Raw genomic sequence first — 56,967 nt, 5'->3', positions numbered from 1 at the left:
CCTGCTGGTTGTTGAGCGCGGTCAGCAGCCGGCTTTCGAACAGTGTGCGGTTGGGCAGGCCGGTGAGCGGGTCGTGGTGCGCCTGATAATCGAGTTTGGCTTGCGCGTGCTTCAGGCTGGAAATGTCCGCAAACACGGCAACAAAGTGGGTGATGAACTTGTCGCGGTTGCGCACGGCGCTGATGGTCAGCCAGCTCGGGTACAACTCGCCGTTTTTGCGCCGGTTGGAAATCTCGCCCTGCCAATGGCCTTCGGCGGTCAGTTGATGCCACATGGCGGCGTAGAAGGCGCTGTCATGCAGGCCTGAGGCAAGCAGGCGCGGGGTGTGGCCCAGTGCTTCGCTTTCGCTGTAGCCGGTAATTTCGGTAAACGCGCGGTTGACCGCGCTGATGTGTTGCTGCGTGTCGGTGATCAAAACCCCCTCGGCGGTGCTCTCGAACACCGTCGCGGCTTGTTGCAGTTTTTCCTGCATCAGGTGTCGCTCGGTGATGTCCCGGGCGATGGTCAGCATGCAGTCTTCATCGCCGATCGGCAGCGGTCGGCTGGACACCTCGCAGAGGCGGATCTGCCCGTCGCTGCGGCGGATATGGCAACTGAAGTCACGGACGAAACCATCCCGGTGCAGCAGGTCGAGCATCTGTTTGCGTTCGTTGAGGTTGACCCAGATCCCCAGTTCTAGCGCCGAACGATCCACCGACATCGCACTGTTGAAACCGGTAATGCGGCTGAAGCCTTCGTTGACCTCCAGCAGCAAGCCATCGCTTTGCCGGGACAGCAGCAAACCGTCGGGGGACGCGTGGAAGGCTTTGGCGAATTTCTCTTCGGACGTTTGCAGCTGTTGCTGGGTTTCCTTGAGCTTACTGATATCGCGCACAACCACCACCAACGCCGGGGTCGTGTCGAGGTCGAAAGGTTCGGCGGAGATCAGGCCGGTAAACACTTGGCCATTGCTGCGGCGAAAGGGCATCTCCAGGTTACGGATGCTGCCGGCCTGCAAGCGTTGCAACAGACCTGGCCCAACGCCGGGTATGCCCCAGATGTTCAGGTCGGTGGCGGTCTGACCGATGACTTCCTCGGCTTTGAGGCCAATCTGCTCCTCGAACGCTTCGTTGACCTCCAGCAGGCAGCCATCCGACAACCGCGCAATGACCAGAATGTCCGGGCATTGCTGGAACACCGAGGCAAACTTCTGCTCCGACAGGCGCAATGCCTCTTCGGTGCGCTTGGTTTCGCTGATGTCGATCATCAGCCCGCGCATCACCGGCTCATGACCGTGCTCGATCAGGCTGACGATGTCGCGCACCCACAGGCAACGGCCGTCGGCGGTGATGACCCGGTAGTCGAGGCTGTGATCGCGCCCGGCCAGGACTTCGTGATCGCAGAAGGTCTGGGCGCGGGTCAGGTCGGCGGGGTGGATGATGTTGCGCCAGAACCCCGGAATCAGCCAATGGGACAGGGGATAACCAAGCAATTCTTCGGCGTGGGGCGACACATAGCTGTAGGTGAAATCGGTGATCCGCGCTTCCCAGGCAATGGCCGAAAGGCTCTCCACCAGCCCGCGATAATGGTATTCGCTGCTGCGCAGTTCCTGTTCCAGATCGACGCGGCGGGAGATTTCCGAACTCAGTCGGCGATTGATCCGGATGACCACCGCCAGCACGGTGATCAGCAACAGCAACCCCGGCAGGCCGTAAACGATCAGATCGGACCAAAAGGTTCGATGATCGAGGACGTTACCGACCCAATGTTCCTGGATGGCGCTGATTTCTGCCGGTGTCATGTCTGCCAGGACTTTGTCGAGGATGCCGACCAGAATCTTCTTGTTCTGAGGCACGCCCATGGCCAGTTGATAGCGATAGGGTGTCTCGCCGCTGACATAGAGCCCATCGAGCTTGAGTTGGCGCAGGCTCCAGACGCTGGAAGCGAGATCGCCGACCACCGCGTCCACTTCATCGGTCGCCAGTGCCTGCAAGGCCGAACTGACATTGGGCATGCCCACCAGATTCAGGTCAGGGTGGTGAGTGCGCAGCAGTTCATGAGGCGCGTAGTTTTCCACCACGGCGATTTTCAGGCCGTACAACTCTTCAAGCTTGTGCGGTTGAGCGCCTCCGACGTGGGCAAGGATGACGATCGGAAAGTCGAGGTAGGGGCGCGTAAACGCCAGGTATTTCTGACGCTCCGGGGTCGACATGATGCCCGGCAACAGGTCCAGTTTCGCTTGTTTGGCCTGCTCAAGCACAGCCGTCCAGCTCACAGGCTCGATGGGCGTGAGCTTGATGGCCAGGCGTTGGCGAATCAGGTCGATGTAATCCGCCGCAAGGCCCTGATAGCGGCCCTGATCGTCACGAAACTCAAAGGGTGGCCATGACGCATCGACACCCAAGCGTAAGTCAGGGTGGGCCGTCAACCAGCTACGTTCTTCGTCGGTCAGAGTCAGCGCGCCAGCCGTTGCGGTCCAGGTCATCAGCGACAGCAAAAAAAGCACGGTCGGCAGTCTGGGCATAACGGTCTCGTTATGGCTCGGGGGAATGTTTCGAGTGTAGACGGGCAATTCGGCGGGAGGGAAGTGCGGGGGATTTAATCTGCATAAAGCAAAACCCCCGGCCTGGGCCGGGGGTTTTGTGATCACTCGTCGAGGAAGGAGCGCAGATGCTCGCTTCTCGTCGGGTGGCGCAGCTTGCGCAGCGCCTTGGCTTCGATCTGACGAATCCGTTCACGGGTCACGTCGAACTGCTTACCAACCTCTTCAAGCGTGTGGTCGGTATTCATGTCGATACCGAAGCGCATGCGCAGAACCTTGGCTTCACGGGCAGTGAGGCCGGACAGGACTTCGCGAGTCGCTTCTTTAAGGCTCTCAACGGTAGCAACATCGATTGGCGACTGCATGGTCGAGTCTTCGATGAAGTCACCCAGATGGGAGTCTTCGTCATCACCGATCGGGGTTTCCATGGAGATCGGCTCTTTAGCGATCTTCAATACCTTGCGGATCTTGTCCTCAGGCATTTCCATGCGTTCGCCCAGCTCTTCCGGGGTCGGTTCGCGACCCATTTCCTGCAACATCTGCCGGGAAATACGGTTGAGCTTGTTGATCGTCTCGATCATGTGCACCGGAATACGGATGGTGCGGGCCTGGTCGGCGATCGAGCGAGTGATCGCCTGACGGATCCACCAGGTGGCATAAGTCGAGAATTTGTAGCCGCGGCGGTATTCGAACTTGTCTACCGCTTTCATCAAACCGATGTTGCCTTCCTGGATCAGATCGAGGAATTGCAGGCCACGGTTGGTGTACTTCTTGGCGATGGAGATCACCAGACGCAAGTTCGCTTCGACCATCTCTTTCTTCGCGCGGCGGGCCTTGGCCTCACCGATCGACATGCGACGGTTGATGTCCTTGATCTCGGCGATCGTCAAACCTGTTTCGGTTTCCAGCGCGGTCAGCTTCTGCTGGCAACGAATGATGTCCGGCTGCAGGCGACCAATGGCTTCAGCATATTTGCTTTTGCCTTTGGCCAGAGCGTCGCTCCAGCTTTCGTCAACTTCATTGCCCGGGAACTGGCGCAGGAAGTCGGCACGCGGCATACGGGCATCACGCACGCACAATTGCATGATCGCGCGCTCTTGCTGACGCAGACGATCCAGGGCGCTGCGAACACGCTCGACCAGGCCTTCGAATTGCTTCGGCACCAGTTTGATCGGCATGAACAGCTCAGCCAGGGCCAACAGTTCAGCGATAGCTGCCTTGTTGTTGCGACCGTGCTTTTTCAGAGCCTTGCGGGTGATTTCCATCTGATCAGCGACAGCGCCAAAACGCTGTGCGGCGATGATCGGATCCGGACCGCTTTCGGCTTCTTCTTCGTCATCCGAAGCTTCGGCGTCATCGTCGTCGGTATCGTCGTCCGCTTTCACGGCTTTCGGATCGACTGGCGGCGGCACTTCTGCAGCAGGCGGCGCAATGCCGTCGTCCGGGTCGATATAACCGCTCAGGACGTCGGACAGGCGGCCACCTTCGGTGGTGACGCGAGTGTATTCGGAGAGAATATGGTCAACCGTGCCAGGGAAGTGCGCGATTGCGCCCATCACTTCGCGGATGCCTTCTTCAATACGTTTGGCGATTTCGATTTCGCCTTCACGTGTCAGGAGCTCTACCGTACCCATTTCGCGCATGTACATGCGCACCGGGTCGGTGGTGCGACCGATGTCGGTTTCGACCGCTGCCAACGCTGCTGCTGCCTCTTCGGCCGCGGCTTCGTCGGTATCGGCGTCGGCCAGCATAAGGGAATCCTTATCTGGCGCAACCTCGAATACGTTGATCCCCATGTCATTGATCATGCGGATGATGTCTTCCACCTGTTCCGGATCTGAAATATCCTCCGGCAGGTGGTCGTTGACCTCCGCGTAAGTCAGGTAGCCCTGCTCACGACCAAGTGTGATCAACTCTTTGATACGAGACTGCTGTTGCGCTTTTCCGGACATAACACCCTATCCACTGAAGGTCTTGGCGGGCAAAAAACAAGCCGAGGATTATACCTGAGCTATGACCTCACGCGCCAGTTGAGGTCGGGTTTGGTACAGTCATATTGCGTTTTAATAGGTCGCGCATCTGATTTGCGATCTGATTTGCTTCCTCTGCGGTCAATCCCGGCTGTCTTGCTTTTCTGATAAGTGCTTCCAGGCTATCGGTGTGTTGACCGGCTGATAGCCTAGTAATGGTGTCTAAAAACTGTTGTTCAAGGTTGCCGCCTTCAATCAGCCATTCCTTTTCCGCCAATGCTTTGAGAAGACGTCCCTGCTCCGTCCCGTGCCAGCGGGCCATTAACTGAATTGAGTTTAGCTTAGGATTTTTTTGCACGGCCTCGATAAGGGCCACCAGCAATTGCGCGTAGGTGTTGCTCTCATTGGCGAAGTGATCGGCGGTTTCTACCCTGCCAGCCAGTTCCGGATGATGAATGAGCGTGCGAAGCGCAATCAGGGTCGGGGCTTCCACGGCAATCGGTGTGCGCGGGGCGCTTTGTTGATCGCGATCACCGCCACGCTTGCCATTTTTATCCCACGGTTTCTTGTCCCATTTCTTGCCGCCGGCGCCGGGTTTCTTCGGTGTCCATTCCTGCTGCGGCACGTACATCTCTTGTGCCTGCGGCTGATGGTAATCGCCGTAATCCGGCATCGCGTCGTAATCGATGCCCGGATCGTAAGCGGGCGGCGCGTCCTGAGGTGCGCTTTGCACCAGCTGGGTCACCGCTTCGCCACTGAGCCCGGTAATTTCGGACAGGCGCTTGCGCATGAGGATCCGCAGGTTCGCGCCCGGAACCTTGTCGATCAGCGGCGCCGCGAGGGTGGCCATGTGGGCCTTGCCTTCGAGCGAGCGCGGGTCCGATTCCTCGGTCAGTTGCTGAAAGAAGTAGTCTGCCAATGGCTGCGCGTGCTGGTTGATCCGCGCGCGGAAAGCATCGGTGCCTTCAGAGCGGACCAGCGTATCCGGGTCTTCGCCCTCGGGTAGAAACAGAAAGCGCGCCCGTCGCCCGTCTTGCAGGCAGGGCAGGGTGGCTTCCAGTGCTCGCCATGCGGCGTTGCGGCCAGCCTGGTCGCCGTCGAAGCAGAACAAAACGTTGGGCACGACGCGAAACAGACGCTTCAAGTGCTCTTCGCTGGTGGCGGTGCCAAGTGTGGCGACGGCGTTGCGCAGGCCTTGCTGGGCGAGGGCGATGACGTCCATGTAGCCTTCGACGACGATGATTTCGTCGAGGTTGCGGTTGTTTTTGCGTGCTTCATAAAGGCCGTAGAGTTCCTGGCCTTTATGGAATACCGGGGTTTCCGGTGAGTTCAGGTATTTCGGTTTGTCATCGCCCAATACCCGGCCACCGAAAGCGATGATGCGCCCGCGGCTGTCGCGGATCGGAAACATCACGCGATCGCGAAAGCGGTCATAACGCTTGCCGGTTTCGGCGTTTTCGATCAGCAGGCCGGCATCGACCATGGCTTTCTGTTGCAGGGTGTCACTGCTCAAGTGCTTGAACAGGTTGTCCCAGCCGGGCGGAGCGAAGCCGAGGCCGAAGTCCCGGGCGATCTCGCCCGTCAACCCGCGACCCTTCAAGTAATCCACCGCGGCTTTGCGCGACGGATGGCTTTTCAGTGCCTGGCGATAGAAATCGGCGGCGGCAGTGAGCAGCGGGTACAGCGGCGAGTCGGTTGGCTGCCGCGGTTTGTGCGGCCGGCCGCTTTCTTCGCGGGGGATTTCCATGCCGGCGGCTTTGGCCAGTTCTTCGACAGCCTGGATGAAGTCCAGGTTGTCGTGGTCCATCATGAAGCCGAGGGCGTTACCGCCAGCACCGCAGCCGAAGCAGTAATAGAACTGCTTGTCGGGGCTGACGCTGAAAGAAGGGGTTTTTTCTTTGTGGAACGGGCAGCAGGCAGTGTAGTTCTTGCCGGCCTTTTTCAGTTGCAGGCGCGAGCTGACCACATCGACGATGTCGGTGCGGTTCAGAAGGTCGTCAATGAAGCTCTGGGGAATTAGCCCGGCCATGGCGGTCTCGTCATCTGCGCTGAAATGGACCCAAAACGAAGGGCCGGCGAACGCGGGTCATTGCTTGAGGCGCGCAAAGTGTGCGGCTCGACCAGTGTCGTCTGCGTAATCGCTGTCGGGAAGTGTATCTGCCGAAAATCCACTGACGTTAATACCAATCAGTATTCGACTATTTGAAAGTGTTTCGCTGAATCCGCTGCGGCCAGTCGATGGCCTCGGATAGCTCATAAGCGGGCACGCAAGAAGGTGCCTTGGGCTGATCGTCGTGAGAGGAATCAGTGGGTGTGCTCGTCAGTAGCCTTGGAAGGCTCGTCAGAAAAGACGTGCACCGCTGGCAAAAGAGCCAGGTCTGACGCTGTGAAGCAGGTTTGTCTCGGTCGCGTCTGCGGCTTTGACGGTGAAGCATCAAGCGTTGTCCGCAAATGCCATTAGCCCGGCTGAGGGCCGGGCTTGGCAGAAGCTTGCTACGAACGTCTGTGTATTAGTACAGACGAACGGCGCGGCGCTGTTCGCGCTGAACTTTCTTGGCGTGACGCTTAACAGCGGCTGCTGCTTTGCGCTTACGCTCAGAAGTTGGCTTCTCGTAAAATTCGCGGCTACGAACTTCAGCCAGTACACCGGCTTTTTCGCAGGAGCGCTTGAAACGACGCAGAGCTACGTCGAAGGGTTCGTTCTCTTTTACTTTGACGGCTGGCATCCAGAGCTACCTTCATTCATTACCGGGGTCAACATCCTCGCGGCAAAAGAGCACTTGAAGACGTCGGTTTTTAAGGGTTGCGGATGTTAACCCCTCATCGCTCGGAATGCAAAGCCTCTGATCGAAAACCGCTAGTCGGGGCATCACATGGCGACTATTATGCGCGCCTTCGAATTCAGCCTAAACAAGGCGCAAACCCATGCTAGTACTGGGATTAGAAACCTCCTGCGACGAAACCGGTGTCGCATTATATGACAGTGAACGCGGCTTGCTGGCCGACGCGCTGTTCAGCCAGATCGACCTGCATCGCGCCTATGGTGGCGTGGTGCCGGAGCTGGCTTCGCGTGACCACGTCAAACGCATGCTGCCCTTGATTCGTCAGGTGTTGGCCGAGGCGGGCTGCGTGCCCACCGAGATCGACGCGATCGCCTACACCGCGGGTCCGGGGCTGGTCGGGGCGCTGCTGGTCGGTGCTTCCTGCGCTCAGGCGCTGGCCTTTGCCTGGGGCATTCCGGCGCTCGGCGTGCACCACATGGAAGGCCATTTGCTGGCGCCGATGCTGGAGTCGCAACCGCCGGAATTCCCGTTCGTCGCTTTGTTGGTGTCGGGCGGTCATACGCAGCTGGTTCAGGTCGACGGGATCGGTCAATACACGCTCTTGGGCGAAACCCTCGACGATGCTGCCGGTGAAGCCTTCGACAAGACCGCGAAGATGATGGGGCTGAATTATCCGGGCGGTCCGGAAATCGCTCGTCTGGCGGAGCAAGGCGTTGCAGGACGTTTCACTTTTCCGCGTCCGATGTGCGACCGCCCGGGCCTGGCTTTCAGCTTCAGTGGCCTGAAAACCTTCGCCCTCAACACCTGGCAGCAGAGCGTCAGCGCCGGGGACGACAGCGAGCAAGCCCGTTGCGACATCGCGCTGGCGTTCCAGCAGGCCGTGGTGGAGACTTTGACCATCAAGTGCAAGCGCGCCCTGAAACAGGCGGGCATGAAGTGTCTGGTCATCGCAGGGGGCGTCAGCGCCAACAAGGCGCTGCGCTCTTCACTGGAAAAAATGCTCGGAGACATGAAGGGCGACGTGTTTTACGCCCGTCCGGAGTTCTGCACCGACAACGGCGCAATGATTGCGTTTGCCGGCTGCCAGCGCTTGCAGGCCGGTCAGCACGAAAGTCTGGCGATCAGCGTGCAGGCACGCTGGCCGATGGAGCAATTGTCGGGGCTGTGATGAGCGGCGCTCACGTCCGGTATTTAAAAATGCCGTTCGCGCCCGGCAAACAGGTCGCGTAGATTGCCCCGATGACGCCAGACGATCATGCCCGTGAGCGCGCTCATGGGCAGCAAGGCCGCCGGTTCCTGCCAGGCCAGCAGCGGCAGGGTCAGCGGTGTGGCGATCAGCGCGGCGAGTGAGCTGGTGCGGGTCAGGTAGAACGTCAGCAGCCAGGCACAGACCGCCAGCAGGGCTGCTGGCGGGTAAAGCCCCAGTAACATGCCGGCAGCAGTGGCGACACCTTTGCCACCGCGAAAGCGAAAATACAGCGGGAACAGGTGACCGATGACGGCACAAACGCCGATCCAGGCCTGTTCTTGCAGCGAAAGACCCGCAACACCGGCGATCAGCACCGGCAACAGCCCTTTGCAGAGGTCGCCGATCAAGGTCAGGATGGCGAGTTTCTTGCCGGCCAGACGCAACATGTTGGTGGCACCGGCATTGCCCGAGCCACTCATTCGCGGATCGGGGTTACCGGTCAGGCGGCTGAGCAAAATGGCGAAGGACAGAGAGCCGAGCAGGTAGGCGAGAGTCGCCAGTAACCAAAACATGCTAACTATTCCGGGCGAGGACGCCCTGATTCTAACGGCGCATTGCGCCCTTGTCGTGCAGCGGAGAAAAGTGCTTGGACAGAGTGTTTATCGAGGGCCTGGAAGTCGACACCGTGATCGGTGCCTACGACTGGGAGCGAGGCATCCGACAGTGCTTGCGTCTTGATCTGAGCTTCGCCTGGGACAATCGCCCGGCCGCGGCGGGTGATGACCTGACCCTGGCGCTCGATTACGCGAGCGTTTCGTCGCGCATCCAGGCCTTTGCCGAGCAAGCGCAGTTCCAGTTGGTCGAGACCTTTGCCGAGCGCCTGGTTGAAGTGCTGATGAGCGAGTTCAACATTACCTGGATGCGTCTCAAACTGACCAAGCCAGGTGCCGTCCCGGCGGCTACCGGTGGTGTGGGCGTGGAGATCGAGCGCGGATGTCGCTGACTCAGGTGTACCTCGGGCTCGGTAGCAATATCGAGCGCGAAACCCATTTGCAGGCTGGCCTGGAAGCCCTGGCGGGTTTTCTGGTGGATATAAGATGCTCGGCGGTGTTTGAAAGCCAGCCGGTGGGGATCAAGAGCGGGCCGTTCTTCAATTTCGTGGTCTCGGCTTACACCGATTTGCCACTGATAGAGCTGGACCGCCGACTGAAATTCATCGAGGCAGACAACGGCCGCTATGCACCGGACCGCAAGGGTTTGCCACTGGATATCGACGTGTTGTTGTTCGGTGATCTGGTGGGCAACTTCGACGGATTGATTCTGCCGCGGGCAGAGATCCTGAAAAATGCCTTCGTATTGTGGCCGTTGTCGCTCATTGCGCCGGATCGTGTGCATCCGGGTGTAGGCAAAAGCTTTGCGACGTTGTGGGGCGAAGCGCAGATTGATCAGGTGTTGGCGCCGGTGGCGTTTGAATGGCGTGGGGAGCCGTTGACTCCATTGCATCTCCTGTGAAGCTGATGACGCCATCGCGAGCAGGCTCGCTCCCACAAGGGTTGCGCTAAACCTGTGGGAGCGAGCCTGCTCGCGATGCTTTTCAGGCAGACGCCCCGTCTTTGTAGGCTTTCAAGGCCTTGAGCCGCTCACGCTTGATCGCCTCTCCCAATTCAGGCCCCTTGAATCCCTTCTCCAGCAGCGGTTGTACCGCCACGCTGCGGGCTGCATTCGCCGCCCCGCGCAAATAATCCGCCTGTGGATAACTTCTCTGCTCCAGCCCTTTGCGCCCGCGCGCGTCCATTTCACACGCCGCAATAAACTCCTCAAACCGCTGCGGACGACGATAGACGTCAAAACTTTGCAGCAGCTCCAGCAGCGTCGAGGGCTTTAGCTCCAGGGCGCGATGGCCATGGGTGTGATATTGCCCCACCAGCAAAGCCAGTTCCTGGCAGTCCTTCGGTGCCTTGAAGCGTTCATTGACCGCTTTGATCAGCTTCAGGCCGGTGTGTTCGTGGGCGATGTGCCGCGGCCAGTCTTCTTTCGGCGTCAGTCCTTTGCCCAGGTCATGCAGCAGGCAAGCCCAGCGCACAGTCAGTGGTTGTTTGTGCAACGCTGATTGCTCAAGCACGCTCAAGGTGTGTACGCCCGTGTCGATTTCCGGGTGATGAGCTTCCGGTTGCGGTACGCCGAACAGGGCATCGACTTCTGGCATCAGCACCTTGAGAGCGCCGCACTCGCGCAGCACTTCGATAAATACCTGCGGTTGATCTTCCAGCAGTGCGCGGGAAATTTCTTTCCAGCTACGTTCGGCGGTCAATGCCTCCAGTTCGCCCGACTCGCTGAGTTGGCGCATCAGCTCCAGCGTTTCCGGTGCGACGGTGAAGCCCAACTCCGCATAACGAGCGGCAAAGCGCGCAACGCGCAGAACACGGAGCGGATCTTCGGCGAATGCGGGGGAAACGTGACGCAGAACGCGAGCTTCGAGATCGCGTTGGCCATGGTACGGGTCGGTCAAATTCTGTTGATCGTCTTCAGCCATGGCGTTGATCGTCAGGTCGCGACGAATCAGGTCTTCTTCGAGGGTGACTTCAGGGCTGGCGTGAAAGGTAAAGCCGCCGTAACCGCGTCCGCTTTTGCGTTCAGTCCGGGCGAGGGCATATTCCTCACCACTTTTTGGATGAAGAAACACCGGGAAGTCCGCGCCCACCGGGCGATAGCCCTTGGCGAGCATTTCTTCGGTGGTGGCGCCGACCACGACCCAGTCGATATCGGTGACAGGTTTGCCCAGCAGGCGATCGCGTACCGCACCGCCGACTTTATAAATCCGCATAAAAAACCTCCGTTAGCCCGACAGAATAACCGTTGCGTCGAGCTTGCGGAGGCACGAACAGGATCAAAGATGAATGACGGCCAGGTCCAGCCGGCCGTATTCGCCTTCGCTGTGCTCGCTTCTGGGCGGTACGTGGTGGGTTTTCATCACCTGATCCCCTTGCAGGGTTTCCAGGTGAATGTCGAAGCCCCAGAGGCGGTGCAAGTGTTTAAGCACTTCCTCGGTGGACTCGCCCAGCGGTTTGCGGTCGTGTTGCTGGTGACGCAGGGTCAGGGAGCGGTCTCCGCGGCGGTCGATGCTGTAGATCTGGATGTTGGGTTCGCGATTGCCCAGGTTGTACTGCGCGGCCAGGGTTTCCCGGATGGTGCGGTAGCCATCTTCGTCGTGGATGGCCGGTACCAGCAGGTCGTCCTTCTGATCATCATCGAGAATGCTGAACAATTTCAGGTCGCGGATCACCTTCGGCGACAGGTACTGCAGGATGAAGCTTTCATCCTTGAAGCTGCTCATGGCGAACTTGATGGTGGATAGCCAGTCGGTGCCGGCGATTTCCGGGAACCAGCGATAATCTTCCTCGGTGGGGGTTTCACACATACGCCGGATATCACGGTACATGGCAAAGCCCAGGGTGTAGGGGTTTATTCCGTTGTAGTACGGGCTGTCGAAGCCCGGCTGGAAGACCACGCTGGTGTGGGACGTCAGGAACTCCATCATGAAGCCGTCGGTGACCAGGCCTTCGTCGTACAGGTCGTTCATCAGGGTGTAATGCCAGAACGTGGCCCAGCCTTCGTTCATCACCTGAGTCTGGCGTTGCGGGTAAAAATACTGGGCGATCTTACGCACGATCCGCACGATCTCCCGCTGCCAGGGCTCCAGCAGCGGCGCGTGTTTTTCGATGAAATACAGGATGTTTTCCTGCGGTTCGGCGGGGAAGCGTGCGTTGTCCCGGTCGCTGTACTTGTCCGCGCCTTTCGGAATGGTGCGCCACAGATCGTTGATCTGTTTCTGCAAATGCTCCTCCCGGTCCTTTTGCCGACGACGTTCTTCCTCGGCGGAAATCGGGTAAGGGCGTTTGTAGCGGTCAACCCCGTAATTCATCAACGCATGGCAGGAGTCCAGCAGGTCCTCGACCGCGTCGATGCCGTGGCGCTCTTCGCACTGCATGATGTACTGCTTGGCGAACACCAGGTAATCGATGATCGAGCTGGCGTCGGTCCAGGTGCGAAACAGGTAGTTGCCCTTGAAGAAGCTGTTGTGCCCGTAGCAGGCGTGAGCCACCACCAGCGCTTGCATGCAGATGGTGTTTTCTTCCATCAGGTAGGCGATGCAGGGGTCCGAGTTGATCACGATTTCGTAGGCCAGCCCCATCTGCCCGCGAGTGTAGGATTTTTCGGTGCTGAGGAAGTGTTTGCCGTACGACCAATGGTGATAACCCAGCGGCATACCGACGGAGGCATACGCGTCCATCATCTGCTCGGCCGTGATCACTTCGATCTGGTTGGGGTAGGTGTCGAGCGCATAACGAGCCGCGATACGACTGATTTCGCGGTCGTAGGCCTGGATCAGCTCGAACGTCCATTCGGAGCCGGTGGAAATGGGTTGGCGCTTCTGCTCTTTGGCGGTCATGTCACTAACCTGCGCTGGAAGAGTTCACGGAAGACCGGATAGATATCCCCGGCCGAGACCAGTTGTTGCTGGGCAAAGGTGTCTGAAAAGGCTTCGGCGATGCGCTCGTACTCGAACCACAGGGCCTGATGTTCGCGCGGGGTGATCTCAACGTAAGTGTAGTACTGCACGAACGGCATGATCTGGTTGATCAGAATGTCGCGGCAGATCGGCGAGTCGTCATTCCAGTTATCGCCGTCGGAAGCCTGGGCGGCGTAGATGTTCCACTCGTTGCTCGGATAGCGTTCGGCCATGATCTCCTGCATCAGTTTCAACGCGCTGGAAACGATGGTGCCGCCGGTTTCGCGGGAATAGAAGAATTCTTCCTCATCCACTTCCCGGGCACTGGTGTGGTGGCGGATGAAAACTACGTCAATCTTGTCGTAATTACGTTTGAGGAACAGGTACAGCAGGATAAAGAAACGCTTGGCGATGTCCTTGGTCGCCTGGGTCATGGAGCCGGACACGTCCATCAGGCAGAACATCACCGCCTTCGAACTGGGGTTGGGTTGCTTGACCAGCAGGTTGTACTTGAGGTCGAAGGTGTCGAGGAACGGTATGCGATGAATGCGCGCACTGAGTTTTTCTATTTCCGCCTCGATTTCCTGAATATCGCCGAAGTTGTCCGGTTCTTCCTGCCTGAGTCGCAGCAATTCCTCTTTGGCTTCGCGCAGTTTCGCCCGGCTGCTGCCGGACAGGGCGATTCGTCGGGCGTGGGCCGAGCGCAAGGTGCGGATGATGTTGATCCGCGACGGGTTGCCTTCGTTGCTGATGCCTGCACGAACGGTTTTGAAGGTATCGGTGCCGGTCAGGTTGCGCTTGACCAGATTGGGCAGTTCCAGGTCCTCGAACATGAACTCGAGGAACTCTTCCTGGGTGATCTGGAAGACGAACTCGTCCATGCCTTCACCCGAGTTGCCAGCCTTGCCGGGCCCTCTGCCGCCGCCACCTCCGGGCGGACGGGCGATGTGTTCGCCGCTGGTGAACTCTTTGTTGCCGGGATGCACGACGGTCTGTTTGCCCCCGCGACCGTGGTGAAGCACCGGCTCGTCGATGTCGCGGCCGGGAATGCTGATCTGTTCGCCGTGTTCCATGTCGGTGATGGAGCGCCGGCTGACCGCCTCTTCGACAGCCTTTTTGATGTGATCACGGTAACGCCGCAGAAACCGCTGACGGTTCACCGTGCTCTTGTTCTTGCCATTGAGACGTCGGTCGATCACATAGCTCATGACTGCTCCTTAGAAGCTGTCCTGAAAGGGGCGAGCGGTGATGCAGCATCGGACCGAAGGCCAAGGGATATTCAACGCTCCCCCAAGCGCTTTGGATGCTGCCTGAACTCGCTACCGACTTTCGAACACCTTCCAGAGGCCTGTGTAACAGAAAATGCGTACACAGGCCTCTGGCTGACGACAACCGGTCTGACCGGCAGCGGGTTATTGTGATTTTCTGACCCGCAGGTACCACTCGGACAGCAGTCGTACCTGTTTGTCGGTGTAGCCCCGCTCGACCATCCGTGTGACGAAGTCGTTGTGTTTCTGCTGGTCCTCTTTGCTCGCCTTGGCGTTGAAGCTGATGACGGGCAGGAGGTCCTCGGTGTTGGAGAACATTTTCTTCTCGATGACCACCCGCAGTTTTTCGTAGCTGAGCCAGGTCGGGTTTTTGCCGTTGTTGTTGGCACGGGCGCGCAGCACGAAGTTGACGATTTCGTTGCGGAAATCCTTCGGATTGCTGATGCCGGCCGGTTTTTCGATTTTCTCCAGTTCTTCGTTCAGCGCCACGCGATTGAGGATTTCGCCGGTTTCCGGGTCGCGGTATTCCTGGTCCTGGATCCAGAAGTCGGCGTACAACACGTAGCGATCGAAGATGTTCTGGCCGTACTCGCTGTACGACTCGAGGTAGGCGGTCTGGATTTCCTTGCCGATGAACTCGATGTAACGCGGTGCCAGGTACTCCTTGAGGAAGCGCAGGTAGCGTTCGCGGGTTTCAGCCTGGAATTGTTCCTGTTCGATCTGTTGTTCCAGCACGTAGAGCAAATGCACCGGGTTGGCGGCGATTTCGTGCGGATCGAAGTTGAAGACCTTCGACAGAATCTTGAACGCGAAACGGGTCGACAGACCGTTCATGCCTTCGTCGACACCGGCATTGTCGCGGTATTCCTGGATCGACTTGGCCTTCGGATCGGTGTCCTTGAGGTTTTCACCGTCGTAGACCCGCATCTTGGAGTAGATATTCGAGTTTTCCGGCTCCTTGAGGCGCGAAAGCACGGTGAACTGGGCGAGCATCTTCAGCGTGTCCGGTGCGCAGTGCGCCTTCGCCAGGGAGCTGTTGAACAAGAGCTTGTCGTAGATCTTCACTTCGTCGCTGACCCGCAGGCAGTACGGCACTTTGACGATGTAGATCCGGTCGATGAAGGCTTCGTTGTTCTTGTTGTTGCGGAAGGTGTGCCATTCCGATTCGTTGGAGTGGGCCAACAGGATCCCGGTAAACGGAATCGCCCCCAGACCTTCGGTGCTGTTGTAGTTGCCTTCCTGGGTGGCGGTCAGCAATGGGTGCAGCACCTTGATCGGTGCCTTGAACATTTCGACGAATTCCATCAGGCCCTGGTTGGCCCGGCACAGTGCGCCCGAGTAGCTGTAGGCGTCGGCGTCGTTTTGCGGGAATTCTTCCAGTTTGCGGATATCGACCTTGCCCACCAGTGCCGAGATGTCCTGGTTGTTTTCGTCTCCCGGCTCGGTTTTGGCCACGGCGATCTGGTTGAGGATCGACGGATAGAGCTTCACCACGCGGAACTGGCTGATGTCGCCGCCGAACTCGGCCAGACGTTTGGTGGCCCATGGCGACATGATGGTGTTGAGATAGCGCCGCGGAATGCCGAAGTCTTCTTCGAGGATCGCGCCATCTTCGGTGGCGTTGAACAGACCCAAAGGAGATTCGAAAACCGGCGAGCCTTTGATCGCGTAGAAAGGCACCTTCTCGATAAGCTGTTTCAGCTTCTCGGCCAGGGACGATTTACCGCCGCCGACGGGGCCGAGCAGATAGAGGATTTGTTTTTTCTCTTCCAGGCCCTGAGCGGCATGGCGGAAATACGAGACGATCTGGTCGATGCATTCTTCCATCCCGTGGAAGTCTTCAAAGGCCGGATAGCGGCGGATCACCTTGTTGGAAAAGATTCGCGAAAGCCTCGAGTTGGTCGAGGTGTCGAGCAGCTCCGGTTCTCCGATGGCCAGCAACAGACGCTCGGCGGCGGAAACGTAGGCGCTGCGGTCCTTTTTGCACAGCTCCAGGTACTCTTGCAGTGAGAGTTCTTCCTGGCGTGTGGACTCGAAGCGTTGTTGGAAGTGGCTAAAGATACTCATGACGTCACCTCGCTCGATACGTGGAGCCGACGCCGGATCAGTCAGTCGATGCTGGCAGCGACCGGATATGCAGTCGCTGTTTACCCCCCAGAACCCTTTCAAAGCGTACCGCCCCGAAAGCTACTCCCGATGACCCGCGCGCCGGTGTACCGGCTCTCCCCTGTTTTGGATGGCCTGCGCTTAAGGATAGTTGCTTATTCGGGAGGTAAAGGCGAGATACGTAATTAGTTGTGGCAGACCGTTCGTCTGCCACCGCGCGAGCCCGCGGCAGCCGGGGCTTGCACGTTACAAAAAAATTATTCAGAAGTGCCTTGCGCGGTTTCCGAAGGATAAGTCGTACGCCACAGCTCAAAACCGCCGTCCATGCTGTAGACATCGGAGAAGCCCTGGCTGATCAGGTAGGCCGCTGCGCCCTGGCTGGAATTGCCGTGATAGCAGACCACCACCGTCGGTGCGTCCAGGTCCGCGCCCTGAATGAAAGCATGCAGGGAATGGTTGTCCAGATGCTTCGAGCCGCTGATGTGCAGCGCGGCAAATGTTGCCGGGTCTCGAACATCGACCACCACTGCGCCTTGTTCGCGCAGGGCCTGGGCCTGATCTGGGGGGATACGTTTGAATTCGCTCATGGCGGGCTCCTGTGGCTCGGCTGAAAGCGCAGTCTAGCGCCGGGCGCTGGCTGGCGTTTGTTCGGAAATAGGGGAGGCGACTGACGGCAGGAAGGTGTGGCCATGCTCGTCGCATTTGCACTGCAGTCGCTCAAGGGTGTCGACGTTCATCAAGGTCATCGACCCGCCCCAGACGCAACCGGTGTCGAGGGCGAAAATGCCCGGTTCGTTGCACTGGCCTTCGAGCGCTGCCCAGTGGCCGAAGATGATCTTCACGTCCCTGGTCTTGCGCTCCTTGTAAGTGAACCACGGCGCATAACCTGGCGGCGCGGTGTCGACGCCTTCCTTGCCCTTGAGGTCGAGTTTGCCTTCGCTGGTGCAGAAACGCATGCGGGTGAAATAGTTGGTGATCACACGCAGGCGGGTTACGCCTTTGAGATCGCTGTCCCATTTCAGCGGTTCGTTGCCGTACATGCCGTCGAGGTAAGGCGCGAAGCGATTGTCGTCGCGCAGGGCCTCTTCGACTTCGGCGGCGCACTTCAGGGCTTTGCGCAGCGACCATTGCGGGGGGATGCCGGCGTGGACCAGGGCGATGTTGCGCTGCTCGTCGTAATGCATGAGCTTTTGCTGGCGCACCCATTCCAGCAGTTCCACACGATCCGGTGCTTCGAGAATCTCGCGCAGGGTGTCGGCTTTCTTCAGGCGTTCGATGTTATGCCCGGCGGCCAGCAGATGAAGATCGTGGTTGCCGAGCACGCACACCAGTGATTCGCGAATGCTATAGAGGAAGCGCAAGGTTTCCAGCGACTGCGGGCCACGGTTGACCAGATCGCCCACCAGCCACAGTTTGTCCTGGGCAGGGTCGAAGGCGACTTGCTTGAGCAGGCATTTCAACGGTTCGAGGCAACCTTGCAGGTCGCCAACGGCGTACGTCGCCATCAGTGCAGGGCTCCGGGCACCGCCAGGCGGAATGGAGCGATGATGGCGTCGAAGTGTTTGCCGTCTTCGGCAATCATTTGATAGCTGCCTTGCATGTTGCCGACCTTGGTCGTCATCACCGTGCCGCTGCTATAGGTATGGCTCTCGCCTGCCTTGATCAACGGCTGCTGGCCAACCACGCCGGCACCGCGAACCTCCTCGACATGCCCGTCACCATCGGTGATCACCCAGTGCCGAGACAACAGCTTGGCCGGTAATTCGCCATTGTTGTGCACGGTGATGGTGTAAGCGAAGGCAAAGCGGTTTTGCTCGGGTTGCGATTGTTCTGCCAGATAGCGGGTGACGACGCTGACGTCGACCTGATAACGAGGATCGGACATTCAAGAGGCCTTAAAAACGAAGCGGGACGCGGGGCGTAGCTGATGGAACTCAGTCTAGGCCAAGTATCGGGTAGTAAACCAGACATGATGGCTGGTGTCCTACCCGATAACGCTTGTTGCCTGTCAGTCGGCGGCGGGTTTCTGTAGGACTTGTTCGCTGAGTTTGTCGGCCAAGCGTACGAAGGCGGCCAGATCGAGCTGCTCCGGGCGCAGGCTGCCGTCGACACCGGCGGCGGTGATTTCGTCGTTGCTCAGCAGCAACTTGAGGGTGTTGCGCAGGGTCTTGCGGCGCTGGTTGAAGGCTTCGCGCACGACGCGCTCCAGCAAGCGGTGATCCTTGGCCGGGTGCGGCAGTACGGCGTGAGGCACCAGGCGCACGATGGCAGAATCGACTTTCGGCGGTGGGTTGAATGCGCCGGGGCCAACGTTGAACAGGTGCTCTACACGACAATGGTACTGAACCATGATCGACAGACGACCCCAGTCACCGCCGCCAGGGCCTGCCGCCAGACGCTCGACCACTTCTTTCTGCAGCATGAAGTGCATGTCGCGAATGATGCCCGCGTTGTGCAGCAGGTGGAAAATCAGCGGCGTGGAGATGTTGTACGGCAGGTTGCCCACCACGCGCAGGCTGTTCGGCGCGGCGTTCAGGCTGTTGAAGTCGAACTTCAGCGCATCGCCCTGGTGCAGGTTGAAATTGCTCTTGCCGGCGAACTGCTGGTTGAGGATCGGGATCAGGTCTTTATCCAGCTCTACTACGTCCAGCTGGGCACCGCTGTTCAGCAGGCCCTGAGTCAGCGCACCCTGGCCCGGACCGATTTCCAGCAGGCGGTCTTCGGGCTTGGCATGGATGGAGCGCAGGATGCGGTCGATAACGCCGGCATCGTGCAGGAAGTTCTGGCCAAAGCGTTTGCGCGCCTTGTGTTGGTAATGCTCGGTCATAAACGGGTCTCGGCCATCTGGTAGGCGGTTTCCAGGGCGACTTGCAGGCTGCCGGTGTCGATTTTGCCGCTGCCGGCCAGGTCCAGGGCAGTGCCGTGGTCGACCGACGTGCGGATGATCGGCAAGCCGAGGGTCACGTTGACTGCTGCGCCGAAGCCTTTGTATTTCAGCACAGGCAAGCCCTGGTCGTGGTACATCGCCAGCACCGCGTCGCAGTGCTCCAGATATTTGGGGGTAAACAGAGTGTCGGCGGGCAGGGGGCCGCGAAGGTCCATGCCTTCGCCACGCAGGCGCTCTAATGTAGGTTCGATGATGTCGATTTCTTCATGGCCCAGGTGTCCGCCTTCGCCGGCATGGGGGTTGAGCCCGCACACCAGGATACGCGGCTGGGCGATGCCGAATTTTTGTTGCAGGTCGGCATGCAGAATCCGCGTGACCCGCTCCAGACGCTCCGGTGTGATTGCATCGGCAATCTCGCGAAGGGGCAGGTGAGTGGTGACCAGCGCCACGCGCAATCCGCGGGTCGCAAGCATCATCACCACTTGCGCGGTCTGCGTCAGGTCGGCGAGAAATTCTGTATGCCCGGAAAAGGCGATACCCGATTCGTTGATCACGCCCTTGTGCACAGGGGCGGTGATCATGCCGGCGAAATGCCCGTCCAGGCAGCCTTGACCAGCGCGGGTCAGGGTTTCCAGAACGAAAGCGGCATTGGCTTTGTCCAGTTGACCGGCAGTCACCGGCGCATTGAGCGGTGTATCCCAGACATACAGGCTGTTGGCTGGCGCGGGGACATCCGGCCAGCTGTCCGGGGTCACCGGCAGCAAATCAACGACCACGCCCAGCTGCGCGGCCCGCTCAAGGAGCAGGTCGCGGCTGGTAATGGCAATCAGGGGATGTGGCTGGGCTTGCGAGGCAACCAGCAGGCACAGGTCAGGACCTATGCCGGCCGGTTCGCCGGGTGTCAGCGCGAAACGTTGGGGTTTCACTGCGCTGCCTGGTCTGCACCAGGGAGTTTGATCTCTACGTACGCTTCGTCACGGATCTGACGCAGCCAGGTTTGCAGCTCTTCGTCGTATTTGCGGTTACGCAGTACGGTCATTGCTTGCTGCTCACGGGCCTGGGTGGTGCTGTCCGTGGCGCGGCGGCCAAGGACTTCCAGGACGTGCCAGCCATATTGGGTCTGGAACGGCTTGGACAGCTGACCTTGCGGGGTCTTGGCCATCACTTCGCGGAACTCGGGCACCAATGCATTCGGGTCGATCCAGTTCAGGTCGCCGCCGTTGAGGGCGGAACCCGGGTCTTCCGAGAAGCTTTTCGCCAGTTCGCCGAAATCTTCGCCCGCTTCGATACGGGTGTAGAGCGATTGGGCCAGGGCCTTGGTTTTTGCTTCGTCGCGGATCGGGCTAGGTTTGACCAGGATATGACGCACGTGTACTTCGTCACGGGTCTGGGTCTCGCCGCCACGCTTGTCGAGGATCTTCAGGATGATGAAGCCACCCGGCGTGCGCATCGGTTGGGTGACATCGCCGACCGACATGGTGCTCAGCATGCGATCGAACGGAGGTGGCAATTGAGCGGCTTTACGCCAGCCCATGTCGCCGCCTTCCAGTGCGGTTTCGCTGGCGGATTTGGCGATTGCCAACTGAGCGAAGTCAGCGCCTTGCTTGAGCTGCTGGTAAACCGCGTCGGCCTGTTTGGCAGCACTCTGAATCGCATCGGAGTTAGCACTTTCCGGTGTAGGAATCAGGATGTTGGCCAGGCGGAACTCTTCGGACAGCTGCATTTTGCCAAGGTCGGAAGCGAGGAAGTTCTTCACTTCCTGCTCGGACACTTGAATGCGCTCAGCCACACGGCGTTGACGCACGCGGCTGATGATCATTTCACGACGAATCTGCTCGCGAGCGTCTTCATAAGACAGGCCATCACGAGTCAGGGCCGCGCGGAATTGATCGATCGACATGTTATTGCGCTGGGCAATGGTGCCGACCGCCTGATTCAGCTCTTCATCGGTGATGCGAATGCCGGAGCGTTCGCCGATCTGCAGTTGCAGGTTTTCGACGATCAGGCGCTCAAGCACCTGCTGATCCAGCACGCTGGCCGGCGGCGCAGCAGAACCGCGTTTGGCGATGGTTTGCTGAACTTCATGAACACGTTGGTCCAGCTGGCTCTGCATGACCACATCGTTGTCGACAATGGCCACCACTTTATCGATGGACTGTACCGCGGCATTCGCCGCAGTACCCAGGAACAGCGCGCCCAGCATCAGCGGGCGCAGACAATCAGAAAGCTTGGTCTTCACGTTCACGATAACCTTGGATGCCTTTGTCGAGGAAGCTCTCTACTTTTTGGCCAACAACGCCGCCGAGACCTTTCAGAACGATTTGGAGGAAGATGCCATGGTCGCCTTTTTCGTTTTGCGGAGCTTCCTGACTGAATTCGTCATAGGAAACCCAGTAACGGTTGATCAGGCGCAGTTTCCAGCAGCAGTTGTCGTACTCGAAACCACCGAAGGCTTCCAGGGTACGGTTCTGGTTGTAGTCATACTGCCAGCGGCTGATGGCGTTCCATTGCGGCACGATCGGCCAGATCACCGAGAAGTCGTGCTGCTGGATCTTGTAGTAGTCCTTCACGTAACCCGGGGTGCCTGGCGTGCCGTAGTCACCACCACCCACCGACCATTGACCGGTGTTCTGGTCGTAACGGACCTGGTCATTGCGATAGCGATAGCCGGCGTTGATGACCTTGTTCGGGTTGTCTTCAGGCTGGTAGTGGAACATCGCACTGCCCGAGCGAGGGCTGTGGCTGTCCGGATCCCAGTTGTAATCGGCAGTCGTGCGCCAATCGCGGTTCCAGCGGTATTCGTATTCCAGCGCATACGGAGAAACGTTGGCCTGCGCATCTTCGCGGGTTTTTGCGTCGATACCCGGCAACTGGACTTCGCGATCCTTGAAGTACAAGGCCTGGCCGACGCTGATGCGTTGACGTTCAAAGCCGTTTTCTTCGATCCAGCGGCTGGTCACGCCCAGCGACAGTTTGTTCTCGTCGCCGACGCGGTCGGAGCCCGAGAAGCGGTTGTCGCGGAACAGCGACGCATAGTTGAAGGTGTACTCGCCGGTGTCGAAAACCGGAATGTCCTTCTGGTCTTCTTCAGGGACATACAGGTAGAACAGGCGCGGTTCCAGGGTCTGGCGATAGTTCTTGCCGAACCAGGTGGTGTTGCGATCGAAATACAGGCCGCTGTCGACGCTGGCGATCGGGACGCCGCGGTTTTGCGAGCTGCTGAAGGACTCGCCAAGCGCCGAAGCGTTATTGCGGTTCGTCAGGAGATCGTTTTTACCGGTGCCATCGAGATCCAGGTCGTACTGGGTGTATTGATATTTGAGCGATGGCTTGACGAAGCCATACGTCCAGTCCAGCGGCAGGCTCACGCCTGGCTTGAGGTTCAGACGATTACCGTTGGCACGAGCTAGGCCCGCTACGTTGGTGTCCAGACGAGGCGACAGGTTGCCGTCTTCATCGGAGAACGAGCCCGTTTGCAGGTCTCGCTCGAATCGCACGATTTCTGTTTCGTAGTCGAAATTCAAACCGTTCGGGTGCGTTGGCAACTGACCGTTGAAGGTGAGCTGTGGCAGGCGGTCGTACGGTGTGATGTTCGATACGGTCGCCAGCTGATAGGCCTGGGCATTGAGGCGTGCAACGTAGCTGTCGCCACGATAGCTGACAGAGCCCTGCTGGTTCACGTAATCGGACGACTTCACGCCAAGCTGGTCGGTCTGCAGATCCTGGAAGTAATACGGATCGCTGATCTTGGTGTAGTCGACCTGCGTGAATACCCGCGAGTCGAGACCGCCCTTGTGCTGCCAGTTGTACATGTAGCGGGTTTTTTCGTAATCCGTTTGAAGCTTGCGATCGTCGTCCTCGTCGTTGAGGTACGCGGCGCCGAACTGACCTTCGGTGGACTTGGTCAGGTAACGGAACTCGCCTTCCATCAACAGGCCGCGCTTGCTCATGTAGCGCGGGTACAACGTGGCATCGTAGTTCGGCGCCAGGTTGAAGTAGTACGGGGTGACCAACAGGAAGCCAGTGTCGCTGCCGCTGCCAAGGGTTGGCGGCAGGAAGCCGGACTGACGACGGTCGTCGATCGGGAAGTAGATGTACGGCGTGTACAGAACCGGAATGTCCTTGACCCGCAGCGTCACGTTGGTCGCGGTACCGAAACCGGTCGCCGGGTTCAAGGTGATGTTGTTGCCCTTGAGCTGCCAGGCGTTGCTGTTCGGTTCGCACGTGGTGTACGTACCATCCTTGAGGCGGATGATCGCGTTTTCGGCACGCTTGGCGTACAGCGCGTTACCGCGGATACGGGATTTGTGCATCACGTATTCGGCGTTGTCGACCTTGGCTTCGCCGGTGTCGAGCTGCACTTCGGCGTGGTCGCCGACGATCAGCGCGCCGTTGTCGCGAATGCGCACGTTGCCGTCCAGCTCGCCACGGCTCTCGGCCTGGTAGAGGTTCGCTTCGTCGGCTTCGGCCTGCATGCTGCCCTGACGCAGGACCACGTCACCGGCCAGGGTAGCGATCTGTTCATCCTGCTTGTAGCGAGAAGCCTTGGCACCGACAAACGTCGGGGCGTCACTTTTATTCGTCTTGTCATTCATGCCAGGACGAATTGGTTCGATATAGGAACCAGAGCAGTAAGGACCGGTTTCGGCCAATTGCGCTGCAGTGAGATTCTCGCGCGGAACCCAGTCGAGGTGACTGTAGTCTGCGCTACGGGACTTGAGGGCGCGGCCTTTGGATTCGGTGACCAGCACAGGCTTGGTGCCGGTGTCTTCACTGGCGCCGCTCTCGGTAGGTGCTTCACCGGTTGCGGAGACTGCGCTGCCCTCATGGATGGGACGCGGTGGCAATGCAGCCGCCGACGTCTTGGGCGCACAGTTCCAGGCACCCGAAGCAGAGACTGAGCAGTCATACTGTTCCGCGGCGACCACGAACGAAGTGGCTAGAGGTTGCAGGGCCAGCAGACTGCCAGTGACCAACAACGGAAATTTTTTACGAAACGCGGGGGATTTCAATGCCATCTTATTAGTCCGGGCTTCCTGCGTGCCATCTGCCCGCGGTGTGGGCCGCACGCCTCTCGATGGTCTGAAAAAGATGCTGGATAATAAAGCATGACCCGCTTGACGGCTAGCGCCGTCGGAGACCCTTGCAATGCCTGACCAAGATGTACGTTTGCAACACCTGAAAGTTTGGCTCGATGAGCAGTTGGCGACCCTCTTTGCAGAGCAGAGTTGGGGCGCCGTACCCCCGGCCACGTTGACCGCGGCCAGCAGTGATGCGAGTTTTCGGCGCTATTTCCGTTGGGAAGGCGGCGGCAAAAGTTTCGTCGTAATGGACGCGCCGCCGCCCCAGGAAAACTGCAAACCCTTCGTGGATATCGCTTTTTTGCTGGCGAAATCCGGAATAAATGTGCCGAAAATTTATGCCGAAGACCTCGAGCGCGGTTTTCTTTTGCTCAATGACCTGGGCAACAAGACCTATCTGGACGTTATCGACAGCGAAAATGCCGACGATTTGTTCAAGGATGCCTTGCAGGCTCTGTTGGCTTTTCAGCAGTTGCCGATGGTTGCTCCGCTGCCGAGTTATGACGTGGCGCTGTTGCGTCGCGAGCTGGAATTGTTCCCCGAGTGGTTTGTGAAGCGTGAGTTGGGCATCGAGTTCGACCCTGCGCAGCAAATGCTCTGGCAGAACGTGTCGCAGCTGCTGATCGACAGCGCCCTGGCGCAACCGAAAGTCCTGGTGCATCGCGACTACATGCCGCGCAACCTGATGCTCAGCGAGCCGAATCCCGGCGTGCTGGATTTCCAGGATGCGGTTTATGGCCCGGTGACCTATGACGTGACCTGCCTGTTCAAGGACGCGTTCCTGAGCTGGCCCGAGGAGCGAGTGCACGGTTGGCTGCAAGATTACTGGCAGCAGGCAGGCGCCCTCGGCATTCCCGTCCAGCCAGACTTCGAAGACTTCTTGCGCGCCAGCGACCTGATGGGCGTGCAGCGTCACCTGAAAGTCATTGGTATCTTCGCCCGCATCTGCCACCGCGATGGCAAGCCGCGTTACCTCGCCGACGTGCCGCGCTTCTTTGCTTATATAGAAGCAGTGATCGCCCGCCGTCCTGAACTGGCGGAACTGGATGTGTTGCTGCTGAGTCTGCGTGCTGGAGTGAATGCATGAAGGCAATGATTCTGGCTGCGGGAAAAGGCGAGCGCATGCGCCCGCTGACCCTGACCACGCCAAAACCGCTGGTCCGCGCTGGCGGGGTGCCGCTGATCGAGTATCACCTGCGCGCGCTGGCCGCTGCCGGGTTTACCGAAATCGTGATCAACCATGCCTGGCTGGGACAGCAGATCGAAGACTATCTGGGTGATGGTTCGCGTTATGGCGTGAGTATCCAGTACTCGCCCGAAGGTGAACCGCTGGAGACCGGTGGCGGGATTTTTCGTGCATTGCCATTGTTGGGTGATGAGGCGTTTGTGGTGGTCAACGGTGATATCTGGACCGACTATGACTTCAGCGTCTTGCATCAACCCATCAGCGGCCTGGCGCATCTGGTGTTGGCGGATAACCCGAGCCACCACCCGGCAGGCGATTTCACGCTGGTCGACGGGCAAGTGCGCGACGGCCAGGCAGATTCGCCGACCCTGACTTACAGCGGCATTGCAGTGTTGCATCCGCAGCTGTTCGACGGGCACACCGCCGGGGCGTTCAAGCTTGCACCGCTGCTGCGCACGGCCATGGCCGATGGGCAAGTCTCGGGTGAGCGGCTGAGCGGACGGTGGGTGGATGTCGGAACTCACGAGCGTCTGGCGGAAGTTGAAACTCTGATTGAAGCGAGTCGCTGAGATGCTGTGGCCAGGGACTCTGATTGGAGCCGGAGCGGGCTTTGCCATTGCCAGCATTCCGGGGGCCTTGCTCGGCGCTTTATTGGGGCAGGCGCTGGATCGGCACCTGCAATTGCATTCGTGGGGACATTTGCGTGAAAAGCTCGGTGGCAGGCCGGTGCTGCGCAACGATGAGCTGCTGTTCGTATTGCTGGGACGGCTGGCCAAATGCGATGGGCGAGTGGTAGACGGACATATCCAGCAGGCGCGCCTGGAAATGCAGGCACTGGACATGTCCGAGTCGGCCAAGCGTCGGGCAATTGCCGCGTTCAACCGCGGCAAGTCGGGCCGTGACCGGTTGCGCGGTTATCTGCGACGCTTGAGTGAGCAACCCCATGCGGCGGAAGGCGTATTGCGCGCCTGTTGGCGAATGGTCTGGGCCGATGGTCGTGCCGGGCATGCCGAGCGCGAACTGATTCGCCAATGGGGTAAATGGCTGGGCTGGACGTCGTATCAGGTGCAGGCGCTGGCGTCTGACTATGAGCCGCACAAGCAATCGTCGGCCGGCACCGCCATCACTTATCAGGAAGCGTTGTCGCTGTTGGGTGTGTCCGCCACCACCGAACCGGCGCAGATCAAGCGCGCCTATCGGCGCCTGCTGAGTCGTCATCATCCGGACAAAATTGCCGGCAGCGGTGCGACGGCGTTGCAGGTGCGCGAGGCAACGGACAAGACGCGCGAATTGCATAACGCCTATACGTTGATTCGTCAGCGGCGGGATTTCAAGTGATGCGTCGTCAGTGATGACGCCTTCGCGGGCAAGCCTCGCTCCTACAGGTACGATGAAGTCCTGTAGGAGCGAGGCTTGCCCGCGAAGGGCGCGCCTCGGTCTATCAGTCCGCCGCAGCCTGAGGATTCAACCAGCCCCGCACCCGGCGAACCAACTGCTCTTGCTCTGCTTTCGAGTCACCCGGCAACGCCTTGAGCGATACCTGACTGAACGCCGAACCCTTCAAGCGTTTGCTGGCCTGCAAGCGTTCCAGAGCCGCATTGCGGTCCAGCGGCTTGTCCTTATAGAAGATGTCGGCGGTGGGCAGTTTTAGTGTCGGCGTCAGTTCAGCCAGGCCAGGTTTCGCTGCCACGGGCGTCTGCGCGGCGACCATCGCGAACTTCTCGACTTGCGAGGGCTGCCTCTCGCTCAGATAACGCGCGGCCCAGTAAGCGCCGGTGCCATGACCCAGCACCACGATGCTGCGAGCGCTCTGCTGTTCGGCGTAGGCAACAGCCGCATCGATGCGTGCAAAAATTCGTTCGGCGTCGGCTTTGACCTGTTCATCGCTGGTTTCAGCAATGGCCTTGTCGGCCACCTCCGCTTCACCGCCCGCCGCCTGCTCGATGGGCGCCGCCGTGGTCGAGTCCTTGCTGCCGGCATCAGGTGCTTTGGGCGATGGCGTTACTTCAACAATACGTGGCGCAATGGCATCGCTTTGCACGTCTGGCAAGGTGATACTCAGGCTGCTCCACTCGGCGTCCGGCAATTGGCGCCGCAACGGGCCGATTGCCTGCGGCCAGTCAACGGTTTCGCCCGCGCCCGGGATGATAATCACCGCACCCTTGGGGTCAGCGGTATTGGCCGGTTTCCACAAGGCCAGAAACGTGTCGCTGCCGGCTTGGAGTTGTTGCTGTTCCTGAGCGGGGATTTTTCGCTCAAGTGCTGCCGCTTCTTCCTGACTACGCTCAAGCAGCGGCTGACGTTCAACCGGTTTTTCTTCTGCGGGTTTTTCCGCGGCGGCCGGTGCCGGGTCTGCGGCCTCGACGGAAAAGGCGCAAGGCAGGATCAGCGACAGGCACAATGCTGGCAGTGCCAGGCGGTAGACAGGGGGCATCGGATATTCCAGGCCAGAAGTGGTTCCGGCAGCCTAATGGGTTGGTCAGTATTTGTCAGTGTGTGAGATTTCAATGATGCGTTTTTGCTGTCTGTGGGTTATCGGCTGTTTGTGGTTTCCCTTGATGGGCTGGGCGGCGCCTGCGCCACCGGAGCACATCGCGCAGTTGTCTGCGAGCCAACAGCAATGGCTCGCGCAACATAATGAATTACGCGTCGGACTGGTGTTGCAAGTGCCCTATGCGCAATACGATCGCCGTTTGCAGCGGTTGTCCGGGGTTAACGTCGAGCTGATGAAATGGCTGGCAAAAGCGCTCAAGGTCGAGCTGAGCTGGCGTAACTATCCCGACCTTGCGCAACTGGAAGCCGCCGCACGCGAAGGTGAAATCGACATCGCCCCAGGGTTGGCGCAAACCCCCGGCGGCCTGCGCCTGTGGCAGTTTTCCGATCCATACATGCGGGTGCCGCAACTGGTGGTCAGCGACCAGAAGGGCGCCGGCGTGGTCGAGCTGGAAAAACTCGACAGCCAGACCCGCGTCGCCGTACGCATGCCCAGCGCCACCGCCGATTACCTGCGCAGCAATTACCCGCACCTGAATCTCCAGGGCGTGCCGATCGAGCGTCAGGCACTGCAACTGTTGTTGAGTCAGCAGGCCAGTTATGCCGTGGTCGACGAAGCGCAATTCGGGCGTTTGTCTGTCGAACCGGAGTTTGCCGGCTTGGTGGTGGTCGGTGATATTGGCCTGCCGCAACTGCTGCGCGTGGCTACACGGCGGGACTGGCCGGAACTCGCCGGCATCATCGAAAGCGCGCTGCGGGCGATCCCCGCCAAGGACCTGGAACAACTGCACAACCAATGGCTGCAAGCCAAATACCCGCGACTGACCGAGTCGCCGGGTTTCTGGCAGAACCTCTGCCTGCTGTTGGCGGTGTTGATGCTGAGCTGCATGGCGATCGTGGTCTGGCAGCGTCGGCAGCAACACAGTCTTGAGCAGCGGTTGCTGGTAGCACGGGAAGACATTGCCTTGCGTGCCGCCAGCGAAGAAGCGCTGCGCCTCACCCAGTTTTCTATCGACCAGAGCACCGTCGGCATTCTCTGGGTCAACTGGGACAGCCATGTGCGCTACGCCAACCGCGCCGCGGAAACCATGCTCGGCTATCCGTCGGGTGGCATCATCGATCGGCCGTTGATCGACTTTGAACCGGGTCTGCACATGGACCGCTGGCTGAACCTGTGGAAACGCGCCCGTGCCAGTGAAGAAGGGCCACTCAGCTTTGAAACCAATTGCCTGCGAGCCGATGGCAGCATTCTGCCGACGGATGTGTCGTTGAGCTTCCTGCGTTTTCGCGATGGTGAATATCTGGTGGTCTACCTCAACGACGTTACCGAGCGTCGTCGTGCGCTGGCCGCGTTGCAGGAAAGCGAGGCGCGTCTGCAAGGGATCGCTGCCAACGTACCGGGATTGGTCTTTCGCCTGGAGCGGGCTCCGGTGACAGGGCAGATCGACTTTGCCTACATCAGCGAGGGCAGCGAGAGCCTGGTCGGTTACTCGCCGGCGACCCTGGCCCACCGCGACAAAGGCCTGCGCAGCCTGGTGCATCCGGACGACAAGGCCAGTTACCACCAGACGCAGGATCATGCGCTGGACACTGACAGTGACTGGTCGTGGCAAGGGCGGATTCTCACGCGCCAGGGCGATCAGCGTTGGGCCGAGATCAAGGCCATCACGCGTCGCCTCGATGACGGCACCTATGTCTGGGACGGCATCGTCTGGGACATCAGCGAGAGCAAGCGCATCGAGCTGGAACTGGCCAGCTCCCGTGAGCAATTGCGTGAATTGTCCGCACACCTGGAGAGCGTGCGAGAAGAGGAAAAGGCGCGCATCGCCAGGGAAGTTCACGACGAGTTGGGTCAGATGTTGACCGTGCTGAAACTGGAAACGTCCATGTGCGAACTGGCCTACGCCCAGCTCGACCCAGGTCTGAATGAACGTTTGAACAGCATGAAGCGCTTGATCGCTCAGCTGTTCCAACTGGTGCGCGATGTGGCCACGGCGTTGCGGCCGCCAATTCTCGATGCCGGTATTGCTTCGGCCATCGAATGGCAGGCCCGGCGTTTCGAGGCGCGCACGCAGATTCCGTGTCTGGTGCAAGTGCCGGAGAACTTGCCGGTGCTCAGCGATGCCAAGGCGATCGGCTTGTTCCGGATCCTTCAGGAAGCACTGACCAATGTCATGCGGCATGCCCAGGCGCATACTGTTGAACTGACATTGACGCTTGAGGGCGACGAGTTGTGCCTGACTGTCAGCGATGATGGCGTAGGATTTGTCGCCGCTACTGGCCGGCCAACATCCTTCGGGGTTGTGGGCATGCGCGAGCGGGTGTTGATCATGGGCGGGGAGCTGTCGCTTGAAAGTGAGCCGGGGGAGGGCACGACGTTGAGTGTGCGCGTACCTTTGGATGAGGCCTGAAGAATTTGTGTTGATGGTACTTACGCCTTCGCGAGCAAGCCCGCTCCCACACGGATTGTGTGAACGCCACAGATCCAAATGTGGGAGCGAGCCTGCTCGCGATAGATCTTGAATCTGGAGAAAGACCGTGATCCGTGTACTGGTAGCCGAAGACCACACCATCGTTCGCGAAGGCATTAAACAACTGATCGGCCTGGCCAAGGACTTGCTGGTGGTGGGCGAGGCGAGCAATGGCGAGCAGTTGCTCGAAACCTTGCGTCATGTGCCTTGCGAAGTGGTGTTGCTGGACATCTCGATGCCGGGCGTCAATGGCCTGGAAGCGATTCCGCGGATTCGCGCACTGAACAATCCACCGGCGATCCTGGTGTTGTCGATGCACGACGAAGCGCAAATGGCCGCCCGGGCGTTGAAGGTCGGCGCGGCGGGTTATGCAACCAAGGACAGCGACCCGGCGCTGCTGCTGACGGCGATCCGCAAGGTCGCGGCGGGCGGTCGATACATCGACCCGGACCTGGCCGACCGCATGGTTTTCGAAGTCGGCCTGACCGATTCGCGGCCGCTGCATTCGTTGCTCTCGGAGCGCGAATTCTCGGTGTTCGAACGCCTGGCCCAGGGCGCCAACGTCAACGACATCGCCCAGCAACTGGCCCTGAGCAGCAAAACCATCAGCACCCACAAGGCGCGGCTGATGCAGAAACTCAACATCACATCCCTGGCTGAACTGGTGAAGTACGCCATGGAACACAAACTGCTCTAGCGCCAAACCACTGGTTCACTGCAATCCCCTGTGGGAGCGAGCCTGCTCGCGATAGCAGTGGATCAGCCAAGGACATGTCGACTGACGCTCCGCTATCGCGAGCAGGCTCGCTCCCACAGGGTTAGTGGTCGCATATCCATTTGCGACATGCCTTTAAAACCGCTATCGCCGCTCCGTAAGGCTCGCAGCTCACCACCTGCCCCCATCCCGAAACGACATACCCATTCCCGCCATCCTTGTAGGGCAATCCCTACCCCCAACCTTCCATCCGGCTGAGGCGATTCTCTCCTGCGCCCCGATTTGCGTGCTCCCCAGCGTCCACTAGGCTTAGTCCACAGCAGTCATCAATAACAAAGGTGTGGGTATGAGCCAGGTCGATTCAAGCGCAGGGGCCAATGACATTCTGGTCAGCTTTCGTGGAGTGCAAAAGAGCTACGACGGCGAGAACCTGATCGTCAAAGACCTCAACCTGGACATTCGCAAAGGCGAGTTCCTCACGTTGCTCGGGCCATCCGGTTCCGGCAAAACCACCAGCCTGATGATGCTCGCCGGTTTCGAAACCCCGACCGCCGGTGAAATCCTCCTGGCCGGGCGCGCCATCAACAACGTGCCGCCGCACAAGCGCGACATCGGCATGGTGTTCCAGAACTATGCATTGTTCCCGCACATGACCGTCGCCGAGAACCTCGCGTTCCCGCTGACCGTGCGCGGCTTGAACAAGAGCGATGTCAGCGACCGGGTCAAACGTGTCCTGAGCATGGTTCAGCTCGAGACCTTCGCCCAGCGTTATCCGGCGCAACTGTCCGGTGGTCAGCAACAGCGTGTGGCCCTGGCCCGTGCATTGGTGTTCGAACCGCAACTGGTGCTGATGGACGAACCCCTCGGCGCACTCGACAAACAACTGCGCGAACACATGCAGATGGAGATCAAGCATCTGCACCAGCGCCTCGGCGTGACCGTGGTCTACGTGACCCACGACCAGGGCGAAGCCCTGACCATGTCCGACCGCGTGGCGGTGTTCCATCAGGGCGAAATCCAGCAGATCGCCCCTCCACGCAGCCTCTACGAAGAACCGAAAAACACCTTCGTCGCCAACTTCATCGGCGAGAACAACCGTCTCAACGGCCGCCTGCACAGCCAGACCGGCGATCGTTGCATCGTCGAACTCGGTCGCGGTGAAAAGGTTGAAGCGCTGGCGGTCAATGTCGGCAAGACCGGCGAACCCGTCACGCTGTCAATTCGTCCGGAACGCGTGAGCCTCAATGGTTCGAGCGAGTCCTGTGTCAACCGCTTCTCAGGGAGGGTGGCGGAATTCATCTATCTGGGCGACCACGTCCGGGTTCGCCTGGAAGTCTGCGGCAAGACCGACTTCTTCGTGAAACAACCGATTGCCGAGCTCGATCCCGGGCTTGCTGTCGGCGACGTGGTACCGCTTGGCTGGGAGGTCGAACACGTTCGCGCGCTCGACCCACTTCTAGAGGCGAACTGATCGCCCCCTGCTTCAACCAACCCTGCACGTGGAGAGAACAATAAATGTTGAGATCCCTGAAATTCACCGCCCTGGTCATGGGCATGATCGGTGCGGCACACGCGATGGCGGCGGGCCCGGACCTGACCGTGGTGTCCTTTGGCGGGGCGAACAAGGCCGCGCAGGTCAAAGCCTTCTACGCACCGTGGGAAGCGGCGGGTAACGGCAAGATCGTGGCGGGCGAGTACAACGGCGAGATGGCCAAGGTCAAAGCCATGGTCGACACCAAGAGCGTGTCCTGGGATCTGGTGGAAGTTGAGTCGCCAGAACTGTCCCGCGGTTGCGACGAAGACATGTTCGAGCAACTCGACCCGGCGCTGTTCGGCAAGACCGAAGACTACGTCAAAGGCGCTATCCAGCCTTGCGGCGTCGGTTTCTTCGTGTGGTCGACCGTGTTGGCCTACAACGCTGACAAGCTGGCCTCCGCACCCACCAGCTGGGTGGATTTCTGGGACACCAAGAAATTCCCGGGTAAGCGCGGCCTGCGTAAAGGCGCCAAGTACACCCTGGAATTCGCACTGATGGCCGACGGCGTTGCGCCGAAAGACGTCTACAAAGTGCTGGCCGGCAAAGACGGTCAGGACCGCGCGTTCAAGAAGCTTGATGAGCTGAAACCAAACATCCAGTGGTGGGAAGCCGGCGCACAACCGCCGCAGTACCTCGCTTCCGGTGACGTGGTCATGAGCTCGGCCTACAACGGCCGGATCGCTGCCGTGCAGAAAGAAAGCAACCTGAAAGTCGTGTGGAACGGCGGTATCTACGACTTCGACGCATGGGCCATTCCAAAAGGCCTGGACAAGGCACGTGCTGAAGCGGCGAAGAAATTCATCGCGTACTCGGTGGCGCCGCAGCAGCAGAAGACCTACTCGGAAAACATCGCCTACGGCCCGGCCAACACCCAAGCCGTACCGCTGTTGTCCAAGGATGTCCTGAAAGACATGCCGACCACCCCGGAAAACATCGCCAACCAAGTGCAGATCGACGTCAGCTTCTGGGCTGACAACGGCGAGCAACTGGAGCAGCGCTTCAATTCCTGGGCTGCGAAATAAGACCACCCCGTGGGCTTATCGACTCCCGTAGGAGCGAGGCTCGCCCGCGAAGACGTCAGCACATTCAACATCAATGTTGACTGACACGCTGCCTTCGCGAGCAAGCTTCGCTCCTACGGGGGGTGATGTGTAGTTATCAAGAACAGAGGCGGCCTCGCGGTCAATGGATGCCGCCTCTGTAACGATCAAAGATTTCCGGAGTACGCCATGGCCACCGCCATTCCCCTGAACGCGGGCACTGACCCCACCTTGAAGCAGCGGCTCAAGCACGCCGAGCGGATCAACCGCTGGAAGGCCCAGGCCTTGATCGCGCCATTGGTGCTGTTTCTGTTGCTGGTGTTCCTGGTGCCCATCGTGGCGCTGCTCTACAAAAGCGTTGGTAACCCGGAAGTGGTCGGCGGCATGCCGCGCACCGTGGCGGCCATCGCCAGCTGGGACGGCCGTGGGCTGCCCGCTGAACCGGTTTACAAAGCGGCCAGCGAAGACCTCGCTGAAGCGCGCAAGAATCAGACCCTGGGCGACCTGTCCAAGCGCTTGAACATGGAATTGGCCGGCTATCGCAGCCTGCTGACCAAAACCGCCCGCGCCTTGCCGTTCGCTACCGAACCGGCCTCTTATAAAGACGCGCTGGAAGGGCTCGACGAGCGTTGGGGCGACCCGGCCTACTGGCAAGCGGTGCGCCGCAACACCAGCAACATCACGCCGTACTACTTGCTGGCAGCGGTCGATCACCGCATCGATGACCTTGGCGAAATCGCCCCGGCCACGCCCGATCAGGCGATTTACCTCGACATCTTCGCCCGCACCTTCTGGATGGGCCTGATCATCACCGCCATTTGCCTGGTACTCGCCTATCCGTTGGCTTACCTGCTGGCGAATCTGCCGTCGCGTCAAAGCAACCTGCTGATGATCCTGGTGCTGCTGCCGTTCTGGACCTCGATTCTGGTGCGCGTCGCCGCGTGGATCGTATTGCTGCAATCGGGCGGACTGATCAACAGCGGCCTGATGGCCATGGGCATCATCGATAAGCCGCTGGAACTGGTGTTCAACCGCACCGGGGTCTACATCTCGATGGTGCACATCCTGCTGCCGTTCATGATCCTGCCGATCTACAGCGTGATGAAAGGTATCTCGCCGACCTACATGCGCGCCGCGATTTCCCTCGGCTGCCACCCGTTCGCCAGTTTCTGGCGGGTGTACTTCCCGCAGACCTATGCCGGTGTCGGCGCTGGTTGCCTGTTGGTGTTCATCCTCGCCATCGGCTACTACATCACCCCGGCCTTGCTGGGCAGCCCGAACGATCAGATGGTCAGTTACTTCGTCGCCTTCTACACCAACACCAGCATCAACTGGGGCATGGCGACCGCACTCGGTGGGCTGCTGCTGTTGGCGACCGTGGTGCTTTATCTGATTTACAGCTGGCTGGTGGGCGCCAGTCGCCTGCGCCTGAGCTAAGGGGAGAATCGAAATGCTGAGTCCTTACATGTCGCCCATCGAACGGGTGTGGTTCTACAGCTTGCGGATTCTCTGCGGCTTGATTTTGCTGTTCCTGATTCTGCCGGTGTTGGTGATCATCCCGTTGTCGTTCAACTCGGGCAGTTTCCTGGTGTATCCGCTGCAAGGTTTTTCGCTGCACTGGTATCAGGACTTCTTCGCCTCGGCGGAATGGATGCGTGCACTGAAGAACAGCATCATCGTCGCCCCGGCGGCGACCGTGCTGGCGATGGTGTTCGGTACGCTGGCGGCGATTGGCCTGACTCGGGGCGACTTCCCGGGCAAGGCGCTGGTGATGGCGTTGGTGATTTCGCCGATGGTGGTGCCGGTGGTGATCATCGGCGTCGCGAGTTACCTGTTCTTTGCACCGCTGGGCCTGGGCAACAGCTTCTTCTCGTTGATCGTGGTGCACGCGGTGTTGGGTGTGCCGTTTGTGATCATCACGGTGTCGGCAACGTTGCAGGGGTTTAACCACAACCTGGTGCGCGCCGCTGCCAGCCTCGGTGCTTCGCCGCTGACCGCGTTCCGCCGCGTGACCTTGCCGCTGATTGCGCCAGGTGTGATCTCCGGTGCACTGTTTGCCTTCGCGACCTCGTTCGATGAAGTGGTGGTGACGTTGTTCCTCGCCGGTCCCGAGCAAGCGACCTTGCCACGGCAGATGTTCAGCGGTATCCGCGAAAACCTCAGCCCGACGATTGCCGCCGCGGCAACGCTGCTGATCGCCTTCTCGGTGATCCTGCTGCTGACCCTGGAATGGCTGCGTGGCCGCAGCGAAAAACTGCGCACCGCCCAAGCCTGATCAGCTTTTGATTTTGTAGGAGCGAAGCTTGCTCGCGAAGAGGCCGGAACATTCAGCATCGATGTTGACTGACATGGCCCCTTCGCGAGCAAGCTTCGCTCCTACATTAGATTTGTGTTGTTCCCATGTTTGGTCATTCACGCGCTGAATAGCAGACAAACCCCAATCCCCAGCTACTATTGTGCCCAGCTCCCCTATCTATAAGAGGCTGCGCACGATGAGTCTTTCCTCTTTCAAAATCGCACACAAACTGATCACCGGCGCAGCTGCCATCGAGCAACTGTCCGCCGAGCTCACGCGCCTGGACATCGACAACCCGCTGATCGTCACCGACGCCGCGCTGGTCAAGTCCGGCACGGTGGAGCTGGCGCTCGCGCAGTTGGGGGACCGTAGCTACGAGATTTTCGACCGAGTACTGCCAGACCCGGAAATCGCCATCGTCGAAGACTGCATGCGCGTTTACCGCGAAGGCGGGCACGACGGGCTGATCGGCCTGGGCGGCGGCAGCGCGATCGACATCGCCAAAAGTGTTGCCGCGTATGCCGGTTATCACGGCGCGCTGGAGGATCTGTTCGGCATCGACCAGGTGCCGCGCAAGGGCCCGCCGCTGATCGCCATCCCGACCACCGCCGGCACCGGCTCGGAAGTGACCAACGTCGCGATCCTCTCCGACAAGGTCGCGCAACTGAAAAAGGGCATCATCAGCGACTATCTGTTGCCGGACGTGGCGCTGGTCAGCCCGCAAATGACCCTGACCTGCCCGCGCAGTGTCACCGCCGCCAGTGGCGTCGATGCGCTGGTGCACGCCATCGAATCCTATTTGTCCCTCAATGCTTCAGCGATTACCGACGCGCTGGCCATCGGCGCGATCAAGTTGATCACCCAGGCGCTACCCAAGGCCTACGCCAATCCCTCCAATCTGCAGGCGCGTGAAGACATGGCCACCGCCAGCCTGATGGCCGGCATGGCGTTCGGCAATGCCGGGGTCGGTGCGGTGCATGCGCTGGCGTATCCGCTGGGCGGACGTTTCAACATCGCCCACGGCGTCAGCAACGCCTTGTTGCTGCCGTACGTCATGACCTGGAACAAGATGGCCTGCGTCGAGCGCATGCAGGATATTGCCGAAGCCATGGGCGTGAAGACCGCTCATCTGAGCGCCAATGACGCCGCGGACAAAGCCGTCGAGGCGATGGCCGCGTTGTGCGCAGCGGTAGAAATCCCGTCGGGCCTGCGCAGTTTCGGTGTTCCAGAGGATGCGATTCCGGCCTTGGCCCTGGAAGCAGCGGGTATCGAGCGCTTGATGCGCAACAATCCACGCAAACTGAGTGCGATTGATATCGAGAAGATCTACCGCGCGGCCTACTGATCATCGTCCTTACGGTGCGCGCGTCAAAGCATGAGGTATACAATGCGCGCCATCGTGATTCTGCTCAGAAAAGGTGCGTCATGCAGCCCTTCGTAATTGCTCCGTCGATTCTCTCCGCCGACTTCGCCCGCCTGGGTGAAGAAGTGGACAACGTTCTGGCCGCCGGCGCCGACTTCGTGCACTTCGATGTCATGGACAACCACTACGTGCCGAACCTGACCATCGGCCCGATGGTCTGTGCCGCGCTGCGCAAGTACGGCGTAACCGCGCCGATCGACGCGCACCTGATGGTCAGCCCGGTTGACCGCATCGTTGGCGACTTCATCGAGGCCGGCGCGACGTACATCACCTTCCACCCGGAAGCCACGCAGCACGTCGACCGCTCCCTGCAACTGATCCGCGAAGGCGGCTGCAAGTCGGGCCTGGTGTTCAACCCGGCGACCCCGCTGGACGTGCTCAAGTACGTGATGGACAAGGTCGACATGATCCTGCTGATGAGCGTCAACCCAGGCTTCGGCGGGCAGAAGTTCATCCCCGGCACCCTCGACAAGCTGCGTGAAGCACGCGCCTTGATCGATGCCTCGGGCCGTGACATCCGCCTGGAAATCGACGGCGGCGTGAACGTGAACAACATTCGTGAAATCGCAGCGGCTGGCGCCGATACCTTCGTGGCCGGCTCGGCGATCTTCAACGCGCCGAACTACCAGGAAGTGATCGAGAAGATGCGTTCCGAACTGGCGCTGGCCCGTCCATGAGTGGCTTTGAGCAGCTGTTCCCGGGGCGTCTGCCACGGCTGGTGATGTTCGATCTGGACGGCACGCTGGTCGATTCGGTCCCTGACCTCGCCGCGGCGGTGGATAACATGCTGCTCAAACTCGGGCGCCAGCCTGTCGGCATCGAATCGGTGCGTGACTGGGTCGGCAACGGCGTGCACATGCTGGTGCGCCGGGCCCTGGCCAATCACATCGACGCCGAAGGTGTCGATGATGTCGAGGCTGAACATGCCCTGGAATTGTTCAACGGCTTTTACGAGGACGGTCACGACCTGACGGTGGTTTACCCCGGCGTGCGTGACACCCTCAAGTGGCTGAACAAGCAAGGCGTGGAGATGGCGCTGATCACCAACAAGCCGGAGCGCTTCGTCGCGCCGTTGCTGGATCAGATGAAAATCGGCCGCTATTTCAAATGGATCATCGGCGGCGATACCCTGCCGCAGAAGAAACCCGACCCGGCTGCGCTGTTTTTCGTGATGAAAATGGCCAACATCCCGGCGTCGCAATCGCTGTTTGTCGGCGATTCGCGCAGCGATGTGCTGGCGGCAAAAGCGGCGGGGGTCAAGTGCGTGGCCCTCAGTTATGGCTATAACCACGGTCGGCCGATTGCCGAAGAGTCGCCGGCGCTGGTCATCGACGACCTGCGCAAGCTAATTCCCGGTTGCCTGGATCCGGCCGCTGAGATAACGTTGGCCGACGCTGTTCAACCCCCTTCTGGAAACGCCATCGTGGTGGTCACCCGCAAACTCTGGATGAAAGTCATCAAGGCCCTGGCCCGCTGGCGTTGGCGCGCCTGACTTGTTCCTGGCCGGTCTACCGGCGCGTTTGCATACCTGACTGTTAGCACCTCAAGCCACGAGGCTACCCCATGATCCGCGAAGAATTCCTGCGTTTGGCCGCTGCCGGCTATAACCGCATCCCGCTTGCCTGCGAAACCCTGGCCGACTTCGACACGCCGCTGTCGATCTACCTGAAACTGGCCGACGAGCCCAATTCCTACCTGCTCGAATCCGTGCAGGGCGGGGAGAAGTGGGGCCGTTACTCGATCATCGGCCTGCCGTGCCGCACCGTGCTGCGAGTTCATGACCATCACATCAGCGTGACCCATGACGGCGTCGAGATCGAAAGCCATGAAGCGGAAGACCCGCTGGCGTTCGTCGAAGAATTCAAAGCCCGTTACAACGTACCGACCATCCCCGGCCTGCCACGCTTCAACGGCGGCCTGGTGGGTTATTTCGGTTACGACTGCGTGCGTTATGTGGAAAAGCGTCTGGGCAAGTGCCCGAACCCCGATCCGCTGGGCGTGCCGGACATTCTGCTGATGGTGTCCGATGCGGTGGTGGTGTTCGACAACCTCGCCGGCAAAATGCACGCAATTGTCCTGGCCGACCCGTCGCAGGACGATGCCTTCGAGCAAGGTCAGGCGCGCCTGCAAGAGCTGCTGGAAAAACTCCGTCAGCCAATCACTCCGCGCCGAGGCCTGGACTTCAGCAAGCAACAATCGGCTGATCCGGTGTTCCGCTCCAGTTTCACCCAGGACGATTACGAAAAAGCCGTCGACACCATCAAGGAATACATCCTGGCCGGTGACTGCATGCAGGTCGTGCCGTCCCAGCGCATGTCGATCGACTTCAAGGCGGCGCCGATTGATCTGTATCGGGCGCTGCGTTGCTTCAACCCGACGCCTTATATGTACTTCTTCAACTTCGGCGACTTCCACGTCGTCGGCAGTTCACCGGAAGTGCTGGTGCGGGTCGAAGACAATCTGATCACCGTTCGCCCGATTGCCGGCACCCGTCCGCGTGGGGCCAACGAAGAGGCAGACCTGGCGCTGGAGAAAGACTTGCTCTCCGACCACAAGGAAATCGCCGAACACCTGATGCTGATCGACCTGGGTCGTAACGACACCGGTCGCGTATCGGAAATCGGCTCGGTGAAGCTCACCGAGAAAATGGTTATCGAGCGTTACTCCAACGTGATGCACATTGTTTCCAACGTCACCGGGCAACTGAAAGCCGGGCTGACGGCAATGGACGCATTGCGGGCGATCCTGCCGGCGGGCACCTTGTCCGGCGCACCGAAGATTCGCGCGATGGAAATCATCGACGAACTGGAGCCGGTCAAGCGTGGTGTCTATGGCGGCGCGGTCGGTTACTTTGCCTGGAACGGCAACATGGACACGGCGATTGCGATCCGCACCGCCGTGATCAAGAACGGCGAACTGCACGTGCAGGCCGGTGGCGGCATCGTTGCCGACTCGGTGCCGGCGCTGGAATGGGAAGAAACCCTGAACAAGCGTCGTGCCATGTTCCGCGCAGTCGCCCTGGCTGAACAAACCCCGGAAAGCTGACCGATGAACGTGACCCGTATGCCATGTCGCTTTGGCTGACAAAGCGCTGCGGGTCGCTCATTCGAAGGCAGCCTTTATAGTCCGTGAATTCAAGAGGTTCTCAAGCCATGTTGCTGATGATCGATAACTACGACTCTTTTACCTACAACGTTGTGCAATACCTCGGTGAGCTAGGCTCCCAGGTCAAAGTCGTGCGCAACGATGAACTGACCGTTGCCGAAATCGAAGCCCTCAACCCTGAGCGCATCGTTGTGTCGCCCGGTCCTTGCACGCCGACTGAAGCGGGCGTCTCGATTGACGTCATCAAGCATTTCGCCGGCAAACTGCCGATTCTCGGCGTGTGCCTGGGTCATCAATCCATCGGCCAGGCCTTCGGCGGCGATGTGGTTCGTGCCCGCCAGGTGATGCACGGCAAGACCAGCCCGGTGTTCCACGAAGACAAAGGTGTCTTCGAAGGCCTGAACCATCCGCTGACCGTCACGCGTTATCACTCGTTGATCGTCAAGCGCGAAACCTTGCCGGACTGCCTGGAGCTGACCGCCTGGACTCAGCTTGAAGACGGTTCGGTCGACGAGATCATGGGCCTGCGCCACAAGACGCTGAACATCGAAGGTGTGCAGTTCCACCCTGAGTCTATCCTGACCGAGCAGGGCCACGAGCTGTTCGCCAACTTCCTCAAACAAACCGGCGGCACGCGCTAAGGACTTCCCATGAATATCAAGACAGCCCTCAGCCGTATCGTCGATCAACTCGACCTCAGCACCGATGAAATGCGCGATGTGATGCGCGAGATCATGACCGGGCAATGCACGGACGCGCAGATCGGCGCGTTCATGATGGCCATGCGCATGAAGAGCGAAAGCATCGACGAGATCGTCGGCGCCGTGTCGGTCATGCGCGAGCTGGCGGACAAGGTCGAACTGAAGACCCTCGACGGCGTGGTTGATGTGGTCGGCACCGGCGGCGATGGGGCGAACATTTTCAACGTCTCGACGGCTTCTTCCTTTGTGGTGGCAGCCGCCGGGTGCACCGTGGCCAAACACGGTAACCGTGCGGTCTCGGGTAAAAGCGGCAGCGCCGATCTGCTGGAGGCGGCGGGCATCTATCTGAACCTGACGCCGGTTCAGGTAGCGCGTTGCATCGACAACGTCGGCATCGGTTTCATGTTTGCCCAGACTCATCACAAAGCCATGAAATACGCCGCCGGCCCGCGCAAGGATCTTGGTCTGCGTACCCTGTTCAATATGCTCGGCCCGCTTACGAATCCGGCCGGCGTGAAACATCAGGTGGTGGGCGTGTTCAGCCAGGCGCTGTGCCGGCCATTGGCCGAAGTCTTGCAGCGTCTGGGCAGCAAGCATGTGCTGGTGGTGAACTCGAAAGACGGCCTGGACGAATTCAGTCTGGCTGCGCCGACTTACGTGGCGGAATTGAAGAATGACCAGATCACCGAGTATTGGGTCGAGCCGGAAGATTTGGGCATGAAGAGTCAGAGCCTGCACGGCCTGGCGGTGGAAAGCCCGGCCGCTTCGCTTGAGCTGATTCGCGATGCCCTGGGCAAGCGCAAGACCGAGAGCGGTCAGAAAGCTGCCGAGATGATCGTGCTCAATGCCGGTGCTGCACTCTATGCCGCCGACCTGGCGACCAGTTTGAAAGAAGGCGTTGCCCTGGCGCACGATGCGCTGCACACAGGCCTCGCTCGGGAAAAACTTGAGGAGTTGGGTGCATTTACCGCGGTATTCAAAGTGGAGAATGAGGGATGAGTGTACCGACGGTTCTGGAAAACATTCTGGCGCGCAAAGTCCAGGAAGTCGCCGAGCGTAGCGCTCGTGTGAGCCTGGCCGAGCTGGAAAGTCTGGCCAAGGCGGCCGATGCACCCCGTGGTTTTGCCAAGGCATTGCTGGCGCAGGCCAAGCTGAAGCAGCCAGCGGTCATTGCTGAAATCAAGAAAGCTTCGCCGAGCAAAGGCGTGATTCGCGAGAACTTCGTTCCTGCCGATATCGCCAGGAGCTACGAGAAGGGCGGCGCGACCTGCCTGTCGGTGCTCACCGATATCGATTATTTCCAGGGCGCAGATGCGTATCTGCAACAGGCCCGGGCGGCGTGCAAACTGCCGGTGATCCGCAAGGATTTCATGATCGATCCGTATCAGATCGTCGAGGCCCGTGCATTGGGCGCGGACTGCGTGCTGTTGATCGTCTCCGCGCTGGACGACGTGAAAATGGCCGAGCTGGCGGCGGTGGCAAAAAGCGTTGGCCTCGACGTGCTGGTGGAAGTCCATGACGGCGACGAACTGGAGCGGGCCTTGAAAACCCTCGACACGCCGCTGGTCGGCGTGAACAACCGCAACCTGCACACCTTCGAAGTCAGTCTGGAAACCACGCTGGATTTGTTGCCGCGGATTCCGCGTGACCGGTTGGTGATCACTGAAAGCGGCATCCTCAATCGGGCCGATGTCGAGCTGATGGAAATCAGCGACGTGTATGCGTTCCTGGTCGGCGAAGCGTTCATGCGCGCCGAAAGCCCGGGCACTGAGCTTCAGCGTCTGTTCTTCCCGGAGCGTGGTGTTCCGGTGAGTGGTTCGACACTCGACTGATAACCTGCAGACCGAATCGACGCCATCGCGAGCAGGCTCGCTCCCACAAGGGTTTTGCTAACGGCAAAGATCCAATGTGGGAGCGAGCCTGCTCGCGATGGCGGCATAAGAAGCACCACAGACTGACCGTCCTATGGAAGACCTTATGACCTCTCCTGTTTCCTTGACCATCGAAGCCGGCCTGCAAGCCGAACAGGATTTGCTGGCGTCGGTCTGTGCAGGCGATTCAGAGTTTGGCCTGTTGTTCTGGCAGCCAAGCGATCGGGCTCTGGTCATGCCGCGCCGTTTGAATCGCCTGCCCGGTTTCGATCACGCTTGCGAAGTATCGGCGGCAGCCGGCTGGCCAGTCCTTTTGCGTGAAACCGGCGGTGAGCCCGTGCCGCAGTCGGCTTCCACCATCAACATCGCTTTGGTCTACGCGCCGCCGCGTAGCGAGGGCGACCAGAACCGCATCGAAACCGCCTATCGCCGACTTTGCGATCCGATCTGTCAGTTACTGGATGAACTGGGCGGCGTTTCGTCCCTGGGCGAAATCGACGGCGCATTTTGCGATGGCCGTTTCAACGTCAATCTCGACGGTCGCAAGATGGTCGGCACCGCCCAGCGCTGGCGCCAGAGCAAGGGCAGCACGCGCCCGGTCGGGTTGGTGCACGGTGCGTTGTTGCTGGATAACGAGCGCGAATCAATGGTCGCGGCGGTCAATCGCTTCAATGAAGCGTGCGGCCTGGAGCAACGGGTCCGCGCCGAAAGCCACATCGCGCTCCATGAGAAGTTCGCCGCACCTGACGCATTGGCACGGCTCGATGCACTCTATCGCCAGTTGCTGGCAGACATGTTCAAGGCTTAGCGCGTCCCGAAGACCACCATGGTCTTGCCTTTGACGTCCACCAGGTTGCGTTCTTCCAGATCTTTAAGAACGCGACCGACCATCTCCCGGGAACACCCGACAATCCGCCCGATTTCCTGACGGGTCACCTTGATCTGCATGCCATCGGGGTGGGTCATCGCATCGGGCTGTTTGCACAATTCCAGCAGGCAACGGGCAACGCGGCCTGTCACGTCGAAGAATGCGAGGTCACCGACCTTGCGTGTGGTGTTGCGCAGGCGTTGTGCGATTTGTCCGCTAAGTACGTAAAGAATGTCCGGGTCTTGCTGGGACAGCTCGCGGAATTTGGTGTAGCTGATTTCCGCGACTTCGCACTCGATCTTGGCGCGCACCCAGGCGCTGCGTTCCTGTTCCAGGCCAGCCTGTTCAAACAGACCCAACTCGCCGAAGAAGTCTCCGGAGTTCAGGTAGGCAATGATCATTTCACGGCCGTCATCATCCTCGATCAGGATGGTGACCGAGCCTTTGATGATGAAGAACAGCGTCTCCGAGCGGTCGCCGGCGCAAATGATATTGCTCTTGGCCGCATAGCGACGGCGCTGGCAATGCATCAACAGTTTGTCGAGGTTCTTGATCTTGGGTGTAGGGGCAATAGCAACCATGGTTGTATCCCGGAAAGACTGCACGGTGTGTTTGGTTTTTTTATGAGGCACTGAGGTTGCTACAAAGCTGGCAATGCGCCAGCGAATTGGCGCCAGCTTAACAGACACTTCCTGCAATATTCGAGATTTTACCTACAAAGCAAAAGGTTCTGTCCTAGGACGGCGAACGCTGTCAATCCAGGGCCCTGTGCTAAGCTGGCGACCCTTTTTTATACAGTGGAGTCTTGGCGATGAAGGCACGCATCCAATGGGCTGGCGAAGCCATGTTCCTCGGCGAATCCGGTAGCGGTCATGTCGTGGTCATGGACGGTCCGCCCGATGCCGGTGGTCGTAACCTGGGTGTCCGGCCGATGGAAATGCTCCTGCTGGGTGTCGGCGGTTGCAGCAATTTCGACGTGGTCAGCATTCTCAAGAAGTCCCGTCAGGCTGTCGAAAGCTGCGAAGCCTTCCTCGAAGCCGAGCGCGCGACCGAGGACCCGAAGGTCTTCACCAAGATCCACATGCACTTCGTGGTCAAGGGTCGCGGGCTGAAAGAAGCCCAGGTCAAGCGCGCCATCGAGCTGTCTGCCGAGAAGTATTGCTCGGCCTCGATCATGCTCGGCGCGGCGGGTGTCGCGATTACCCACGACTACGAAATCATCGAACTCGGTTGATTCGACATTCAACTATCATAAAAGCGGTGCAGACTCTGGCGATCCCAAGCTGACGTCTGCATAATGCGCCACTTTTTTCAGGGTCGTGGTCCGTCAACCGACAGACCGCTCACCCGAACAGACAACCAAAATCGCCATCGCGAAGAGGTGTTAACCGTCCTACGCAGGTGCGTCGTACGCATCTGACGGGCATGCTTGATCACGCGGCCCGGGCCGCAATACATAGAGAGTTTTTAACGGTGAAAAGCAAACTCAAGCTCCACGGGTTCAATAACCTGACAAAGACCTTGAGCTTCAACATCTATGACATCTGCTACGCGGAAACCCCGCAAGACCAGCAGGCTTACGTCGAGTACATCAATGAAGAGTACAACGCGAAACGCCTGACGCAGATCCTCACGGAAGTTGTCGATATCATTGGTGCCAACATCCTGAACATTGCCAGTCAGGACTACGACCCACAAGGCGCCAGCGTCACGATTCTGATCTCTGAAGAGCCGGTGACCCCGACCGACAGCCAGATCGAAGAGTCTCCGGGCCCGTTGCCCGAAATCATCCTGGCCCACCTCGACAAGAGCCACATCACGGTGCACACCTACCCGGAAATCCATCCGGACGACGGTATTGCGACCTTCCGTGTGGACATTGACGTGTCGACCTGTGGCGTCATTTCACCGCTTAAAGCGCTCAACTTCCTGATTCACCAGTTCGATTCGGACATCGTGACCGTGGATTACCGTGTGCGCGGTTTCACCCGTGACGTCGAAGGCAACAAGCACTTCATCGATCACGAGATCAACTCGATCCAGAACTACCTGTCCGAAGACACCCGCGACGCGTACCAGATGACCGACGTGAACGTGTACCAGGAAAACCTGTTCCACACCAAAATGCTGTTGAAGAACTTCGAACTGGATAACTACCTGTTCGGCGACGCGACCAACAACCTGTCCCCTGAGCAACGCGCCCAAGTGACGGATCGTGTGAAACACGAAATGCTCGAAATCTTCTACGCGCGCAACATGCCGACCTAAGATTCTCGCGAGCACAAAAAAAGGCGACTCCCTCACGGCAGTCGCCTTTTTTGTGTCTTGCCCTTGTAGGAGCAAGCTTGCTCGCGATGGACGTTAACGATAACGCGTGTTTTCTGGATAAACGCGTTGCCCTCAGGTTTATCGCGAGCAGGCTCGCTCCTACAAAAAATCTGAAATCAGATCCGATATGTACTCTTGGTCATCACCTTGGCCATCAAGCTCATCCCGAACTTCACCGGCGCCGGAAAACGAAAGCCCCCAGCCTCCAGCGCACTTTCGGCATGTTGCTCTTCATCAACACGCATCTGCTCAAGAATCGCCCGGGACTTTTCGTCCTCGGCCGGCAGTTGCTCAAGGTGTTCGTTCAAGTGCTTGCACACCTGATGCTCGGTAGCCGCAACGAAACCCAGGCTGACCTTGTCGCTGATCAAGCCGGCCACCGCGCCAATCCCGAATGACATGCCGTAGAACAGCGGGTTGAGAATGCTGGTATGGCTGCCCAACTGCTTGATGCGTTGCTCGCACCAGACCAGATGGTCGATCTCTTCTTCAGCAGCATGTTCCATGGCGGCGCGCACCTGCGGCAACTTGGCGGTCAGGGCCTGCCCTTGATACAGCGCCTGGGCGCAGACTTCGCCGGTATGGTTGATGCGCATCAGACCGGCGACGTGCCGGGTGTCTTCGTCGCTCATTTGCGTTTCCGGCTGCACGATCGCAGGGGACGGACGGTACGGCTGGCCGCTGAAGGGCAGCAGGGTACGCATCGCGGCATCGGCTTGCAGCAGAAGACGGTCAATGGGCGAGTAGTGACGTTGGGTAGTCATGCTGATCTCCGGGAGGAATCTCGGCGGCCAGTTTAACCCAATCGGCCGGGGAAGGTTTGCGCTGGGTCATTGCGACGCAGGCTGCAACTGTAGGAGCCGGCTTGCCGGCGATGGCGTCGTTTCAGGCGATAGATGCGTCGACTGATCCATCGCTATCGCCAGCAAGCCGGCTCCTACGAGGGCGAGGTGGCAATCAACCCGGCGGCCAGTGCATCTGACGCTGACCCAGCACATGCATATGAATGTGGTAGACAGTTTGCCCACCTTCTTCATTGCAGTTCATGACAACGCGAAAACCTTTTTCGCAGCCCAGTTCCAGTGCCAGGCGCTGGGCAGTGAACAGAATATGCCCGGCCAATGCCTTGTCGTCCTCGGTGAGGTCGTTCAAGGTGCGCACCGGTTTCTTCGGGATCACCAGAAAATGCACCGGTGCCTGCGGGGCGATGTCGTGGAAGGCCAGTACCTGGTCGTCCTCGTAAATGATCTTCGCCGGGATTTCCCGGTTGATGATCTTGGTGAACAGAGTATCCACAGCTGTTTTCTCCGTTGTTTGGGCTGGCCTGAGTGTACTCATGGGTGATCCCCGAGCACAGCCTTTTGCCTTGAGGCCAGGTCAGCGCGGGCAATAGGCCTTGTTGACCATGCCTGTGATGGTCCTGATCAGCCAGCGTGAGCCGAGCCGTGGCAGGAAAGCGAACCAGCGGTTCAGCCGGCCCGGAATAATAATGGCGCGATTCTTATCCAGAGCCCGCACGGTATAGAGCGCGACTTCCTCCGGACTCATCAGCAGTTTGCTGTCGACCAGTTTGTCGCTGTTCAGTTGTGCGGTGCGGAAAAACGCGGTGCGGGTCGGGCCGGGGCAGAGTACGGAAACCTTGACTGCGCATTTCTTCAGCTCGACGCGCAGCCCTTCGGAAAAGTGCAGTACATAGGCTTTGCTGGCGTAGTAAGTGCTCATCCACGGGCCGGGATGGAACGCTGCAACCGAGGCGACGTTCAAGATCTGCCCACCGCCCTGCAAGGCCATGCTGTTGCCGATGGCATGGCACAGGCGAGTGAGGGCCAGAATGTTCACCTCGATCAGGTCTTGTTCGGTCATCCAGTCCTGCGCCAGAAACGGGCCGCAGGTGCCGATGCCGGCGCAGTTCACCAGCAAGTCGATCTGCCGGTCGCCTTCTTCCAGTTCCAGCAGAAACCCGGACAGGCGCAGCGGCTCGCCGAGGTCGCAGGCGCGGAACAACACCTCCACGCCAAAACGTTGGGTCAGTTCAATTGCAATACTTTCCAGCTGATCACGCTGTCGGGCCACCAGAATCAGGCTGCGGCCACGGCGGGCCAGCGCTTCGGCCATCGCCAGGCCGATGCCGCTGGAAGCGCCAGTGATCAGAGCGTAACGGGTCATGCAGTTCTCCATCGCAACAGCTCCGCGCCTGCGACGCAGGTGTCACGGGCGGGGAGCGCTGTTCATTCTTTCGCAGAGTCTACAGGGGCCGGGGCTTATTGGGCTTCCTCGTCTGCGCTATCCGGCACTTCTTCAGCCTCAGCGGCGGGCTCGACTTCCACTTCTTCGGTGGTTAGCGAGCTGCTGTCATAGCTGAGTCCGGCAGCGTCTTCGTACTCTTGCTGGATCGCACTGAAAGCGCCGGCCAATACACCGACAAAGACGAGGGCAATGAATACCACCCACAGCGAAGACAACACTTTGACTGCGGTGGTGTTTGGCGGTGGTGGTGGGCCGTAGCGATTGGCGATGGTGTTGCCCGGCACGCACATGAGCACAAACGGAAAGAAGCTGCCTATGAACGGCACTAGATTGAGCAGCCAGAGCCAGCCGGACCAGCCGATGTCGTGCAGGCGCTGAACGCTGATCTGAACGGTGACGACCGCGATGGCGATGCACAGGAGCACCACCACCAGGCCGCCGACAATCAGGCCTGCGGTCGAATCGCTGGCGATCAGGGCGATGGCGAAAATGGCGACGACCGACCCGACGCCGAGCATGACCAGCGTCGCCACCATGGTCCAGGCCAGATAGCGCAAACGGCCGATTCGCCCTTCGACGCCAAAAGGCTTGAGCGTGCCGAACGGCGGCAGGTTTTCGCCGACCCTGGCCTGAGGTGGTGCGTACGGCGACTCTGGTTCTGCGAACGCGGGTTTACTGCTGGCGGGGGCGTGGTGGTGAGCGTCGGCCAGGTTCAGTTCAATCGAGGGCTCGGCTTCGATGCGGGCTTCGATGCCGGTTTTCGTCAGCGCCTGAAGGTAGGTTTGCGCGTCAGTCTGCGACAGGCCTTGCTTGAGCGTAACAGGCTGTCCGTTGAACAGTCGTTCGACGGCTGCCACTTCGCTTTTGTACAACGCCGCCAGATTGAGTTTGGCGGTGGTGAGGTCGATCCCTGGCAGCAGAGCGCCGTCGAATACGATCTTGAAACGGTTGTCGCTCATTGCGAAGCATCCTTGTCGCGGGTGTTTGAATAGTTAGAGAGTTGCGAGCCCGGAGTGTAAGGCCAGTCGAGGATGACTGGCCAAATTTCCTGCTAACGCGGCCAGCGTTTCGGCAGTTGTGTTGCCAGCTCCAGCGCCTGGCGGTATTCAGCGTCCAGCCGGGCAACCAATTGATCCACACTCGGCAAATCGTCTATCTCTCCGACGCCCTGGCCGGCGGACCACACGGTTTTCCAGGCCTTGGCTTCATCGCTCAACGGCTTGAGCTTGGAGCCGAAGTTGACCTCGCCTTTGTTTTGCAACGCCGCCATGTCGAAACCGGCGGCTTCCAGACTTTGGCGCATGAAACTCGCCGGAACACCCGATACCGCCGGAGTATGGATGATGTCTGCCGCTCTGGATGTCAGCAGCATCTCCTTGTAGGCCTCAGGCGCATGGCTTTCGGTGGTGCCGATAAATCGCGTACCGAAGTAGGCCAGATCCGCACCGAGCAATTGTGCCGCGAGTATCTCGTGACCGTGATTGAGGCAGCCGGCCAGCAACAGCGTCTTGTCGAAGAACTGGCGGATTTCGGCAATCAGCGAAAACGGGCTCCAGGTACCCGCATGTCCACCGGCGCCTGCGGCAACGGCGATCAAGCCATCTACGCCAGCCTCCGCTGCTTTCTCTGCGTGGCGACGAGTCGTTACGTCATGGAATACCAGGCCGCCGTAGCCGTGGACCGCGTCGACCAGTTCTTTAACGGCGCCAAGGCTGGTGATCACGATCGGCACCTTGTGCTCGATGCAGATCTCCAGGTCCGCTTGCAGGCGCGGGTTACTGTTGTGGACGATCAGGTTCACGGCGTAAGGCGCCGGGTTTTCCATTGTCGCCAACCCTGCTTCGATCTCTTCCAGCCAGGCCTTGAAGCCGCTGCTCTCACGCTGGTTCAGCGCGGGGAAGCTGCCGACCACGCCATTACGGCAGCAGGCGAGTACCAGTTGCGGGTTGGAAATCAGGAACATCGGCGCTGCCACCACGGGCAGGCGCAAACGTTGTTCGAGCAAAGCGGGCAGCGACATTGGAAGTACCCCGGTGAGTGGTGCCGATTGAAGTTAGAACGGCCGAACGACGACCAGAATTACGATAGCCAGCAATATCAGAACCGGCACTTCATTGAACCAGCGATAAAAGACATGGCTGCGGGTGTTCTCGCCACGGGCAAATCGCTTCACCTGCGCGCCGCACATGTGGTGGTAGCCGATCAGGATCACCACCAGCGTCAATTTGGCGTGAATCCAGGCACCTTGGCTGAATATGCCTGGGTTCAGCCCGATCAGCGCAATGCCGAAAACCAGCGTGGCGATCATCGCCGGGCCCATGATGCCGCGATACAGCTTGCGCTCCATCAGGCTGAAGCGTTCCTTGCTGACGGTGTCTTCGCTTTGGGCGTGATAGACGAACAGGCGCGGCAAGTAAAACAGGCCGGCAAACCAGCAGACCATGCTGATGATATGAAGCGCTTTGAGCCACAGATAAAGCATTTTTGGTTATTCCCAGGTTCACGGTAGCGAAGATAGTAGAGGGTAGAGCGTCCGCACGTCACCTTGACGGTTGTCGCAGGGCGATACGGGCCCTATTATCGACGGCTTTCCAGTGGGTTCGTTGAGGGCAGGTTTATGGTCAAGGTCGGTATCGTCGGCGGCACGGGTTACACCGGTGTCGAACTGCTGCGTCTGTTGGCACAGCATCCGCAGGCAGAAGTGGTGGTGATCACTTCCCGATCCGAGGCCGGTCTGGCCGTGGCTGATATGTATCCGAACCTGCGCGGCCATTACGACGGCCTGGCGTTCAGCGTTCCGGACATCAAGACCCTGGGCGCCTGCGACGTGGTGTTCTTCGCCACGCCTCACGGTGTTGCCCACGCGCTGGCCGGTGAACTGCTGGCGGCCGGAACCAAGGTCATCGACTTGTCAGCGGACTTCCGTCTGCAAGATGCCGATGAGTGGGCCAAGTGGTACGGACAGCCGCACGGTGCGCCGCAGCTGCTGGAAGAAGCGGTCTACGGCTTGCCGGAAGTCAATCGCGAGCAGATCAAGCAGGCTCGCCTGATCGCCGTACCGGGTTGCTATCCAACGGCTACGCAATTGGGTTTCCTGCCATTGCTCGAAGCCGGTCTGGCCGATACCACGCGCTTGATCGCTGACTGCAAATCCGGTGTCAGCGGTGCCGGTCGTGGCGCGGCTGTAGGTTCGTTGTACTCCGAGACGTCGGAAAGCATGAAGGCCTACGCTGTGAAAGGTCACCGTCACTTGCCGGAAATTCGCCAGGGTCTGCGCCGTGCTGCAGGAAAGGATGTCGGCCTGACCTTCGTTCCGCACCTGACGCCGATGATTCGCGGCATTCACTCGACGCTCTACGCGACGGTCGTGGATCGTTCGGTGGATCTGCAGGCACTGTTTGAAAAGCGCTATGCCAACGAGCCGTTCGTTGATGTGATGCCAGCAGGCAGCCACCCGGAAACCCGCAGCGTGCGCGGCGCCAACGTCTGCCGTATCGCCGTGCATCGTCCTCAGGACGGTGACCTGGTGGTGGTGTTGTCGGTCATCGATAACCTGGTAAAAGGTGCGTCGGGTCAGGCGGTGCAGAACCTGAACATCCTGTTCGGTCTGGATGAGCGTCTGGGCTTGTCGCACGCTGGCATGTTGCCGTAAGGCTTTAGCCCGCTCAGCAAAAAGGCCCGTTGAACGGGCCTTTTTGCGTTTCGAACCGGCAATCGGGTTTATTGATATACCGTAACAATAGTTGACCGCTTTTCTAGGAGAAGCGGATAATGCGCGTCATCACGCATTATGGCGGCGTAACGCCGGGAGATAGTCAGCATGAGCGTCGAATCCTTCACCCCCACGGCTTTGCAATTCACCCACGGTGCCGCGCACAAGGTGAAGAGCCTGGTCGATGAAGAGGGGAATGATCGCTTGAAGCTGCGCGTATTCGTTACGGGCGGCGGTTGTTCAGGTTTTCAGTACGGCTTCACCTTCGATGAAGAAGTGGCCGATGACGACACCATCGTCGAACGTGAGGGCGTGAGCCTGGTCGTCGATCCGATGAGCTTCCAGTACCTGGCAGGTGCCGAGGTGGATTATCAGGAAGGTCTGGAAGGTTCGCGTTTCGTGATCAAGAACCCGAACGCCAGCACCACGTGTGGCTGCGGCTCTTCGTTCTCGATCTGATCGCGATTCACCGCATTACAAACGCCGCATGGCCTCAGGGCTCTGCGGCGTTTTGCTGTCTGGCGTTCAGGCCGGGTAGATGGCGCCGAGTACGCGCAGGCCGCGAGCGCCGGTGACGCTTGGACGATTGGCCGCGATACCTTCCAGGCAGCAATGAGCCAGCCAGGCGAAGGCCATGGCTTCGACCCAGTCCGGGTCAACGCCATGAGTGGCGGTGCTGCTGACGTTCGCGTTTGGCAGCAGGGCGGCCAGGCGCTTCATCAACGTGGCGTTGTGCGCACCGCCGCCGCAGACCAGCAACTCTCGGGTATCCGCCTGTGCGCTTTGCAATGATTCGACGATGGTCAGCGCGGTCAGCTCAAGCAGCGTTGCTTGCACGTCTTCGGCGGCGAAGGTCGGCAATTGCGAAAGATGCTGTGTCAGCCATGGCAGATTGAACACTTCACGGCCGGTGCTCTTCGGGCCTTTGGTCACGAAGAACGGATCACTGAGTAGCGCTTTCAACAGAACAGGTTCGACTTGGCCGCTGGCTGCCCATTGGCCGTCACGATCAAAGTTTTCGCCGCGTTGCTGATGAATCCACGCGTCCAGCAGTACGTTCCCGGGGCCGCAGTCGAAACCGGCTACGGGTTGGCCGGGTTCGATCAGGCTGAGGTTGCTGAAACCGCCGACGTTCAATACCGCGCGGTTACCCGCTTGCTCTTCAAACAGCGCTTCGTGAAATGCTGGAACCAGTGGTGCGCCTTGTCCGCCGGCCGCAACGTCGCGACTGCGGAAGTCACTGACCACGGTGATGCCGGTCAATTCGGTCAGCAGGGCAGGGTTGCCGATCTGTACCGTGAAGCCGCGTGCCGGTTCGTGGCGAATGGTCTGGCCATGGCTGCCAATCGCGCGGATGTCTTCGGGTTTCAGGTTTTGTTGGTCAAGAAGGGTGCGAATGCCCTGCGCCGCCAGAGTCACCCAGTTTTGCTGGGCGATGGCGGAGCGGGCAATCTCGTCCGGGCCGCTGGCGCACAAGCCAAGCAGCTCGGTGCGCAGGGAATCAGGCATGGGAATGTAGTGCGTGGCGACCAGTCTGATCGCCGGGTTCAACTCAACCAGCGCGATGTCCAGGCCATCGAGACTGGTTCCGGACATCACACCTATATAGCGCGTCATGGCTTAGCGCTTGCTCGAAGCCAGTTGGGTGGATTTTTCTTGATCCATACGCGCCATCAGAGGCTGACTCTGCGCGAGGAAACGTGCCCGTTCTGCTTTGGAAATTGGATCGGCCATCGCCACTTTTTGACCTAGTGGATCGACGTGCACACCATTGACCTGGAACTCGTAGTGCAGATGCGGTCCGGTGGACAGGCCGGTAGTGCCGATATAGCCAATCACTTGACCCTGCTTGACGGAGCTGCCGGTCTGCACACCTTTCGCAAAGCCCTGCATATGGCCGTACAGCGTGCGATAAGTGTTGCCGTGCTGGATGATCACGGTATTGCCATAACCGCCGCGACGGCCGGCCAACAACACCTTGCCATCACCGGCCGCCTTGATTGGCGTACCGCGCGGAGCTGCGTAGTCGACGCCTTTGTGAGCGCGGATCTTGTTCAGGATCGGGTGTTTGCGGCCCATGGAGAATTTCGAGCTGATGCGGGCAAAGTCTACCGGGGTGCGGATAAACGCCTTGCGCATGCTGTTGCCGTCAGCAGTGTAGTAGCTGCTGTTGCCTTGTTTGTTGGTGTAACGCACGGCGGTGTAGGTCTTGCCGCGGTTGGTGAAGCGTGCGGAAAGGATCGGGCCATTGCCGACAGCCTTGCCGTTGACGACTTTCTGTTCGTAGATCACGTCGAACTCGTCACCCTGGCGAATATCCTGGGCGAAGTCGACGTCATAGCCAAACACGCTGGCCATGTCCATGGTCAGGCTGTGGGACAGGCCGGCGCGAGCGGCGGACTGCGACAACGAGCTGTTGATCACGCCGTGAACGTAGGCGGAGCGCACGGTAGGCTTGGCGGTGATGCGGTTGAACACATAACCCTTGTCATTCTTGGTCAGGGTGATGCTTTCGAGGTCGCTGACCTTGCTGTGCAGGTTGGTCAGCTGGCCTTCGGGGTTCAGTTCGAATTCGAGTTTCTGGCCATGTTTGAGTTGGCTGAATTGCTTGGCCTGCTTGTCGCTGGCCAATACTTCATGCACCGAAGTGGCCGGAAGGCCGACTTTCTCGAACAGCGTGGAGAGCGTATCGCCTTTGGCGACGATCACTTCCCTGTGATTGGGACCCTTCTTTTCTTCGACAACCGGCGCGGGTTTGGTCTGGGCAGTTTGCTGGGGCTCTTCGGTGCTGTCTTCGATCTGCGCGAAAGGGGAAGTTACCGGCTCATTTGTGGCTTGGGCGGCGTCGGCAGCGTCTTGATCTTGTGTCAGTTGTTCAGCAGGGCTTTCCAGTTCAAGACTCAGTGTCGTCTTTTTGGCTTCTACATCACTGGAAGGAAATACCAGAAGCGCCAGGCTCAGAAGGGCGGCGATACCACTTGCTGCGAGCAGGTGGGTCTTCGGGTAAAGCGGAGGCGCTTTAGACGATTCTTTGGTCATAGGTAATTTTGACTTTGAAAAAGATGAATTGGAAAAGATGAATGACATGATGAAGATGAAATAACTGTATAAAATATAACCAAATCATCTCTGAAGCAAGTCCGTGGTCACTCTGTCAGCGGATTGGCGTCATTGCGCCGGCCAAACTTTGTATTTGACGCGTGATCTTGTATGGTTGGTTCCCTTTGAATTCGAGCCTTGCGGGTCTGTTATGAAGTCGGTTGAAGAGCAGCTAGCGCTGATCAAACGTGGTGCAGAAGAACTGTTGGTCGAGTCCGAGCTGATCGAAAAGCTCAAGCGTGGCCAGCCGCTACGTATTAAGGCAGGCTTCGATCCGACCGCGCCGGATTTGCACCTGGGTCACACGGTGCTTATTAATAAGCTGCGCCAGTTCCAGGAGCTGGGGCATCAGGTGATCTTCCTTATAGGTGACTTCACCGGGATGATCGGTGATCCGAGCGGCAAGAGCGCTACGCGTCCGCCGCTAACCCGTGAGCAGGTTCTCGAGAATGCCGAGACCTACAAGACCCAGGTTTTCAAGATTCTTGATCCGGCCAAAACCGAGGTGGCGTTCAACTCCACCTGGATGGATCAGATGGGGCCGGCCGACTTCATTCGCCTGACTTCGCAGTACACCGTTGCTCGCATGCTCGAGCGCGACGATTTCGACAAGCGCTACACGACCAATCAGCCAATCGCCATCCATGAGTTCCTCTATCCGCTGGTTCAGGGTTACGACTCGGTCGCCTTGCGCGCGGATGTCGAGCTGGGCGGTACCGATCAGAAGTTCAACCTGTTGATGGGGCGTGAGCTGCAGCGCGGTTATGGTCAGGATCCTCAGTGCATTCTGACTATGCCGTTGCTTGAAGGTCTGGATGGCGTGAAGAAGATGTCCAAGTCCTTGGGCAACTACGTCGGTATTCAGGAAGCGCCGGGAGTGATGTACAGCAAGCTGGTTTCGATTCCGGATGCGCTGATGTGGCGTTACTTCGAATTGCTCAGCTTCCGTTCCATGGATGAGATCAATGCGTTCCGCGCCGATGTCGAGGCGGGTGCCAATCCGCGCGACATCAAGATCAAGCTGGCCGAAGAGATCGTTGCGCGCTTCCATGGTGAAGAAGCAGCAGCCAATGCTCATCGTGCAGCGGGCAATCGTATGAAGGATGGCGAGCTGCCGGACGATCTGCCGGAAATCGAATTGAGCGCTACTGAAGATATGCCGATCGCTGCTGTCCTTAATAAGGCAGGCCTGGTGAAGAACTCGGCGGTAGCGCGTGATCTGCTGAATTCCGGCGGTGTACGTATAGATGGTGAGGTTGTGGATCGCACCTTTATATACGTGTTGGGCGCGACCCATGTTTGCCAGGCTGGCAAGAAGGCATTTGCGCGTATTTCGCTCAAATCCGAATAAAGCTGGAATTAGGGGTTGACGGCAGATTCTGGAAGTCTATAATTCGCCCCACTTCCGGCGCAGTCGAAACGGAAAACTCCTTGGCAAACAAAGAGTTACGCAGTTTTCGACAGCGAGTTGCTTCAGGTCATCGAAGCCCAGAAGGAGTTGAAAGAGCGGTGTTGTGTGGCTCTTTTGACGATTCGATCTTCTCGGTCGAAAGCGGAGAA

At 59.3% G+C, this 56,967-nt stretch carries 51 protein-coding genes (1 of these 51 only partly in view); 25 read left to right on the top strand and 26 right to left on the bottom strand.

Going from position 1 to position 56,967, the window contains the following annotated elements; genetic code table 11:
• The 4 genes from J4E42_RS05885 to rpsU all read right to left on the bottom strand — a co-directional run.
• On the bottom strand, positions 1-2,503 hold the 5' portion of the coding sequence (locus J4E42_RS05885) for a bifunctional diguanylate cyclase/phosphodiesterase (protein WP_008027034.1). 1,244 nt of this gene lie to the left of the window's left edge; 2,503 of the gene's 3,747 nt are visible here — the first part of the coding sequence; its start codon is at positions 2,501-2,503; its stop codon lies beyond the left edge, outside the window.
• 122 nt (positions 2,504-2,625) lie between these two features.
• Positions 2,626-4,473, bottom strand: a complete 1,848-nt coding sequence (gene rpoD / locus J4E42_RS05880; protein ID WP_008027035.1) for an RNA polymerase sigma factor RpoD — start codon at positions 4,471-4,473, stop codon at positions 2,626-2,628.
• 67 nt (positions 4,474-4,540) lie between these two features.
• Complete coding sequence (gene dnaG / locus J4E42_RS05875) at positions 4,541-6,520, bottom strand: DNA primase (RefSeq protein ID WP_008027037.1); 1,980 nt, start codon at positions 6,518-6,520, stop codon at positions 4,541-4,543.
• A gap of 481 nt (positions 6,521-7,001) precedes the next feature.
• The gene (gene rpsU / locus J4E42_RS05870; RefSeq protein WP_002551877.1) at positions 7,002-7,217 is read right to left on the bottom strand and encodes a 30S ribosomal protein S21; all 216 of its coding nucleotides are present in this window, start codon (positions 7,215-7,217) and stop codon (positions 7,002-7,004) included.
• Between the two features lie 199 nt (positions 7,218-7,416).
• On the opposite strand from rpsU, the gene tsaD reads away from it, so the two are divergent.
• Positions 7,417-8,442, top strand: a complete 1,026-nt coding sequence (gene tsaD / locus J4E42_RS05865) for a tRNA (adenosine(37)-N6)-threonylcarbamoyltransferase complex transferase subunit TsaD (protein ID WP_207284809.1) — start codon at positions 7,417-7,419, stop codon at positions 8,440-8,442.
• Positions 8,443-8,465: 23 nt separating this feature from the next.
• Here the strand turns inward: tsaD and plsY are convergent, their stop codons facing one another.
• A complete protein-coding gene (plsY, locus tag J4E42_RS05860) occupies positions 8,466-9,035 on the bottom strand; it encodes a glycerol-3-phosphate 1-O-acyltransferase PlsY (protein ID WP_008027042.1) in 570 nt (189 codons plus the stop codon).
• A 74-nt stretch (positions 9,036-9,109) separates the two neighbouring features.
• Here plsY and folB point away from each other — a divergent pair, with 74 nt between their 5' ends.
• Together folB and folK are read left to right on the top strand one after the other, a co-directional pair.
• Entirely contained in the window at positions 9,110-9,466 is a 357-nt protein-coding gene (gene folB, locus J4E42_RS05855) for a dihydroneopterin aldolase (RefSeq protein WP_008027044.1), read from the top strand.
• A complete protein-coding gene (gene folK / locus J4E42_RS05850; protein WP_207284808.1) occupies positions 9,457-9,975 on the top strand; it encodes a 2-amino-4-hydroxy-6-hydroxymethyldihydropteridine diphosphokinase in 519 nt (172 codons plus the stop codon). Before folB ends, folK begins: the two co-directional genes overlap by 10 nt.
• Before the next feature lie 82 nt (positions 9,976-10,057).
• On the opposite strand, the gene J4E42_RS05845 is transcribed toward folK, so the two are convergent.
• From J4E42_RS05845 to J4E42_RS05795, 11 genes are all read right to left on the bottom strand, one after another.
• The gene (locus J4E42_RS05845; protein WP_008035953.1) at positions 10,058-11,287 is read right to left on the bottom strand and encodes a multifunctional CCA addition/repair protein; all 1,230 of its coding nucleotides are present in this window, start codon (positions 11,285-11,287) and stop codon (positions 10,058-10,060) included.
• A 63-nt stretch (positions 11,288-11,350) separates the two neighbouring features.
• The gene (locus tag J4E42_RS05840; protein WP_008027050.1) at positions 11,351-12,913 is read right to left on the bottom strand and encodes a SpoVR family protein; all 1,563 of its coding nucleotides are present in this window, start codon (positions 12,911-12,913) and stop codon (positions 11,351-11,353) included.
• Positions 12,910-14,181: a YeaH/YhbH family protein gene (locus tag J4E42_RS05835; protein WP_008035961.1), complete on the bottom strand. Its 1,272-nt coding sequence runs from the start codon at positions 14,179-14,181 to the stop codon at positions 12,910-12,912. Before J4E42_RS05835 ends, J4E42_RS05840 begins: the two co-directional genes overlap by 4 nt.
• 204 nt (positions 14,182-14,385) lie before the next feature.
• Entirely contained in the window at positions 14,386-16,308 is a 1,923-nt protein-coding gene (locus tag J4E42_RS05830; protein ID WP_008027052.1) for a PrkA family serine protein kinase, read from the bottom strand.
• A gap of 296 nt (positions 16,309-16,604) precedes the next feature.
• Positions 16,605-16,934: a thiosulfate sulfurtransferase GlpE gene (glpE, locus tag J4E42_RS05825; protein ID WP_207284807.1), complete on the bottom strand. Its 330-nt coding sequence runs from the start codon at positions 16,932-16,934 to the stop codon at positions 16,605-16,607.
• Positions 16,935-16,967: 33 nt separating this feature from the next.
• Positions 16,968-17,852: a symmetrical bis(5'-nucleosyl)-tetraphosphatase gene (locus tag J4E42_RS05820; RefSeq protein ID WP_207284806.1), complete on the bottom strand. Its 885-nt coding sequence runs from the start codon at positions 17,850-17,852 to the stop codon at positions 16,968-16,970.
• Positions 17,852-18,232 carry a Co2+/Mg2+ efflux protein ApaG gene (apaG, locus tag J4E42_RS05815; protein WP_008027059.1) on the bottom strand — a complete coding sequence of 127 codons (381 nt, stop codon included), beginning with the start codon at positions 18,230-18,232 and terminating at the stop codon, positions 17,852-17,854. The genes J4E42_RS05820 and apaG overlap by 1 nt, the downstream gene beginning before the upstream one ends.
• A gap of 123 nt (positions 18,233-18,355) precedes the next feature.
• On the bottom strand, positions 18,356-19,174 hold the full coding sequence (gene rsmA / locus J4E42_RS05810; protein WP_008027060.1) for a 16S rRNA (adenine(1518)-N(6)/adenine(1519)-N(6))-dimethyltransferase RsmA: 819 nt from the start codon (positions 19,172-19,174) through the stop codon (positions 18,356-18,358).
• Positions 19,171-20,160: a 4-hydroxythreonine-4-phosphate dehydrogenase PdxA gene (gene pdxA / locus J4E42_RS05805; protein WP_008035963.1), complete on the bottom strand. Its 990-nt coding sequence runs from the start codon at positions 20,158-20,160 to the stop codon at positions 19,171-19,173. Before pdxA ends, rsmA begins: the two co-directional genes overlap by 4 nt.
• Positions 20,157-21,473 (bottom strand): peptidylprolyl isomerase SurA, encoded by a 1,317-nt coding sequence (gene surA, locus J4E42_RS05800; protein WP_032832254.1) that lies wholly within the window; start codon positions 21,471-21,473, stop codon positions 20,157-20,159. The genes pdxA and surA overlap by 4 nt, the downstream gene beginning before the upstream one ends.
• On the bottom strand, positions 21,454-24,252 hold the full coding sequence (locus tag J4E42_RS05795; protein ID WP_008035965.1) for an LPS-assembly protein LptD: 2,799 nt from the start codon (positions 24,250-24,252) through the stop codon (positions 21,454-21,456). Before J4E42_RS05795 ends, surA begins: the two co-directional genes overlap by 20 nt.
• Before the next feature lie 130 nt (positions 24,253-24,382).
• On the opposite strand from J4E42_RS05795, the gene J4E42_RS05790 reads away from it, so the two are divergent.
• From J4E42_RS05790 to J4E42_RS05780, 3 genes are read left to right on the top strand one after another with little or no spacing between them, the layout of a single operon-like run.
• Positions 24,383-25,402, top strand: a complete 1,020-nt coding sequence (locus tag J4E42_RS05790) for an aminoglycoside phosphotransferase family protein (RefSeq protein ID WP_008035966.1) — start codon at positions 24,383-24,385, stop codon at positions 25,400-25,402.
• Positions 25,399-26,070 carry an N-acetylmuramate alpha-1-phosphate uridylyltransferase MurU gene (gene murU / locus J4E42_RS05785; protein ID WP_207284805.1) on the top strand — a complete coding sequence of 224 codons (672 nt, stop codon included), beginning with the start codon at positions 25,399-25,401 and terminating at the stop codon, positions 26,068-26,070. Before J4E42_RS05790 ends, murU begins: the two co-directional genes overlap by 4 nt.
• A 1-nt stretch (position 26,071) precedes the next feature.
• Positions 26,072-26,839, top strand: a complete 768-nt coding sequence (locus J4E42_RS05780; protein ID WP_008035968.1) for a TerB family tellurite resistance protein — start codon at positions 26,072-26,074, stop codon at positions 26,837-26,839.
• A 103-nt stretch (positions 26,840-26,942) separates the two neighbouring features.
• On the opposite strand, the gene J4E42_RS05775 is transcribed toward J4E42_RS05780, so the two are convergent.
• The gene (locus J4E42_RS05775; RefSeq protein ID WP_192229284.1) at positions 26,943-27,935 is read right to left on the bottom strand and encodes an alpha/beta hydrolase family protein; all 993 of its coding nucleotides are present in this window, start codon (positions 27,933-27,935) and stop codon (positions 26,943-26,945) included.
• A gap of 73 nt (positions 27,936-28,008) precedes the next feature.
• Here J4E42_RS05775 and J4E42_RS05770 point away from each other — a divergent pair, with 73 nt between their 5' ends.
• From J4E42_RS05770 to J4E42_RS05705, 14 genes are all read left to right on the top strand, one after another.
• On the top strand, positions 28,009-30,405 hold the full coding sequence (locus J4E42_RS05770; RefSeq protein WP_207284804.1) for a PAS domain S-box protein: 2,397 nt from the start codon (positions 28,009-28,011) through the stop codon (positions 30,403-30,405).
• 127 nt (positions 30,406-30,532) lie between these two features.
• Positions 30,533-31,162 (top strand): response regulator transcription factor, encoded by a 630-nt coding sequence (locus J4E42_RS05765; RefSeq protein ID WP_003210977.1) that lies wholly within the window; start codon positions 30,533-30,535, stop codon positions 31,160-31,162.
• A gap of 364 nt (positions 31,163-31,526) precedes the next feature.
• A complete protein-coding gene (locus J4E42_RS05760; protein WP_008027079.1) occupies positions 31,527-32,651 on the top strand; it encodes an ABC transporter ATP-binding protein in 1,125 nt (374 codons plus the stop codon).
• 44 nt (positions 32,652-32,695) lie between these two features.
• Positions 32,696-33,739 (top strand): ABC transporter substrate-binding protein, encoded by a 1,044-nt coding sequence (locus J4E42_RS05755; RefSeq protein ID WP_008035977.1) that lies wholly within the window; start codon positions 32,696-32,698, stop codon positions 33,737-33,739.
• Between the two features lie 207 nt (positions 33,740-33,946).
• The gene (locus J4E42_RS05750; protein ID WP_008027082.1) at positions 33,947-35,194 is read left to right on the top strand and encodes an ABC transporter permease; all 1,248 of its coding nucleotides are present in this window, start codon (positions 33,947-33,949) and stop codon (positions 35,192-35,194) included.
• 13 nt (positions 35,195-35,207) lie between these two features.
• Positions 35,208-36,032 (top strand): ABC transporter permease, encoded by an 825-nt coding sequence (locus tag J4E42_RS05745; RefSeq protein ID WP_192416834.1) that lies wholly within the window; start codon positions 35,208-35,210, stop codon positions 36,030-36,032.
• Positions 36,033-36,249: 217 nt separating this feature from the next.
• The gene (locus tag J4E42_RS05740) at positions 36,250-37,398 is read left to right on the top strand and encodes an iron-containing alcohol dehydrogenase (RefSeq protein ID WP_008035978.1); all 1,149 of its coding nucleotides are present in this window, start codon (positions 36,250-36,252) and stop codon (positions 37,396-37,398) included.
• A gap of 80 nt (positions 37,399-37,478) precedes the next feature.
• Positions 37,479-38,153 carry a ribulose-phosphate 3-epimerase gene (gene rpe, locus J4E42_RS05735; RefSeq protein ID WP_008035979.1) on the top strand — a complete coding sequence of 225 codons (675 nt, stop codon included), beginning with the start codon at positions 37,479-37,481 and terminating at the stop codon, positions 38,151-38,153.
• Positions 38,150-38,968 (top strand): phosphoglycolate phosphatase, encoded by an 819-nt coding sequence (locus J4E42_RS05730; RefSeq protein ID WP_084318377.1) that lies wholly within the window; start codon positions 38,150-38,152, stop codon positions 38,966-38,968. Before rpe ends, J4E42_RS05730 begins: the two co-directional genes overlap by 4 nt.
• 71 nt (positions 38,969-39,039) lie before the next feature.
• The gene (trpE, locus tag J4E42_RS05725; protein ID WP_192229287.1) at positions 39,040-40,521 is read left to right on the top strand and encodes an anthranilate synthase component I; all 1,482 of its coding nucleotides are present in this window, start codon (positions 39,040-39,042) and stop codon (positions 40,519-40,521) included.
• A gap of 107 nt (positions 40,522-40,628) precedes the next feature.
• Positions 40,629-41,222: an aminodeoxychorismate/anthranilate synthase component II gene (locus J4E42_RS05720; protein WP_008027095.1), complete on the top strand. Its 594-nt coding sequence runs from the start codon at positions 40,629-40,631 to the stop codon at positions 41,220-41,222.
• A gap of 9 nt (positions 41,223-41,231) precedes the next feature.
• Positions 41,232-42,281 (top strand): anthranilate phosphoribosyltransferase, encoded by a 1,050-nt coding sequence (gene trpD / locus J4E42_RS05715; protein WP_008027097.1) that lies wholly within the window; start codon positions 41,232-41,234, stop codon positions 42,279-42,281.
• Positions 42,278-43,114 (top strand): indole-3-glycerol phosphate synthase TrpC, encoded by an 837-nt coding sequence (trpC, locus tag J4E42_RS05710; protein ID WP_008027099.1) that lies wholly within the window; start codon positions 42,278-42,280, stop codon positions 43,112-43,114. The genes trpD and trpC overlap by 4 nt, the downstream gene beginning before the upstream one ends.
• Before the next feature lie 145 nt (positions 43,115-43,259).
• Entirely contained in the window at positions 43,260-43,961 is a 702-nt protein-coding gene (locus tag J4E42_RS05705) for a lipoyl protein ligase domain-containing protein (protein ID WP_207284803.1), read from the top strand.
• Here J4E42_RS05705 and crp read toward each other — a convergent pair.
• Positions 43,958-44,602, bottom strand: a complete 645-nt coding sequence (gene crp, locus J4E42_RS05700; RefSeq protein WP_207284802.1) for a cAMP-activated global transcriptional regulator CRP — start codon at positions 44,600-44,602, stop codon at positions 43,958-43,960. The genes J4E42_RS05705 and crp overlap by 4 nt on opposite strands.
• Positions 44,603-44,832: 230 nt before the next feature.
• Between crp and J4E42_RS05695 the strand changes: the two genes are divergently transcribed.
• Together J4E42_RS05695 and speD are read left to right on the top strand one after the other, a co-directional pair.
• Positions 44,833-45,255 carry an OsmC family protein gene (locus J4E42_RS05695; protein WP_007941657.1) on the top strand — a complete coding sequence of 141 codons (423 nt, stop codon included), beginning with the start codon at positions 44,833-44,835 and terminating at the stop codon, positions 45,253-45,255.
• A gap of 239 nt (positions 45,256-45,494) precedes the next feature.
• A complete protein-coding gene (speD, locus tag J4E42_RS05690) occupies positions 45,495-46,289 on the top strand; it encodes an adenosylmethionine decarboxylase (RefSeq protein ID WP_008027106.1) in 795 nt (264 codons plus the stop codon).
• 176 nt (positions 46,290-46,465) lie between these two features.
• Here the strand turns inward: speD and coq7 are convergent, their stop codons facing one another.
• The 6 genes from coq7 to hemJ form a co-directional block, all read right to left on the bottom strand.
• Positions 46,466-47,113: a 2-polyprenyl-3-methyl-6-methoxy-1,4-benzoquinone monooxygenase gene (gene coq7 / locus J4E42_RS05685; RefSeq protein WP_008027108.1), complete on the bottom strand. Its 648-nt coding sequence runs from the start codon at positions 47,111-47,113 to the stop codon at positions 46,466-46,468.
• A 193-nt stretch (positions 47,114-47,306) separates the two neighbouring features.
• On the bottom strand, positions 47,307-47,645 hold the full coding sequence (locus J4E42_RS05680) for a histidine triad nucleotide-binding protein (protein ID WP_008027110.1): 339 nt from the start codon (positions 47,643-47,645) through the stop codon (positions 47,307-47,309).
• Positions 47,646-47,726: 81 nt separating this feature from the next.
• Entirely contained in the window at positions 47,727-48,515 is a 789-nt protein-coding gene (locus J4E42_RS05675; protein WP_032828658.1) for an SDR family oxidoreductase, read from the bottom strand.
• Between the two features lie 95 nt (positions 48,516-48,610).
• A complete protein-coding gene (locus J4E42_RS05670) occupies positions 48,611-49,555 on the bottom strand; it encodes a DUF805 domain-containing protein (RefSeq protein ID WP_008035988.1) in 945 nt (314 codons plus the stop codon).
• Positions 49,556-49,647: 92 nt separating this feature from the next.
• Entirely contained in the window at positions 49,648-50,616 is a 969-nt protein-coding gene (locus tag J4E42_RS05665) for a nitronate monooxygenase family protein (RefSeq protein ID WP_207284801.1), read from the bottom strand.
• Positions 50,617-50,649: 33 nt separating this feature from the next.
• The gene (gene hemJ / locus J4E42_RS05660; protein WP_008027117.1) at positions 50,650-51,078 is read right to left on the bottom strand and encodes a protoporphyrinogen oxidase HemJ; all 429 of its coding nucleotides are present in this window, start codon (positions 51,076-51,078) and stop codon (positions 50,650-50,652) included.
• A 135-nt stretch (positions 51,079-51,213) separates the two neighbouring features.
• On the opposite strand from hemJ, the gene argC reads away from it, so the two are divergent.
• Together argC and erpA are read left to right on the top strand one after the other, a co-directional pair.
• A complete protein-coding gene (gene argC, locus J4E42_RS05655) occupies positions 51,214-52,248 on the top strand; it encodes an N-acetyl-gamma-glutamyl-phosphate reductase (protein ID WP_008035993.1) in 1,035 nt (344 codons plus the stop codon).
• A 168-nt stretch (positions 52,249-52,416) separates the two neighbouring features.
• On the top strand, positions 52,417-52,767 hold the full coding sequence (erpA, locus tag J4E42_RS05650; protein ID WP_007947969.1) for an iron-sulfur cluster insertion protein ErpA: 351 nt from the start codon (positions 52,417-52,419) through the stop codon (positions 52,765-52,767).
• Positions 52,768-52,833: 66 nt separating this feature from the next.
• Here erpA and J4E42_RS05645 read toward each other — a convergent pair whose 3' ends face one another.
• Together J4E42_RS05645 and J4E42_RS05640 are read right to left on the bottom strand one after the other, a co-directional pair.
• Positions 52,834-53,925, bottom strand: coding sequence for an anhydro-N-acetylmuramic acid kinase (locus J4E42_RS05645; RefSeq protein ID WP_207284800.1), 1,092 nt, complete (start codon positions 53,923-53,925; stop codon positions 52,834-52,836).
• A 3-nt stretch (positions 53,926-53,928) separates the two neighbouring features.
• On the bottom strand, positions 53,929-55,347 hold the full coding sequence (locus J4E42_RS05640) for a peptidoglycan DD-metalloendopeptidase family protein (RefSeq protein ID WP_207284799.1): 1,419 nt from the start codon (positions 55,345-55,347) through the stop codon (positions 53,929-53,931).
• A gap of 211 nt (positions 55,348-55,558) precedes the next feature.
• On the opposite strand from J4E42_RS05640, the gene tyrS reads away from it, so the two are divergent.
• A complete protein-coding gene (gene tyrS / locus J4E42_RS05635; protein WP_207284798.1) occupies positions 55,559-56,758 on the top strand; it encodes a tyrosine--tRNA ligase in 1,200 nt (399 codons plus the stop codon).
• Positions 56,759-56,967 lie beyond the last annotated feature (209 nt).

This window comes from Pseudomonas sp. FW300-N2A2, assembly GCF_017351735.1.
Classification (GTDB): domain Bacteria; phylum Pseudomonadota; class Gammaproteobacteria; order Pseudomonadales; family Pseudomonadaceae; genus Aquipseudomonas; species Aquipseudomonas migulae.
Note: the sequence above shows the minus strand (reverse complement) of the source record. Positions and strands in the feature narration are given on the sequence as shown.

Excerpts from the sequence above, each read along its gene's own strand:
- J4E42_RS05795 (WP_008035965.1), bottom strand. The coding sequence starts at position 24,252 with ATGGCATTGAAATCCCCCGCGTTTCGTAAAAAATTTCCGTTGTTGGTC.
- J4E42_RS05830 (WP_008027052.1), bottom strand. The coding sequence starts at position 16,308 with ATGAGTATCTTTAGCCACTTCCAACAACGCTTCGAGTCCACACGCCAG.
- trpC (WP_008027099.1), top strand. The coding sequence starts at position 42,278 with ATGAGTGTACCGACGGTTCTGGAAAACATTCTGGCGCGCAAAGTCCAG.
- rpe (WP_008035979.1), top strand. The coding sequence starts at position 37,479 with ATGCAGCCCTTCGTAATTGCTCCGTCGATTCTCTCCGCCGACTTCGCC.
- J4E42_RS05705 (WP_207284803.1), top strand. The coding sequence starts at position 43,260 with ATGACCTCTCCTGTTTCCTTGACCATCGAAGCCGGCCTGCAAGCCGAA.
- J4E42_RS05695 (WP_007941657.1), top strand. The coding sequence starts at position 44,833 with ATGAAGGCACGCATCCAATGGGCTGGCGAAGCCATGTTCCTCGGCGAA.
- dnaG (WP_008027037.1), bottom strand. The coding sequence starts at position 6,520 with ATGGCCGGGCTAATTCCCCAGAGCTTCATTGACGACCTTCTGAACCGC.
- J4E42_RS05790 (WP_008035966.1), top strand. The coding sequence starts at position 24,383 with ATGCCTGACCAAGATGTACGTTTGCAACACCTGAAAGTTTGGCTCGAT.
- trpE (WP_192229287.1), top strand. The coding sequence starts at position 39,040 with ATGATCCGCGAAGAATTCCTGCGTTTGGCCGCTGCCGGCTATAACCGC.
- J4E42_RS05845 (WP_008035953.1), bottom strand. The coding sequence starts at position 11,287 with ATGCGGATTTATAAAGTCGGCGGTGCGGTACGCGATCGCCTGCTGGGC.
- murU (WP_207284805.1), top strand. The coding sequence starts at position 25,399 with ATGAAGGCAATGATTCTGGCTGCGGGAAAAGGCGAGCGCATGCGCCCG.
- plsY (WP_008027042.1), bottom strand. The coding sequence starts at position 9,035 with ATGTTTTGGTTACTGGCGACTCTCGCCTACCTGCTCGGCTCTCTGTCC.
- J4E42_RS05640 (WP_207284799.1), bottom strand. The coding sequence starts at position 55,347 with ATGACCAAAGAATCGTCTAAAGCGCCTCCGCTTTACCCGAAGACCCAC.
- rpoD (WP_008027035.1), bottom strand. The coding sequence starts at position 4,473 with ATGTCCGGAAAAGCGCAACAGCAGTCTCGTATCAAAGAGTTGATCACA.
- hemJ (WP_008027117.1), bottom strand. The coding sequence starts at position 51,078 with ATGCTTTATCTGTGGCTCAAAGCGCTTCATATCATCAGCATGGTCTGC.
- J4E42_RS05770 (WP_207284804.1), top strand. The coding sequence starts at position 28,009 with ATGATGCGTTTTTGCTGTCTGTGGGTTATCGGCTGTTTGTGGTTTCCC.
- J4E42_RS05775 (WP_192229284.1), bottom strand. The coding sequence starts at position 27,935 with ATGCCCCCTGTCTACCGCCTGGCACTGCCAGCATTGTGCCTGTCGCTG.
- glpE (WP_207284807.1), bottom strand. The coding sequence starts at position 16,934 with ATGAGCGAATTCAAACGTATCCCCCCAGATCAGGCCCAGGCCCTGCGC.
- J4E42_RS05670 (WP_008035988.1), bottom strand. The coding sequence starts at position 49,555 with ATGAGCGACAACCGTTTCAAGATCGTATTCGACGGCGCTCTGCTGCCA.
- J4E42_RS05730 (WP_084318377.1), top strand. The coding sequence starts at position 38,150 with ATGAGTGGCTTTGAGCAGCTGTTCCCGGGGCGTCTGCCACGGCTGGTG.
- J4E42_RS05755 (WP_008035977.1), top strand. The coding sequence starts at position 32,696 with ATGTTGAGATCCCTGAAATTCACCGCCCTGGTCATGGGCATGATCGGT.
- J4E42_RS05760 (WP_008027079.1), top strand. The coding sequence starts at position 31,527 with ATGAGCCAGGTCGATTCAAGCGCAGGGGCCAATGACATTCTGGTCAGC.
- rpsU (WP_002551877.1), bottom strand. The coding sequence starts at position 7,217 with ATGCCAGCCGTCAAAGTAAAAGAGAACGAACCCTTCGACGTAGCTCTG.
- coq7 (WP_008027108.1), bottom strand. The coding sequence starts at position 47,113 with ATGACTACCCAACGTCACTACTCGCCCATTGACCGTCTTCTGCTGCAA.
- J4E42_RS05750 (WP_008027082.1), top strand. The coding sequence starts at position 33,947 with ATGGCCACCGCCATTCCCCTGAACGCGGGCACTGACCCCACCTTGAAG.
- folK (WP_207284808.1), top strand. The coding sequence starts at position 9,457 with ATGTCGCTGACTCAGGTGTACCTCGGGCTCGGTAGCAATATCGAGCGC.
- J4E42_RS05645 (WP_207284800.1), bottom strand. The coding sequence starts at position 53,925 with ATGACGCGCTATATAGGTGTGATGTCCGGAACCAGTCTCGATGGCCTG.
- J4E42_RS05820 (WP_207284806.1), bottom strand. The coding sequence starts at position 17,852 with ATGGCGACGTACGCCGTTGGCGACCTGCAAGGTTGCCTCGAACCGTTG.
- J4E42_RS05835 (WP_008035961.1), bottom strand. The coding sequence starts at position 14,181 with ATGAGCTATGTGATCGACCGACGTCTCAATGGCAAGAACAAGAGCACG.
- J4E42_RS05745 (WP_192416834.1), top strand. The coding sequence starts at position 35,208 with ATGCTGAGTCCTTACATGTCGCCCATCGAACGGGTGTGGTTCTACAGC.
- apaG (WP_008027059.1), bottom strand. The coding sequence starts at position 18,232 with ATGTCCGATCCTCGTTATCAGGTCGACGTCAGCGTCGTCACCCGCTAT.
- tsaD (WP_207284809.1), top strand. The coding sequence starts at position 7,417 with ATGCTAGTACTGGGATTAGAAACCTCCTGCGACGAAACCGGTGTCGCA.
- crp (WP_207284802.1), bottom strand. The coding sequence starts at position 44,602 with ATGGTTGCTATTGCCCCTACACCCAAGATCAAGAACCTCGACAAACTG.
- tyrS (WP_207284798.1), top strand. The coding sequence starts at position 55,559 with ATGAAGTCGGTTGAAGAGCAGCTAGCGCTGATCAAACGTGGTGCAGAA.
- J4E42_RS05740 (WP_008035978.1), top strand. The coding sequence starts at position 36,250 with ATGAGTCTTTCCTCTTTCAAAATCGCACACAAACTGATCACCGGCGCA.
- trpD (WP_008027097.1), top strand. The coding sequence starts at position 41,232 with ATGAATATCAAGACAGCCCTCAGCCGTATCGTCGATCAACTCGACCTC.
- J4E42_RS05720 (WP_008027095.1), top strand. The coding sequence starts at position 40,629 with ATGTTGCTGATGATCGATAACTACGACTCTTTTACCTACAACGTTGTG.
- rsmA (WP_008027060.1), bottom strand. The coding sequence starts at position 19,174 with ATGACCGAGCATTACCAACACAAGGCGCGCAAACGCTTTGGCCAGAAC.
- erpA (WP_007947969.1), top strand. The coding sequence starts at position 52,417 with ATGAGCGTCGAATCCTTCACCCCCACGGCTTTGCAATTCACCCACGGT.
- J4E42_RS05840 (WP_008027050.1), bottom strand. The coding sequence starts at position 12,913 with ATGACCGCCAAAGAGCAGAAGCGCCAACCCATTTCCACCGGCTCCGAA.
- argC (WP_008035993.1), top strand. The coding sequence starts at position 51,214 with ATGGTCAAGGTCGGTATCGTCGGCGGCACGGGTTACACCGGTGTCGAA.
- J4E42_RS05675 (WP_032828658.1), bottom strand. The coding sequence starts at position 48,515 with ATGACCCGTTACGCTCTGATCACTGGCGCTTCCAGCGGCATCGGCCTG.
- J4E42_RS05665 (WP_207284801.1), bottom strand. The coding sequence starts at position 50,616 with ATGTCGCTGCCCGCTTTGCTCGAACAACGTTTGCGCCTGCCCGTGGTG.
- J4E42_RS05780 (WP_008035968.1), top strand. The coding sequence starts at position 26,072 with ATGCTGTGGCCAGGGACTCTGATTGGAGCCGGAGCGGGCTTTGCCATT.